The 55,956-nt window shown below is 71.5% G+C and carries 52 protein-coding genes and 1 pseudogene (2 of these 53 cut by a window edge); 24 read left to right on the top strand and 29 right to left on the bottom strand.

Annotated elements, in window-relative coordinates:
- Window positions 1-313: the 5' portion of a DEAD/DEAH box helicase gene (locus ACWEN6_RS26495; protein WP_452573748.1), read on the bottom strand. Its footprint begins 1,364 nt before the window's first position; 313 of the gene's 1,677 nt are visible here — the first part of the coding sequence; it begins with the start codon at window positions 311-313; its stop codon lies beyond the left edge, outside the window.
- Between the two features lie 393 nt (window positions 314-706).
- On the opposite strand from ACWEN6_RS26495, the gene ACWEN6_RS26490 reads away from it, so the two are divergent.
- The 6 genes from ACWEN6_RS26490 to ACWEN6_RS26465 all read left to right on the top strand — a co-directional run bounded on the left by ACWEN6_RS26490 (window position 707) and on the right by ACWEN6_RS26465 (window position 6,510).
- The gene (locus ACWEN6_RS26490; protein ID WP_452573746.1) at window positions 707-1,594 is read left to right on the top strand and encodes an alkaline phosphatase family protein; all 888 of its coding nucleotides are present in this window, start codon (window positions 707-709) and stop codon (window positions 1,592-1,594) included.
- A gap of 2 nt (window positions 1,595-1,596) precedes the next feature.
- Window positions 1,597-2,895: an MFS transporter gene (locus ACWEN6_RS26485; RefSeq protein ID WP_452573744.1), complete on the top strand. Its 1,299-nt coding sequence runs from the start codon at window positions 1,597-1,599 to the stop codon at window positions 2,893-2,895.
- The gene (locus ACWEN6_RS26480; protein ID WP_452573742.1) at window positions 2,892-3,908 is read left to right on the top strand and encodes a TolB family protein; all 1,017 of its coding nucleotides are present in this window, start codon (window positions 2,892-2,894) and stop codon (window positions 3,906-3,908) included. Before ACWEN6_RS26485 ends, ACWEN6_RS26480 begins: the two co-directional genes overlap by 4 nt.
- A gap of 152 nt (window positions 3,909-4,060) precedes the next feature.
- The gene (locus ACWEN6_RS26475; protein WP_452573740.1) at window positions 4,061-4,546 is read left to right on the top strand and encodes a TspO/MBR family protein; all 486 of its coding nucleotides are present in this window, start codon (window positions 4,061-4,063) and stop codon (window positions 4,544-4,546) included.
- Window positions 4,547-4,551: 5 nt separating this feature from the next.
- Window positions 4,552-5,118 carry a mismatch-specific DNA-glycosylase gene (locus ACWEN6_RS26470; RefSeq protein WP_452573738.1) on the top strand — a complete coding sequence of 189 codons (567 nt, stop codon included), beginning with the start codon at window positions 4,552-4,554 and terminating at the stop codon, window positions 5,116-5,118.
- A 138-nt stretch (window positions 5,119-5,256) separates the two neighbouring features.
- The gene (locus ACWEN6_RS26465; protein ID WP_452573736.1) at window positions 5,257-6,510 is read left to right on the top strand and encodes a cytochrome P450; all 1,254 of its coding nucleotides are present in this window, start codon (window positions 5,257-5,259) and stop codon (window positions 6,508-6,510) included.
- Window positions 6,511-6,649: 139 nt separating this feature from the next.
- Here ACWEN6_RS26465 and ACWEN6_RS26460 read toward each other — a convergent pair whose 3' ends face one another.
- Both ACWEN6_RS26460 and ACWEN6_RS26455 read right to left on the bottom strand, forming a co-directional pair.
- Window positions 6,650-7,639: an aldo/keto reductase gene (locus ACWEN6_RS26460; RefSeq protein ID WP_354845077.1), complete on the bottom strand. Its 990-nt coding sequence runs from the start codon at window positions 7,637-7,639 to the stop codon at window positions 6,650-6,652.
- Window positions 7,640-7,873: 234 nt separating this feature from the next.
- Window positions 7,874-9,148 carry a M14 family metallopeptidase gene (locus tag ACWEN6_RS26455; protein ID WP_354845074.1) on the bottom strand — a complete coding sequence of 425 codons (1,275 nt, stop codon included), beginning with the start codon at window positions 9,146-9,148 and terminating at the stop codon, window positions 7,874-7,876.
- Window positions 9,149-9,403: 255 nt separating this feature from the next.
- Here ACWEN6_RS26455 and mihF point away from each other — a divergent pair, with 255 nt between their 5' ends.
- Both mihF and ACWEN6_RS26445 read left to right on the top strand, forming a co-directional pair.
- Window positions 9,404-9,712, top strand: a complete 309-nt coding sequence (gene mihF, locus ACWEN6_RS26450) for an integration host factor, actinobacterial type (RefSeq protein ID WP_354845071.1) — start codon at window positions 9,404-9,406, stop codon at window positions 9,710-9,712.
- A 132-nt stretch (window positions 9,713-9,844) separates the two neighbouring features.
- On the top strand, window positions 9,845-10,141 hold the full coding sequence (locus tag ACWEN6_RS26445; RefSeq protein WP_452573734.1) for a hypothetical protein: 297 nt from the start codon (window positions 9,845-9,847) through the stop codon (window positions 10,139-10,141).
- 133 nt (window positions 10,142-10,274) lie between these two features.
- On the opposite strand, the gene ACWEN6_RS26440 is transcribed toward ACWEN6_RS26445, so the two are convergent.
- From ACWEN6_RS26440 to ACWEN6_RS26430, 3 genes are all read right to left on the bottom strand, one after another.
- Window positions 10,275-11,114, bottom strand: coding sequence for a hypothetical protein (locus tag ACWEN6_RS26440; protein WP_452573732.1), 840 nt, complete (start codon window positions 11,112-11,114; stop codon window positions 10,275-10,277).
- A gap of 167 nt (window positions 11,115-11,281) precedes the next feature.
- Window positions 11,282-12,106: a hypothetical protein gene (locus ACWEN6_RS26435; protein ID WP_452573730.1), complete on the bottom strand. Its 825-nt coding sequence runs from the start codon at window positions 12,104-12,106 to the stop codon at window positions 11,282-11,284.
- 72 nt (window positions 12,107-12,178) lie between these two features.
- Window positions 12,179-14,020 (bottom strand): AMP-dependent synthetase/ligase, encoded by a 1,842-nt coding sequence (locus tag ACWEN6_RS26430; RefSeq protein ID WP_452573728.1) that lies wholly within the window; start codon window positions 14,018-14,020, stop codon window positions 12,179-12,181.
- A gap of 332 nt (window positions 14,021-14,352) precedes the next feature.
- Between ACWEN6_RS26430 and ACWEN6_RS26425 the strand changes: the two genes are divergently transcribed.
- Window positions 14,353-15,831 (top strand): peptide MFS transporter, encoded by a 1,479-nt coding sequence (locus ACWEN6_RS26425; protein ID WP_452573726.1) that lies wholly within the window; start codon window positions 14,353-14,355, stop codon window positions 15,829-15,831.
- A gap of 75 nt (window positions 15,832-15,906) precedes the next feature.
- On the opposite strand, the gene yczR is transcribed toward ACWEN6_RS26425, so the two are convergent.
- Complete coding sequence (gene yczR / locus ACWEN6_RS26420) at window positions 15,907-17,358, bottom strand: MocR-like transcription factor YczR (protein ID WP_452573724.1); 1,452 nt, start codon at window positions 17,356-17,358, stop codon at window positions 15,907-15,909.
- Between the two features lie 63 nt (window positions 17,359-17,421).
- Here yczR and yczE point away from each other — a divergent pair, with 63 nt between their 5' ends.
- Together yczE and ACWEN6_RS26410 are read left to right on the top strand one after the other, a co-directional pair.
- The gene (gene yczE, locus ACWEN6_RS26415; RefSeq protein ID WP_452573722.1) at window positions 17,422-18,027 is read left to right on the top strand and encodes a membrane protein YczE; all 606 of its coding nucleotides are present in this window, start codon (window positions 17,422-17,424) and stop codon (window positions 18,025-18,027) included.
- 80 nt (window positions 18,028-18,107) lie between these two features.
- Complete coding sequence (locus tag ACWEN6_RS26410; protein WP_452573720.1) at window positions 18,108-19,910, top strand: glycoside hydrolase family 15 protein; 1,803 nt, start codon at window positions 18,108-18,110, stop codon at window positions 19,908-19,910.
- A 30-nt stretch (window positions 19,911-19,940) separates the two neighbouring features.
- On the opposite strand, the gene ACWEN6_RS26405 is transcribed toward ACWEN6_RS26410, so the two are convergent.
- A complete protein-coding gene (locus ACWEN6_RS26405) occupies window positions 19,941-20,846 on the bottom strand; it encodes a hypothetical protein (protein ID WP_452573718.1) in 906 nt (301 codons plus the stop codon).
- A gap of 51 nt (window positions 20,847-20,897) precedes the next feature.
- Window positions 20,898-21,824, bottom strand: a complete 927-nt coding sequence (locus ACWEN6_RS26400) for a S66 peptidase family protein (protein WP_354930341.1) — start codon at window positions 21,822-21,824, stop codon at window positions 20,898-20,900.
- Window positions 21,825-21,997: 173 nt separating this feature from the next.
- On the opposite strand from ACWEN6_RS26400, the gene ACWEN6_RS26395 reads away from it, so the two are divergent.
- A complete protein-coding gene (locus ACWEN6_RS26395) occupies window positions 21,998-22,882 on the top strand; it encodes a sulfotransferase family protein (RefSeq protein ID WP_452573716.1) in 885 nt (294 codons plus the stop codon).
- 79 nt (window positions 22,883-22,961) lie between these two features.
- Here ACWEN6_RS26395 and ACWEN6_RS26390 read toward each other — a convergent pair whose 3' ends face one another.
- The 4 genes from ACWEN6_RS26390 to ACWEN6_RS26375 all read right to left on the bottom strand — a co-directional run bounded on the left by ACWEN6_RS26390 (window position 22,962) and on the right by ACWEN6_RS26375 (window position 27,934).
- Window positions 22,962-24,836 carry an ABC transporter ATP-binding protein gene (locus ACWEN6_RS26390; protein ID WP_452573714.1) on the bottom strand — a complete coding sequence of 625 codons (1,875 nt, stop codon included), beginning with the start codon at window positions 24,834-24,836 and terminating at the stop codon, window positions 22,962-22,964.
- Between the two features lie 115 nt (window positions 24,837-24,951).
- The gene (locus tag ACWEN6_RS26385; RefSeq protein WP_452573712.1) at window positions 24,952-25,863 is read right to left on the bottom strand and encodes an enoyl-CoA hydratase/isomerase family protein; all 912 of its coding nucleotides are present in this window, start codon (window positions 25,861-25,863) and stop codon (window positions 24,952-24,954) included.
- A gap of 142 nt (window positions 25,864-26,005) precedes the next feature.
- Window positions 26,006-26,221 carry a helix-turn-helix domain-containing protein gene (locus tag ACWEN6_RS26380; RefSeq protein ID WP_093173121.1) on the bottom strand — a complete coding sequence of 72 codons (216 nt, stop codon included), beginning with the start codon at window positions 26,219-26,221 and terminating at the stop codon, window positions 26,006-26,008.
- 114 nt (window positions 26,222-26,335) lie between these two features.
- Window positions 26,336-27,934, bottom strand: a complete 1,599-nt coding sequence (locus ACWEN6_RS26375) for an ABC-F family ATP-binding cassette domain-containing protein (RefSeq protein ID WP_354845030.1) — start codon at window positions 27,932-27,934, stop codon at window positions 26,336-26,338.
- A gap of 297 nt (window positions 27,935-28,231) precedes the next feature.
- On the opposite strand from ACWEN6_RS26375, the gene ACWEN6_RS26370 reads away from it, so the two are divergent.
- From ACWEN6_RS26370 to ACWEN6_RS26360, 3 genes are all read left to right on the top strand, one after another.
- A complete protein-coding gene (locus ACWEN6_RS26370; protein WP_452573710.1) occupies window positions 28,232-28,954 on the top strand; it encodes an IclR family transcriptional regulator in 723 nt (240 codons plus the stop codon).
- 134 nt (window positions 28,955-29,088) lie between these two features.
- Window positions 29,089-30,036, top strand: coding sequence for a PaaX family transcriptional regulator (locus tag ACWEN6_RS26365; protein ID WP_452573708.1), 948 nt, complete (start codon window positions 29,089-29,091; stop codon window positions 30,034-30,036).
- A 341-nt stretch (window positions 30,037-30,377) separates the two neighbouring features.
- Complete coding sequence (locus ACWEN6_RS26360; RefSeq protein WP_452573706.1) at window positions 30,378-31,619, top strand: cellulose binding domain-containing protein; 1,242 nt, start codon at window positions 30,378-30,380, stop codon at window positions 31,617-31,619.
- 235 nt (window positions 31,620-31,854) lie between these two features.
- Here ACWEN6_RS26360 and ACWEN6_RS26355 read toward each other — a convergent pair whose 3' ends face one another.
- Window positions 31,855-32,658, bottom strand: a complete 804-nt coding sequence (locus ACWEN6_RS26355) for an acVLRF1 family peptidyl-tRNA hydrolase (protein WP_452573704.1) — start codon at window positions 32,656-32,658, stop codon at window positions 31,855-31,857.
- Window positions 32,659-33,437: 779 nt separating this feature from the next.
- Here ACWEN6_RS26355 and ACWEN6_RS26350 point away from each other — a divergent pair.
- Window positions 33,438-34,478, top strand: a complete 1,041-nt coding sequence (locus tag ACWEN6_RS26350; RefSeq protein WP_452573702.1) for an EAL domain-containing protein — start codon at window positions 33,438-33,440, stop codon at window positions 34,476-34,478.
- A gap of 706 nt (window positions 34,479-35,184) precedes the next feature.
- Here the strand turns inward: ACWEN6_RS26350 and ACWEN6_RS26345 are convergent.
- Together ACWEN6_RS26345 and ACWEN6_RS26340 are read right to left on the bottom strand one after the other, a co-directional pair.
- Window positions 35,185-35,718, bottom strand: a complete 534-nt coding sequence (locus ACWEN6_RS26345; RefSeq protein ID WP_452573701.1) for a pyridoxamine 5'-phosphate oxidase family protein — start codon at window positions 35,716-35,718, stop codon at window positions 35,185-35,187.
- A gap of 54 nt (window positions 35,719-35,772) precedes the next feature.
- The gene (locus ACWEN6_RS26340; RefSeq protein WP_452573699.1) at window positions 35,773-36,870 is read right to left on the bottom strand and encodes a serine hydrolase domain-containing protein; all 1,098 of its coding nucleotides are present in this window, start codon (window positions 36,868-36,870) and stop codon (window positions 35,773-35,775) included.
- 376 nt (window positions 36,871-37,246) lie between these two features.
- On the opposite strand from ACWEN6_RS26340, the gene ACWEN6_RS26335 reads away from it, so the two are divergent.
- Window positions 37,247-38,494 carry a carboxylate-amine ligase gene (locus ACWEN6_RS26335; protein WP_452573697.1) on the top strand — a complete coding sequence of 416 codons (1,248 nt, stop codon included), beginning with the start codon at window positions 37,247-37,249 and terminating at the stop codon, window positions 38,492-38,494.
- Window positions 38,495-38,576: 82 nt separating this feature from the next.
- Here the strand turns inward: ACWEN6_RS26335 and ACWEN6_RS26330 are convergent, their stop codons facing one another.
- From ACWEN6_RS26330 to ACWEN6_RS26320, 3 genes are all read right to left on the bottom strand, one after another.
- Window positions 38,577-39,323: an aspartate/glutamate racemase family protein gene (locus tag ACWEN6_RS26330; protein ID WP_452573695.1), complete on the bottom strand. Its 747-nt coding sequence runs from the start codon at window positions 39,321-39,323 to the stop codon at window positions 38,577-38,579.
- The gene (locus tag ACWEN6_RS26325; protein WP_452573693.1) at window positions 39,320-40,954 is read right to left on the bottom strand and encodes an NCS1 family nucleobase:cation symporter-1; all 1,635 of its coding nucleotides are present in this window, start codon (window positions 40,952-40,954) and stop codon (window positions 39,320-39,322) included. Before ACWEN6_RS26325 ends, ACWEN6_RS26330 begins: the two co-directional genes overlap by 4 nt.
- Window positions 40,955-41,239: 285 nt before the next feature.
- The gene (locus tag ACWEN6_RS26320) at window positions 41,240-42,157 is read right to left on the bottom strand and encodes an NADP-dependent oxidoreductase (protein ID WP_354930296.1); all 918 of its coding nucleotides are present in this window, start codon (window positions 42,155-42,157) and stop codon (window positions 41,240-41,242) included.
- 155 nt (window positions 42,158-42,312) lie between these two features.
- Between ACWEN6_RS26320 and ACWEN6_RS26315 the strand changes: the two genes are divergently transcribed.
- Together ACWEN6_RS26315 and ACWEN6_RS26310 are read left to right on the top strand one after the other, a co-directional pair.
- Window positions 42,313-43,215 carry a helix-turn-helix transcriptional regulator gene (locus ACWEN6_RS26315; protein ID WP_452573691.1) on the top strand — a complete coding sequence of 301 codons (903 nt, stop codon included), beginning with the start codon at window positions 42,313-42,315 and terminating at the stop codon, window positions 43,213-43,215.
- Between the two features lie 157 nt (window positions 43,216-43,372).
- The gene (locus ACWEN6_RS26310; RefSeq protein WP_452573689.1) at window positions 43,373-44,017 is read left to right on the top strand and encodes a LysE family translocator; all 645 of its coding nucleotides are present in this window, start codon (window positions 43,373-43,375) and stop codon (window positions 44,015-44,017) included.
- Window positions 44,018-44,066: 49 nt separating this feature from the next.
- On the opposite strand, the pseudogene ACWEN6_RS26305 reads toward ACWEN6_RS26310, so the two are convergent.
- Window positions 44,067-44,456 (bottom strand): annotated as a pseudogene (locus ACWEN6_RS26305) (ATP-binding protein); the annotation flags it as partial.
- A 312-nt stretch (window positions 44,457-44,768) separates the two neighbouring features.
- On the opposite strand from ACWEN6_RS26305, the gene ACWEN6_RS26300 reads away from it, so the two are divergent.
- A complete protein-coding gene (locus ACWEN6_RS26300) occupies window positions 44,769-45,587 on the top strand; it encodes a helix-turn-helix domain-containing protein (protein WP_452573687.1) in 819 nt (272 codons plus the stop codon).
- Entirely contained in the window at window positions 45,578-45,775 is a 198-nt protein-coding gene (locus ACWEN6_RS26295; RefSeq protein WP_452573685.1) for a DUF397 domain-containing protein, read from the top strand. The genes ACWEN6_RS26300 and ACWEN6_RS26295 overlap by 10 nt, the downstream gene beginning before the upstream one ends.
- Window positions 45,776-45,948: 173 nt before the next feature.
- Here ACWEN6_RS26295 and ACWEN6_RS26290 read toward each other — a convergent pair whose 3' ends face one another.
- Window positions 45,949-46,584 (bottom strand): cysteine hydrolase family protein, encoded by a 636-nt coding sequence (locus ACWEN6_RS26290; RefSeq protein ID WP_452573683.1) that lies wholly within the window; start codon window positions 46,582-46,584, stop codon window positions 45,949-45,951.
- A 379-nt stretch (window positions 46,585-46,963) separates the two neighbouring features.
- Between ACWEN6_RS26290 and ACWEN6_RS26285 the strand changes: the two genes are divergently transcribed.
- Entirely contained in the window at window positions 46,964-47,791 is an 828-nt protein-coding gene (locus tag ACWEN6_RS26285) for an LLM class F420-dependent oxidoreductase (protein WP_452573681.1), read from the top strand.
- Window positions 47,792-48,066: 275 nt separating this feature from the next.
- Here the strand turns inward: ACWEN6_RS26285 and ACWEN6_RS26280 are convergent, their stop codons facing one another.
- Entirely contained in the window at window positions 48,067-49,110 is a 1,044-nt protein-coding gene (locus ACWEN6_RS26280) for a trypsin-like serine peptidase (protein WP_452573679.1), read from the bottom strand.
- A 284-nt stretch (window positions 49,111-49,394) separates the two neighbouring features.
- Between ACWEN6_RS26280 and ACWEN6_RS26275 the strand changes: the two genes are divergently transcribed.
- Window positions 49,395-49,922, top strand: coding sequence for a GNAT family N-acetyltransferase (locus ACWEN6_RS26275; RefSeq protein WP_452573677.1), 528 nt, complete (start codon window positions 49,395-49,397; stop codon window positions 49,920-49,922).
- Between the two features lie 107 nt (window positions 49,923-50,029).
- Here ACWEN6_RS26275 and ACWEN6_RS26270 read toward each other — a convergent pair whose 3' ends face one another.
- Entirely contained in the window at window positions 50,030-50,830 is an 801-nt protein-coding gene (locus tag ACWEN6_RS26270; protein WP_452573675.1) for an SDR family NAD(P)-dependent oxidoreductase, read from the bottom strand.
- A 76-nt stretch (window positions 50,831-50,906) separates the two neighbouring features.
- On the opposite strand from ACWEN6_RS26270, the gene ACWEN6_RS26265 reads away from it, so the two are divergent.
- Window positions 50,907-51,500, top strand: a complete 594-nt coding sequence (locus tag ACWEN6_RS26265) for a TetR family transcriptional regulator (protein WP_452573673.1) — start codon at window positions 50,907-50,909, stop codon at window positions 51,498-51,500.
- Window positions 51,501-51,563: 63 nt separating this feature from the next.
- Here the strand turns inward: ACWEN6_RS26265 and ACWEN6_RS26260 are convergent, their stop codons facing one another.
- The 6 genes from ACWEN6_RS26260 to hisG form a co-directional block, all read right to left on the bottom strand.
- Complete coding sequence (locus tag ACWEN6_RS26260; protein ID WP_452573671.1) at window positions 51,564-52,139, bottom strand: dihydrofolate reductase family protein; 576 nt, start codon at window positions 52,137-52,139, stop codon at window positions 51,564-51,566.
- A gap of 185 nt (window positions 52,140-52,324) precedes the next feature.
- Window positions 52,325-52,930, bottom strand: a complete 606-nt coding sequence (locus ACWEN6_RS26255) for a response regulator (RefSeq protein WP_452573669.1) — start codon at window positions 52,928-52,930, stop codon at window positions 52,325-52,327.
- A gap of 94 nt (window positions 52,931-53,024) precedes the next feature.
- Window positions 53,025-54,170 carry a sensor histidine kinase gene (locus ACWEN6_RS26250; protein WP_452573667.1) on the bottom strand — a complete coding sequence of 382 codons (1,146 nt, stop codon included), beginning with the start codon at window positions 54,168-54,170 and terminating at the stop codon, window positions 53,025-53,027.
- Window positions 54,171-54,173: 3 nt separating this feature from the next.
- Window positions 54,174-54,911 carry an ABC transporter permease gene (locus tag ACWEN6_RS26245; protein WP_452573665.1) on the bottom strand — a complete coding sequence of 246 codons (738 nt, stop codon included), beginning with the start codon at window positions 54,909-54,911 and terminating at the stop codon, window positions 54,174-54,176.
- A gap of 3 nt (window positions 54,912-54,914) precedes the next feature.
- Entirely contained in the window at window positions 54,915-55,805 is an 891-nt protein-coding gene (locus ACWEN6_RS26240) for an ABC transporter ATP-binding protein (protein ID WP_354844955.1), read from the bottom strand.
- 105 nt (window positions 55,806-55,910) lie between these two features.
- Window positions 55,911-55,956: the 3' end of an ATP phosphoribosyltransferase gene (gene hisG / locus ACWEN6_RS26235; RefSeq protein WP_452573663.1), read on the bottom strand. The gene runs 800 nt beyond the window's last position; only the last 46 of its 846 coding nucleotides appear in the window; its start codon lies off the right edge, out of view; its stop codon occupies window positions 55,911-55,913.

Below are 55,956 nucleotides of genomic sequence, written 5' to 3'. Positions count from 1 at the left end.
CGCGGCCATAGCGGTGCACGGCCTCCGAGACCTGGACGGCCAGCTCGCGGGTGGGCACCAGGACCAGCGCCAGCGGGTTGCCGCCGCCGCCGCCGGCGGGCATGCGCTGCAGGATCGGCAGCGCGAAGGCCGCCGTCTTGCCGGTGCCGGTGGCGGCCTGGCCGAGCAGGTCGCGCCCTTCCACAAGTGGTCCGATCGCCTCGCGCTGGATCGGCGTGGGCTCCTCGTAGCCGAGGCCGGACAGCGCGCGCAGGAGTTCGGGGCGCAGTCCGAGGTCGGCGAAGCCTGGCGCTTCTTCGACGCTGGAGGTCATGATCGGGCTCCTCGTTCTGACGGGCGCACGTGGGACGCCGTCGACACCATGTTCCACTGTCGTGGCACGTTTCCCGCGGGCCGGGGTCCCACACCGGCGCGTCCATACACCCCTGCGTGCTGCCCTGCGGCGCAGCGGCGGCCCGTCCCCTGTTCGGACGGCCCACGCGCGCTCACGAGACAGGAAGTTTACTTCAGCCGCGGACCGCTCGAGGTTCCGCGCGGCCCGGACCGCGATCCGCGGCGCGAATCCGCGGCGCCCGGCCGGGCATTCCCCGGCCGCATCGGGAATGCAGCGCCCACTGTTCGGCCGCTGTTCACCTCCGCTCACCGAACGGGCAGTGATCCACATTTAGCCTGACATGGCCTCTTATCCCCCCAACCGAGGACAGTCATGGCCATTTCCCTCGCCAAGGCGAGCACCCCCCGAAAGCTCCTGTCCGCCGCCGCCGCGCTCGGCGCCGCCGCCACCCTCGCGCTGTGGGGCGGAGCAGGGACCGGCGCCGCGGCGGCCGTGCCCACCCCGAGCCACGTGGTCGTCGTGGTGCTGGAGAACCACGCCTACTCCCAGGTCATCGGCAGCTCCAGCGCCCCCTACATCAACTCGCTGGCCACCGGCGGCGCGAACCTCACCCAGTTCTACGCCGAGACCCACCCGAGCCAGCCGAACTACTACGCCATGTTCTCCGGCGGCACCCAGGGCATCACCGGCGACGCCTGCGTCACGATCGGCTTCAGCTCCGCCGCCAACCTCGGCTCGGAACTGATCGCGGCAGGCAAGACCTGGGCCAGCTACAACGAGGGGCTGCCCTCCCAGGGCTCCACCGCCTGCACCAGCAGCGGAGGCAAGTACGCCCAGAAGCACAACCCGTGGTTCGGCTTCAAAAACGTGCCGACCTCCACGGCCCGCACGATGGCCCAGTTCCCCACCGACTTCACCACGCTCCCGAAGATCTCCTTCGTGGTGCCGAACCTGTGCAACGACATGCACGACTGCTCGGTCTCGACCGGTGACGGCTGGCTGAAGAGCAAGCTCGGCGCCTACGCGACCTGGGCCAAGAGCAACAACAGCCTGCTCGTCGTGACCTTCGACGAGGACAACCGCCTGGCCGGCAACCGCGTCGCCACCGTCGTCTACGGCCAGCCGGTCATCCCCGGTAGCAAGCCCTCCACCACCTACAACCACTACAACCTGCTCAGGACCCTCGAGGACATGGCCGGGCTGACCACGCACGCGGGCAACGCGGCGTCGGCCTCCGCCATCACCGGAATCTGGAGCTGAGCTTGTACCTGGCCGAACGCGGCCCGGACCAGGCCGCCGAGTCAGAGGACTTCTCCCCGGGCTCGGCGGTCCGCCCGGGCCGGGCCGTCAGGGCCGTCCCCGCGACGGTCCTGGCGCTCGGGACCGTCAGCCTGATCACCGACGTCTCCTCCGAGATGGTCGCCGCCGTGCTCCCGCTGTACCTGGTGGCCGGGCTGGGCCTCAGCCCGCTCGGGTTCGGGCTGCTCGACGGCGTCTACAACGGGGTCAGCGGACTGGTGCGCCTGTTCGGCGGCCACCTGGCCGACCGGGGCGGGCGCCACAAGACCGTCGCCCTGGCCGGGTACGGCCTGTCGGCGCTGTGCAAGCCGCTGCTGCTGCTCGCGCACACGCTCCCGGCGATCGGCGCGGTGCTGGCGCTGGACCGGGCCGGCAAGGGGCTGCGCACCGCTCCGCGGGACGCGCTGATCTCGCTGTCCACGCCGCCGGAGATCCGGGGCCGCGCCTTCGGGGTGCACCGCGCGATGGACACCGGCGGGGCGCTGCTCGGCCCTCTGGCCGCGTTCCTGGTGCTGGGCGTGGCCGCCGAGGGGTACGACGCGGTCTTCACCGTCAGCTTCTGCGCCGCCGCGCTGGGCGTGCTGGTGCTCGTCCTGTTCGTCCCGCCCCGCCCCACGGGCCCGGACACCCGCCCGGCCGCCGCGCGAGACGGAGCGGCGGGCGGGGCGCCGCCGGTCACGCTGCGGTCGGCGGTGGCTCTGCTGGGCCGTCCGGAGGTCAGGCGGCTGGCCGTCTGCGCGGCGCTGCTCGGTCTCACCACCGTCAGCGACGCCTTCGTGTACCTGATGCTGCGCCACCGGCTCGGGATCGCCGAGCAGTGGTTCCCGCTGCTGCCGCTCGGCACGGCCGTGGTCTTCCTGCTGCTGGCCCTGCCGCTCGGCGTGCTGGCCGACCGCGTGGGCCGCCGCAGGGTGTTCCTCGCCGGCCACCTGGCCCTGCTGGCCGCCTACGGGCTCCTGCTCGCGGCGCCGGCCGGCCCGGTCGTGCCGTTCGCCGTGCCGGCCCTGCACGGCGCGTTCTACGCGGCGACCGACGGCGTGCTCGCCGCCGCCGCGGCCGGCGCCGTACCGGCCGAGCTGCGGGCGAGCGGGCTCGCGCTGATCGGCACCGGGCAGGCGCTGGCCCGCTTCTGCTGCTCGATCGCCGTCGGCGCGGCCTGGACCGCGCTCGGCGACCGGGCCGTGCTGCAGGCCGCGATGGCAGGGCTGGCGCTGTGCGCGGGCTGGGCGGCCTACGCCCTGCGCGGCCCGGAGACCCGGTGAGCCGCCGGGCCCGCGTGGTGGCGCTGCTGGCCGGGGTCGTCCTGCTCGGCTCGGTCGCCTTCGCCTCGGTGCTGCACGCCGCGGGCCGCGCGGGCGAGCGGGACCGGCCGCGGCCCGGCGGCCCGTCCGTCGCCGCGGGCGCCGTTCGTCTCGACGCGCGCGGGGCGATGGTCTTCCGCAACATGGAATGGGGGCCGCACCGCGACGAGCTGGTCTCGGTGCCGGCCGCCGACCCCGGCGCGGCGCGGACGGCCGCGCCGGTGCGCTGCCTGCGCTTCCACGCCGCGGCCGGGGTCGGCGTGTGCCTGCGCAAGGTGGACGGCGCGCTCGGCGAGAGCTACTTCGCCTCGATCGTCGACTCCGGCCTGCGGACGCTGCGCGACTACCCGCTCGCGGGCGTCCCGTCGCGGACGCGGGTCTCGCCGTCCGGGCACCTGGCCGCCTGGACGGTGTTCGCCGGCGGCGACTCCTACGCGGGCGGGGACTTCTCCACCCGCACCTCGATCGCCGATGTCAGGACCGGGGCGCTGACCGCGAGCCTGGAGAGCTACGCGATCGTCAAGGACGGCCGCCCCTACCACGCCGCCGACGTGAACCTCTGGGGCGTCACCTTCGCCGACGACGCCCGTTTCTACGCGACCTTGGCGACCAAGGGCCGGACCTACCTGGTGCGCGGGGACCTCGCCGCGCGCACGGTGACCACCGTGCGCGCCAACGTCGAGTGCCCCTCGCTGTCGCCCGACGGCACCCGCCTGGTGTTCAAGAAGCGGGTGGCCGGCCTGAGCCCGGACGAACCGTGGCGGCTGTACGCGCTGGACCTGGCGAGCATGCGGGAGACGCCGCTGGCCGAGGGGCGCAGCGTGGACGACCAGGTCGTCTGGGCGGACGCGCGCACGGTGGTGTACGGCCTGGCCGGCGACTTCGGCACCGACCTGTGGTCGGTCCCCGCGGACGGCTCCGGCGCGCCCAGGCGAGTGGCGGGCGCCGCCCTCAACCCCGCCTACGTCGGCTGAGCCCGACGCGGGCCGCTCCCCGCGAGCGGCCTCCCACGAGTGGCTCCCCTGGGCGGCTTCCCTCGGGCCGCTCCCCTCGGGCGGCTTCCGGAACCGGAGCGCGGCCCGCGTCCTGGCCGTGTAGGGCGCCGCCCGGCGGGCACAGGGGTCGCATGAAGCGGACTCTCGTGAAGACCTCGCTGGCGGTCGCGGTGGCCGCCGTGGCCGGAAGCGTGGCGACCGACCCGGACTCCTCCTGGTACCGGAGGCTGCGCAAGCCCGCCTGGCAGCCGCCTCCGCCCGTCTACGCCGCCGTGTGGACCCCGCTGTACGCGCTGATCGCCTACGCCTCGGCACGGGCGCTGGCCCGCGCCGGCGAGGCGGACCGGCGGGCGCTCGGCCGCGCCCTGGGCGTCAACCTGGCGCTGAACGCGGCCTGGACGCCGATCTTCTTCCGCATGCGCTCCCCCAGGGCGGCCCTGGCGGAGCTCGTGGCCCTGAACCTCTCCAACGCCGTCCTCGCCCGCCGCGTCCTGCGGGCCGACCGGCCGGCGGGGCTGCTGCTGCTTCCCTACGCCGGCTGGACGCTCTTCGCCACAGCGCTCAACGCGGCGATCGTGCGCCGCGACCCGGGGTCACGCGCCCAGAGCGCGGCATGACCGAGATGAGACCTGGCCTGAAGCCTGATCTGGAGGCGGCGCGCGAGCGCACGATCGACGACGTGGTGGGGCCTGGGACGGTCGTGCTGTTCTGCGGCATCAATCCCGGCCTGTACTCCGCGGCCACCGGGCACCACTTCGCCCGGCCCGGCAACCGGTTCTGGCCCGCGCTCCACCTGTCGGGGTTCACCCCCCGGCTCCTGCGCCCGAGCGAGCAGCACCTGCTGCCCTCCTACGGGCTGGGCATCACCAACCTGGCGCCGCGCGCGACGGCCAAGGCGGCGGAGCTGTCCCAGAAGGAGCTGCGCGAGGCCCCGGCCCGGCTCGCCCGCCTGGCGCGCGAGACGGCCGTCGAGGTCGTCGCCGTCGTCGGCGTCTCGGCCTACCGCGTCGCCTTCGACCGGCCGAAGGCGGCCGTCGGCCCGTGCGACGACGGCGACGACGCGGTCGGCCCCGCGCGCCTGTGGATCCTGCCCAACCCCAGCGGCCTCAACGCGCACTACACCCTGCCCGCCCTCGCCGCCGAGTTCCGCCGCCTCCGCCAGACCGTCACCCTGCCACGCGGATCGTGATCGCGTGACGGGGTTGTGATCGCGCGGCGCCCGGCCTACGTTGCGGATATCAACCGCATACCGTGATCACCGGCCACGCGAATTCCCATCCGGCCGGCACGGGCTCGCAGGGCCGCACCGGCCCGAGGGGGAGGCTCGATGACCGACCAGGCCGCGATCCCGCTGTACATGGCCCGCGAGGGGCTGGCGCCGTCCGCCGAGGCGTCCGCCCTGCGCGACAGCGGGCGGCTGCTGAAGGTCCCGGTGACTCTGGGCAGCGGCGAGGCGTGGCTGGTCACCCGGTACGCCGACGTCCGCGAGGTGTTGTCCGACCCCACCCGGTTCAGCAACGCGCTCAGCGCCGCCGCCGCCGCGCCGCTGTCCATCGGCCTGAGCGACGAGGAGCGCGCGCGCAGGCGCAAGGGGCAGTTACTGGCGTTCGACCCGCCCGAGCACACCCGCCTGCGGCGCATCCTGGCTCCCGAGTTCACCATGCGGCGCATGCGCGTCCTGGAGCCGCGCATCGCCGAGATCGTCGACGCTCAGCTCGACGAGCTGGAGCGGCTGGGCCCGGGCGCCGACTTCATGGCCGCTTTCGCGCTGCCCGTCCCCTCGCTGGTGATCTGCGAGCTGCTGGGCGTCCCGGCCGCCGACCGCGCCGAGTTCCAGGAGCGCACCTCCCGCCTCCTCGACATGTCCCGGCCCCGCGAGGAGCGCGCCCAGGTCGGCCGCGAGAGCGACACCTACATGCGGGGGCTGGTCGCCCGTGCGCTGGCCGACCCGGGCGAGGACATCCTGGGCATGCTGATCCGCGAGCACAGGGACGAGCTGGACGCCGACGCGCTGACCAACATCGCCGGCATGCTGCTGACCGCCGGGCACGAGACGACGGCGAACATGCTGGCCCTGGGGACGCTCGCGCTGCTGACCAGCCCCGGTGAGCTGGCCGCGCTGCGCGCGGGCCTGGACGACGCCGAGCAGGTGGAGGCGGCGGTGGAGGAGCTGCTGCGCTTCCTCAGCGTCGCCCACTCCGGCATCCCGCGCGCGGCGGTGCGCGACGTCGAGATCGCCGGGCAGCTCATCTCCGCCGGCGACCAGGTGCTGTTCGCCCTCGCCCCCGCCAACCGCGACCCCGACTTCGTCGAGGACGGCGACCGGCTCGACGTGTCGCGCAAGCCGACGCCGCACGTCGCCTTCGGCCACGGTCCGCACCACTGCCTGGGCGCGCCGCTGGCCCGCGCCGAGATGGCCCTGGCCTTCCCCGCGCTGCTGCGCCGGTTCCCCGACCTGGCGCTCGCCGTGCCGCCGGAGGAGATCCGGTTCCGCCCGTTCCACGTCGTCTACGGCGTCGAGACTCTCCCGCTCACCTGGACGCGGACCACAGGGGCGGACACCGACCACCAGCCCCGATAGCCGGATATGTCATGACACGCCCCTCGCCGGGGATCGCCCGCGCGAGGGGGCCCTCCCCGGCGCCGCCCACGGGAAGACCCGAAGCCGGTCAGAGGCCGGCTCAGCCCTCACCGGAAGGTGCTCACCCACGTCATCTCGGTCAACGGTGCACGGCGCGCATGCTGTCGGCCGGGTAGCGCTCGCCGGAGGCCACGCCGGGCGGGGCGACGGCGTCGACGGCGGCCAGGTCGTCGGGGGTGAGGGTGATCTCGACGGCCGCCGCGTTGGCCTCCAGGTACGCCCGGCGCTTGGTCCCGGGGATCGCCACGATGTCCGGCCCCTGGGCGAGCACCCAGGCCAGCGCGAGCTGGGAGGAGGTGACGCCCTTGGCGTCGGCCAGCACCCGGATGCGGTCGACCACCGCGAGGTTCCTGGCGAAGTTCTCCCGCTGGAAGCGCGGATGGGCGCTCCTGCGGTCGCCCTCGGCCAGGTCCTCCGCGCTGCGGATCGTGCCGGTGAGGAAGCCGCGGCCGAGCGGGCTGTAGGCGACGAAGCCGATGCCGAGCTCGCGGACGGCGGACAGCACGCCGTTGTGCTCGACGTCCCGGGTGAACAGGGAGTACTCGGTCTGCAGCGCGGTCAGCGGGTGGACGGCGTGCGCGCGGCGGATCGTCGCCGGAGCGGCCTCGGAGATGCCGAGATGGCCCACCTTGCCCTCGGCGACCAGCTCCGACAGCGCGCCGAAGGTCTCCTCCACGGGGACCTGCGGGTCGACGCGGTGCTGGTAGTACAGGTCGACGTGGTCGACGCCGAGGCGCTTGAGTGAGCCGTCCAGCGCCTGGCGCAGGTAGTCGGGGCGGCCGTTGACCCGGCCGGTCTGCCTGCCGTCCACGACCTCGTTGCCGAACTTGGTGGCCAGCACGACCTCCTCGCGGCGCCCGGCGATCGCGCGGCCGACGAGGCTCTCGTTGCGCCACGCGCCGTACATGTCGGCGGTGTCGAGGAAGGTGATGCCGAGGTCGAGCGCGCGGTGGATGGTGGCGATCGCCTCCTTCTCGTCCGCGGGACCGTAGATGGTGCTCATTCCCATGCAGCCGAGCCCCTCGGCGGAGACGCTGAGCCCTTGGCTGCCCAGCCGGCGCTGTCGCATTGCTGAACTCCCTATTTCGCTATATCCACGGTCCGTCCCTGTGCGGAGGGTGACGGCCGCTTGATCCCTCTCTGTAGGATCTTCGCGCCTCACCGCCCTCCACGCCATCACCCCTGCACCGGTCCACTCAAAGCCCCCTCAAAGCGCCATCAAAGCCTGGCTTGCCCGCCCCGCGGCCGCCGCCGGTGGGCGGCCGCGGGGCGGGCGGTCACGGCCGCCGGACGGGTCCGGGCCTCAGCAGTACTGCGACTGCTTGCCGATGATGCGGTAGACGCAGTCGGAGTACTCCAGCAGGCGCAGGACGGCCTCCTTGTTGCGGGTGGTCTGGGTCACGATCTGCTCGTCGGGCGGGTAGAACCCGGGCGAACTGCCCTTGGGGTACATCTCGAAGGTGTAGCTGAATATCTTGTAGTTGCCCCACAGCCAGTCGTTGATGGTGCCGTCGGTGATGTAGAGGTCGCTGGACTGCTCGGCGGTGTAGCCGTTGGTCGAGGCCATGTTGCGGCCGAGCGTCGCCAGGGCGTTCTGGTCGTCCACGGTCAGGCCGGCCGCGGTGTCGTTGTAGGTGTAGCCGTAGGGCCACAGGACGAGCTCGCTGTAGGTGTGGAAGTCGATGTTGCTCTTGATCTGCTGGGTGCCGCCGACGACCCGGGTCCGCACCCAGTTGGCCAGCGTGCGCACCTCGGGAGCCGACTCGGCCGAGGCGCCCCGGTAGGTCTCGCTGGAGGTGGAGCCGGAGGAGCCGCCGCAGCATCCCCACAGGTAGGCCCAGTTGCGGTTGAGGTCGGTGCCCACCGAGGAGGACCCGGAGTTGGGCTGCCGGTTCTTGCGCCACGAGCGGTAGGACCCCGTGGAGATGTCGTACTCGCCGCCGTCGGGGTTGAGGTCGGGCATGATCCAGATCTCGCGGGAGTTCACCAGGCCGGTGATCCGGCTGTCGGAGCCGTAGCCGGAGGTGAGCAGGTTGAGCAGGTAGAGGGCCATCTCGACGGTCAGGTGCTCGCGGGCGTGCTGGTGGGCGGTGAACAGCACCTCCGGCTCGCTCTCGTCGGTCGCGACGTTGTCGCTGATCTTGATGCCGACCAGGTCGCGGCCCCCGTAGGAGGTCCCGTAGCTGAACTTCCTGGCGATGGACGGGTAGCTCGCGACCACCTGGTTCACGGTGGCGGTCATCTCGGCGTAGTTGTGGTATCCCGAGTCGGCCGACGGGAAGTCCTGGGGCTTGGGCAGCACGGGCGACAGCGGGCGCGGGAGCCGGGTGACCGTGTAGCCGAGGCCCTTGATCTGGCCGACCTCGGCGTCGGAGGCCGTGACCACGACCGATGTGGCCGCCACCTCGTCGATCGCCGCGCCGGTGGCCGCGATCGCGGTCCGCTGCACGGCCGTGCTCGGCCCGTCGATCCGGTACTGGTAGTTGGGGGGTGGCTCCGCCGAGGCACCCGCCCCGGTGATCCCGCTAGTGCACAGCAGGGCCAGGATCGCCAACCCCGCGAGCAGACGACGTCTCACCTGAATCCTCCTCGAGGCGCGCGCTCTGGGGTTGTCACGCGCCTGCACCGAGAGTCAGGTCAACCGTCGAAAGTTTGAAGGCCCAATTTTTCGTGACTTGCTAGGACCCGGGGCATTGTTCCGATCAGTCGGAAAGGGCAGTGGAAGTGCGGAAGCGATGATTAGAGCGCGCCAGGGGGGTAGCACCCATGCCGACCGACACATCAGCGGCCGGACGGGCCGCCTAAAGCTATCCCCCAAGGAGAAAGAATCCTCATGGCCCTTCCCGTTCTCACCCCCGAGCAGCGCCAGGCCGCTCTCGTCAAGGCGACCGAGGCCCGGCAGGCGCGGGCCGCCCTGCTCGCGCAGCTCAAGAGCGGCGATCTGACCCTGGCCGAGTTGTTCAAGCGCGACGACGACACCGCGAAAAAGATCAAGGTGTCGCAGGCGCTGCGCGCTCTGTCCGGCATCGGCCCGACCAAGGCGGCCGCGCTCATGGAGCGGGCCGGCGTCGACGACAAGCGCCGCATCGGCGGCCTGGGCGTCCAGCAGCGCCGCAAGCTGGTGGAGGCGGTGTCCTCCTGATCATCGCGCCGGCGGTGGGGGCGTCGGGCACGCGCTCCCACGCCGGCCGATCTTTGGCCAACCCTGCCATTCTCCGCGAAGTCCTCAGCGCATAGTCTCCCAATGACGACATGGCTGCGGGGAGGCGACCCTTTGAGCAAACTCACGGAAGACGAGCGCAGGGATCTGCGGGACATCCTGTCGAGCCCGGAGCTCAACGATCCACGGGTGCACGCCGACCGGGAGGTCGGCCAGCAGCTCGCGGACTTCTTCCGCAAGGACATGCCGGACGTGGACGAGGTGGTCATCGGCCGCATCTTCCTGCGGACCGCGGTGACGATCACCCAGCTCGGCGACGCCGGGATGCCGCTGGAGCAGATCGCCAACATCCTCACGCTGAGCGCCCTGGACCTCACCGCCCTGGAGCTCGCGCGCGACCCCGGCCCCTGACCGGCGGGCGCGCGGCCCTCGCGGCCCGCCCGCACCCTCCGGAAACGGAGGCCCGCTCCCCGCGAACGGCGCGAGCGCCCGGCTCCCGGGTACTCCGGGGGACGGGCGCTCGGTTGTCGGCCGGGGCCGAGGGTCAGCGGACGACCTTCACATAGTCGGTCGCCGACGAGCCGTACAGCCCGCGGGAGCCCTCGAACACGACCTTCCACGTGCCGGACCAGTAGGCCGGGATCTCCGTGTAGAAGGACCCGTCCGGGTTGGTCTCGATCGTGTCGACGTACTCCCACTTGCCGCCGTGGGCGCGGTGGAAGTACACCTCGATCTTCTTCCAGCCGAGCTGACGCCAGTTGTGCCAGCGGTTGTCGGCGTCGCAACGGTTGTCGCCCACGACGTAGGCGTCACCGTTCCACCACCAGTCGCCGTAGCACCGGGCGGTCTGCAGCTTGCCCGACAAGGAGAGCTTGCGGCCCTTCTTGACGGGCTCGGGGCTCGCATCGAACCCGGCGATGCGCGTCGCGCGCGGCCCCTGGTGCGGGCGGGCCTGCACGACCTTGACGAAGAAGGAGTCATGCGCCTCGGCGACCTTGCCGTTGTCGCCGGTCGCCGTGACGTGGACGAGCCACTTCCCGGCCGGATCGTGCCGGTCGAGGACGATGGTCTTGTCCCACCTCTTCCAGTCCGAGCCGCTCTTGGACGCCTTCGCGGCCCCGGGGCAGGGGTTGCAGTCAGGCTGCGCACCCTCTCCCGTGGGATCGAAGTCGATCTTCACGTCCTCGGCGCCCACGGTCGTGACCGTGACGGTGACCGCGACGTGATCGCCTCCGCGAATGACCACCGGATCGGGGGTCACTCGGACGGATTCGATGCTGACCGTGGTGTCCGGCGTCTCGTCCGCCATCGCCGGCGCGGCCACCGAGAGCGCCGAGGCGCCCATGGCGGCCGCTACCAGAGCGGTAGCGATGCGTTTCATCATGCGGAACTTCCTCTCCCCGTAGAGAAAGGCATCCCAGGGGGGGTGTGCCTACGTCATAGACGCCGAAAGAGGGGGAAAAGTTGCGCCGCACTCACAAGAAGATCTACACATATCGGACACGCAATGAGATTGTTATATGGGGAACGGCGGCATATGTCCTAGTTACGTCATGTGTGTCGGATAACCCGGATGACGCCGGCGTACCTCCGCGTCCCCGGATACACGACGCGCCACACCCCGTGCCTGCGTGGCACCCGCCGGTGGAACACCCCTTCACGGTCGGTCCGCGCCCGCGCCTGGATCTTCCAGCGACGCCCGCCGTGCTTCCTGAACTGGATGCTCACCCGCTGACGGGGGAAGGACCAGTAGTCGAACCTGCCGGTCGGGTCCACGCGCATCAGCGTCCCGCTCACCCGCAGCGCCCTTGGCCGCTTGCGCGCCCGCACGGCCTGGACGCCGGTGAGCGTGCTGGCCTTCCTGAACAGGAACGAAGTGGCGGCCGTCGTCCGCCGCCCGCGGGCGTCCCTGACCGTGGCGACCGCCCTCCACCGGCCCGCCGGATACCACCGCGACAGGCGCACCGGCGGGGTGAACCGCCAGACCTCCCAGCCGCCGCCGCGCGCGTGGCGGAGCGGCGGCGGGGCGGCCCGTCCACGGCCCCGCCGGCCGGGCTCGACCCGCAGGGTCACGCCGCGGGGACCGGCGGCGCCCCGGGCCACCACCTCGACCACCAGCCGCACCCCGTGCCTCGGCCGCGCGACCGGCTCCCGGGGAAGGACGCGCACCGACCTGATGGCCGGCCGGTCCGGCGCGGACCGGGCGGCGGGTGGGGCCGTGGGTTCCGGCCCCGCCTCGGCGGGCGGGCGCCCGCCGAGCGCGCGCGCCTCCACCGCCCCGGCCGCGGCGGCGGAAGGCGCCGAGAGCGCCTCCGCCAGGACCGTGAGCGCGGCCAGCCCCGCGGCCGACGACGTGAGCAGACGTCTCAAGGTCATGGCCTGGAGGGTAGGCGGCCGCGGGTAAGGGCACGGGGCCCGACACGCCCCGCGCCCGGCAAAACGCCCGCGTCAGGCCCGGTACATCTCCTCGATGATGGCGGCGTACTTCGCGTGCACGACGCGGCGCTTGAGCTTGAGGCTCGGGGTGAGCTCCTCGGTCTCGGCGGTCCACTCGACGGGCAGCAGGTGCCACCGCTTCACCTGCTGGACGCGGGCGAGCTTGGCGTTGGCGGCGGCGACGGCCGCGTCCACCTCCTTGAGCACGTCGGGGTGCTCGGCCAGCTCGGAGAGCGAGGCGAACTCGATGCCCCGCCCCTTGGCCCAGACTGGCGCGACCTCGCCGTCGAGGGTGAGGATCGCCACGACGAAGGGCCTGCGGTCGCCGTAGGCGAGCGCCTGGCCGATGAGCTGGTGCTCCTTGAGGAGGTTCTCGGTGTTGGCCGGCGAGATGTTCTCCCCGCCCGCGGTGATGATGAGCTCCTTCTTGCGGTCGACGATGCGCACGAAGCCGTCCTCGTCGATGGACCCGACGTCGCCGGTGTGCAGCCAGCCCTCCTCGTCGATCAGCTCGGCGGTGGCCTCGGGGCGGTCGAGGTAGCCGGCGGTGTTGGCCAGGCTGCGCGTGAGGATCTCGCCGTCCTGCGCGACGCGCACCTCCACGGCGGGGAAGGCCCGGCCGACGGTGCCGAGCTTGAACATCTCGGTGCTGTTGCCGGTGAAGGCGCCGCTGGTCTCGGTCATCCCGTAGACGTCGACCACCCGCATGCCGAACCCGGCGAAGAACCGCTGCACCTCCAGCGGCATCGGGGCGGCGGCGGTGGCCAGCCACCGCGCGTTCTCGAACCCGATCATCGAGCGGACGACGGACAGCAGCGCGGCGTCGGCCTGCTCGTAGGCGGCGGTGACCTCGGCGCTCGGCGTCCGGCCGTACTGGCAGGCCTCGACGTAGGCGAGCCCGGCGGCCATGGCCGCGCGGACCCTCTGCTGCTCCTGCTCGGGCTGGGTGGCCAGCAGCGCCTGCAGGCGGGCCATCATCTTTTCCCACACCCGTGGCACGCCGAAGAAGAAAAGCGGCTTGACCTGGGCCAGCACGGTGCCGAGTTCGGCGAGGTCGGGGCAGAAGTGGACGTGGTAGACCTTGAACAGCGGGATGTAGAGGCTGAGCACCCGCTCGGCGACGTGGGCGTAGGTGAGGTAGGAGATCTGGGACCCGTGGTCGGGCAGGCCGGTCAGGCGGACGCTGACGGCGACCTCGAAGCAGATGTTGGCGTGGGTCAGCGGCACGCCCTTGGGGTTGCCGGTCGTGCCGGAGGTGTAGAGCACGGTCAGCACGTCGTCCGCGGACACCTCGGCGGCCCGCGCCTCGGCGGCGGCGGGGTCGGCCGCGAGGGCGCGTTCGCCGAGCGCGAGGAAGTCGTCCCAGCTGATGAACAGCTCGCCTTCGGGGCAGTCGGACAGGACGATGACCTTGCGCAGGCCGGGCAGCTCGTCGAGGATCGGCGTCCAGCGCGCGAGGTCGGCGGCGCCCCCCAGCACCGCGATCTTGGCGTTGACGTCCCTGGCGACGAAGGCGACCTGGTCGGGGGCGAAGGTCGCGTAGATGGAGCACGCCACCCCGCCGGCGTGGACGGCCCCGAGGTCCGCGAGCACGTGCTCGGTGCGGTTGACCATCATCAGCACGACGGCCTCGCCGCGCCCGAGGCCGAGTTCGGCGAGGCCGGCGGCGATCGCGAGCACCCGCCGCCGGGCCTGTGAATAGGTCAGGGTCGTCCAGCCGTCGCCCGACCGGTCGGAGTAGGCGGGCGCGTCCGGAAAGCGTTCCGCCGTAACTTTGAGCTGTTCGCAGATGGTGTGGCCGGCGATCTCTTGCTCGATTTCCCTACGTTCGGCAAGGACCCGGGGGTCGGCCATTTCGCCTCCAGAAGTGCCCACTTACATGAATGGCATGAATCGCACCACAGCTCGTTCACATCGAACAAGCCCCTGGAAGTGAGAACACGCGTGACCCCGGCCGTTCCCGGGCTCCTCGACGCCCGTTTCCCTTACCCTCGGTGATCGGCTCCTATGGAAATCCGGAAAATGAATTCCGGCACTAAGCAATAAAACGGACGAACGTCACGTTAAGTCCAGAAAGCACGCCCACGGTGCCGCTCAAGGCGCGACGGCGAGGACCCCCGCCTCGGCGACGCCCTCGGCCCGCCGGGCGCCGGCCAGGCAGTGAACGCGCACGGGGGGCGTACCGCATGTCGCAGGAACTCAGCACGCAGGTGGAGGAGCGCAGGGTCTTCGGGCATCCGCGCGGCATCGTCACCCTGTTCCTCACCGAGATGTGGGAGCGCTTCAGCTTCTACGGGCTGCGCGCCATCCTGTTCTTCTTCCTCACCGCGACCGTCGTCCAGGGCGGCCTCGGGCTGCCCAAGCCCACCGCCACCGCGGTCGTCGGCGTGTACGGGGCGCTGGTCTACCTGCTGGCGCTGCCCGGCGGCTGGATCGCCGACCGCGTGCTCGGCGCCCGCCGCGCCGTGCTCATCGGCGGGTGCGTCATCATGCTCGGCCACATCAGCATGGCGATCCCGCTGCGCGGCCCGGCGCTCATCTGGCTCGGCCTGGCGCTGATCGTCGCCGGCACCGGCCTGCTCAAGCCGAACATCTCCACGATGGTCGGCGCCCTGTACCCCGAAGGGGACAACGCCCGGCGGGACGCCGGCTTCTCGATCTTCTACCTGGGCATCAACGTGGGCGCGTTCGCCGCGCCGTACGTGGTGAGCAACCTGGCCAAGGACGACCGCTGGCACGTGGGCTTCGGCGCCGCCGCGGTCGGCATGGCCATCGGCCTGACGCAGTACGTCGCCGGCGGCCGCCATCTGCGGGGCGCCGGCGAGACGCCCGGACACCGCCTCACCCCTCAGGAGCGGCGCCACTTCGCACTGGTCGCGGCGGCCGGCCTGGGCGCCGCGGCGGTGGCGCTCGCCCTGTGGGCGGCGAGCGGGACGCTGACCGTCGACCGCTTCACGGTGGCGCTCACCATCTTGACGATCATGGTCCCGGTCGGGTACTTCGCCTACATCCTGCTCGGCAGCCACAACCTGACCCCCGTCGAGCGCACCAGGATGAAGGCCTACATCTGGCTGTTCGCCGCCGCCGCGATCTTCTGGATGATCTACGACCTCGCGCCGACCGTCCTCAACGACTTCGCGGCCGTGCACACCGACCTGCGGATGTTCGGGCACTCCATCACGGCCGCCACCACGCAGTCGTTCAACCCGCTGATGATCATGGTGTTCGTGCCGGTCTTCGCGGCGTTGTGGGTGAAGCTCGGCGACCGGGTGGGGGCGGCGCAGAAGTTCGCGTTCGGCCTGTTCATGATCGGCGTCAGCTTCGTGGTGATGGCGCTCGCCGCCCGGCTCGCCGAGACCGGGCGCATCTCGGTCTGGTGGCTGTTCCTGGTCTATCTCGTCCAGGTCTTCGGCGAGCTGTCGCTGAGCCCGGTCGGGCTGTCGGTGACCGTCGAGCTGGCCCCGCACGCCTTCCGCAGCCAGATGCTCGGCGTGTGGTACCTGTCCTTCGCCGTCGGCGACGCCATCGGGGGCCAGACCGCGCGCCTGCTGCGGGTGATGTCCGAGCCGGCGTACTTCACCACGCTCGCGGCCATCGCGGTCCTGGCCTCGGGCGTCCTGCTGGCCTTCGCTCACCGGCTGCGCGTGCTGATGGGCGAGGTGTGACGGCGGCCTCCGGCCGCTCGCCGGAGCGTTCCGCCGCCCCGGCGAAGGTGTGAGGCGCGCTCGCGCCGCGGCCCGTCAGAGGGAGGGGGTCAGCGCGGCGTCCCGCGGTCCGGGCGCGGGAAGGGAGCCCGGCGAGGCGGCCGCGGCGCGCGCGGCGGCCAGGCGCGGCACGGCGTCGGCGAGCGCCCGCGGCGGCATGGTGAACGGCAGGCGCAGGTAGCGCTCCAGCGTGCCGTCCACGCCGAACCACGGACCGGGCGCCAGGCGCACTCCCCGGGCCGCCGCCGCGTCGGCGAGCGGCGTCGCGTTCGGGGCGTCCAGCCGCACCCACAGCGACCCGCCCCCGCGCGGCTCGGTGAAGCGCCACTCGGGCAGCAGCGCGCGCAGCGCCCCGGCGAGGGCCGCGCGGGAGGCGCCGAGCGCGCGGGCCCGTTCTGCCTTGGCCAGCTCTATGCGCTCGAACAGGTGGGCCACCACGAGCTGCTCGATCAGCGGCGCGGCGATGTCCACCCCGACACGCAGCACGGCAAGGCGCCGGACCATGGCGCTGGTGGCGCGGATCCAGCCGATGCGCAGGCCGCCCCACCACAGCTTGGAGGCCGACCCGATGCTGATCACCCGGCCGTCGGTGTCGAACGCGGCCAGCGGCCGGGCCGCGGGCACCTCGTCGACGGCCAGCTCGGCCCAGCTCTCGTCCACCACGAGGGTGGTGTCGTACCTGCGGGCGGCGCGCACCAGCTCGGCCCGGCCGGCGTCGTCCATGAACAGGCCCATGGGGTTGTGGAAGTCGGGGATGACGTAGCCGAGCCGGGTGGCCGACTGCCGCATGGCGCAGGCCATCAGGTCCAGGTCCCAGCGGTCCTCGGGGAACCCGACCGGCACCAGCCGGGCGCCGCGCAGGCGGGCGGCGTCCAGGGCGTGGGGGTAGGTCGGCGACTCCACCAGCATCGGGTCGCCAGGGCCGGTCAGCAGGGTCATGACCAGGTGGATGGCGTGCTGGGCGCCGCCGGTGACCAGAATCTGGTCGGGCCGGGTGGCAAGCCCCCGGGCGCCGTACCGGGCGGCGATCGCCTCGCGCAGCGGCGCCACGCCGACCGCGTCGTAGCCGGTGCCCAGGCCGTAGCGAGGGTATGCCTCGGTGGCGGCGGCCAGCGCCTCGGGGAGCAGGGACGTCGCGGGCGGGGCGGCGGCGTGCAGGGGGATCAGGCCGTCGTCGCCGGCGGCGAGCCACGGGTTGTCGGTGCCGAGCGCGCCCGGGTCGGGCAGGCTCGTCCAGCTTCCCGCGCCCTGGCGGCTGTCGAGGTAGCCCTGCTCGCGCAGCCGGTCGTAGGCGGCGGTCACGGTGGTGCGGCTGACGCCGAGGGCCTGCGCCAGGTGGCGTTCTGCGGGCACGCGCACGCGCGTCGCCAGGCGGCCGTCCAGGATGAGCCCGCGCACGCGGTCGGCGAGCGCGCGGTAGTACGGGCGGGTGTCCGGCGGCAGGTCGACCAGCCGGGCCAGCCATGGCCCACTGACATAGCGCTCCATAAGGCCACTTTCTCTGATTGGCCCTTTAGTGGCAAGCCAATGGCGTCCGACCATGGCCGCACCATGACTGAGATCTCCCTGCCCCACGTCGGCTCGCTCCCCGCCCGCCTGCTGCGCCTGTACGCCGGGCTGTTCCTCTACGGCGCCGGCATCGCCCTGCAGGTCGAGTCCGGTCTCGGCAACGACCCGTGGGACGTCTTCCACCAGGGCCTGGCCGTGCGCACGGGATGGTCGATCGGCACGTGGATCATCGTGGTGGGCGCCGCCGTCATGGTCTTCTGGATCCCGCTCAGGCAGCGCCCCGGCCTCGGCACGGTGAGCAACATCGTCTTCCTCGGGCTGTTCGCCGACCTGGTGATCTGGGTGCTGCCCACCCCCGGGCACCTGGTGGTGCGCTGGGCCTACCTGCTGGCCGCGATCGTGGTGATCGCCGCCGCCACCGGCCTGTACATCGGCGCCGGGCTCGGCCCCGGGCCCCGCGACGGGCTGATGACCGGGCTGCACCGGCTCGGCCTGTCCATCAGGACGGCGCGCACGCTGGTCGAGCTGAGCGTCCTGGCCGTCGGCTGGCTGCTCGGCGGCACCGCCGGCGTGGGCACCATCGCCTTCGCGGTGCTGATCGGCCCGCTCACCCAGTTCTTCATGCCGCTGATGCGTCCACGCGGCTGACGCCCGCGCCGCCGCCCGCGAGGCCGGGCCCGTCGCCCGAGGCGTGCGCCGCGAGCCCTCGGGCGTACTAGCGTGACGGCATGCGGATCGAGGACTACGCACTCATCGGCGACATGCAGTCGGCCGCCCTCGTCGGCCGGGACGGGTCGATCGACTGGCTGTGCCTGCCCCGTTTCGACTCCCCCGCCTGTTTCGCGGCACTGCTGGGCGAGGAGCGCAACGGCCACTGGTGGATCGGCCCGGCCGGGCCCGGACGGCGGCTGAGCACCCGGCGCCGCTACCGCGAGAACACCCTCATTCTGGAGACCGAGTGGGACACCGAGGGCGGCACGGTGCGGGTCACCGACTTCATGCCGCCCCGGCATGCCAACCCCGACCTGGTGCGGGTCGTCGAGTGCCTGTCCGGCAGCGTCGAGATGGGCACGCTCATCCGCATCCGCTTCGACTACGGCCGCATCGTGCCCTGGGTGCGGCGCGACAACGGGCTGCTGCAGGCCATCGGCGGGCCCGACTCGGTGTGGCTGCACTCCCCCGTGCCGCTGCAGGGCGGCGACTACGCCCACAAGGGGAACTTCCGCGTGTCGGCCGGCGACCGGCTGGCGTTCGTGTTCACCTGGCACCCCTCCCACTCGCCGAAGCCGCCGAGCATCGACCCGCTGGAAGAGCTGGACGAGACCGAGGCGATCTGGCGCGAGTGGATCTCCCAGTGCACCCCGCGCACCGAGGAGCGCTGGCGCGAGGCCGTCGACCGCTCGCTGATCACGCTCAAGGCCCTCACCTACTCCCCCACCGGCGGCATCGTGGCCGCGCCCACCACCTCCCTGCCTGAGGACATCGGCGGCGTCCGCAACTGGGACTACCGCTACTGCTGGCTGCGGGACGCCACGATGACCCTCGACGCCCTGCTCGGCGCCGGCTACGTCGAGGAGGCCCGCGACTGGCGCGAGTGGCTGCTGCGCGCCATCGCCGGCCGCCCGCAGGACCTGCAGATCATGTACGGCGTGGCCGGGGAGCGCCGTCTGCCCGAGATGGAGCTGCCCTGGCTGGAGGGCTACGAGGACTCCCGGCCGGTGCGTCTCGGCAACGCCGCGGTCGACCAGCTCCAGCTCGACGTGTACGGCGAGGTGATGAACTGCCTCTACCTGGCGCGAGCCTCCGGGCTGACCTCCATCTCGCGCACCTGGGCGATCCAGCGGTCGCTGATGGAGTTCCTGGAGTCCCACTGGGACGAGCCGGACGAGGGCCTGTGGGAGGTCCGCGGGCCCCGCCGGCACTTCGTCCACTCCAAGGTGATGGCGTGGGTGGCCGCCGACCGGGTGATCCGGCAGGTCGAGCGGTTCGGCCACAGCGGCCCGGTCGAGCGCTGGAGCGACCTGCGCGGGCGCATCCACGCCGAGATCATGGAGAAGGGCTACGACGCCGAGCGCAACACCTTCACCCAGTCCTACGGGTCGCAGGAGCTGGACGCCTCGCTGCTGCTCATCCCGCAGACCGGCTTCCTGCCGCCCGACGACCCCCGCGTCACCGGGACCATCGACGCGATCGAGCGCGAGCTGATGGCCGACGGCTTCGTGCTGCGCTACCCGATCGCCCACCAGAACACCGTGGACGGCCTGACCGGCGGCGAGGGGGCGTTCCTGGCGTGCAGTTTCTGGCTGGCCGAGGCGCGGGCGATGGCCGGCCGGCGCAAGGAGGCCGTCGAGATGTTCGAGAAGCTGCTGTCCCTGCGCAACGACGTCGGGCTGCTGGCCGAAGAGTACGACCCCCGCTACGGGCGCCTGGTCGGCAACTTCCCCCAGGCCTTCAGCCACGTCCCGCTGATCCACACCGCGCACACCCTGTCGCGCCCCAGCTCCGCCCCGCGCCACACCGCCCTTCTCTAGGCCGCCCCCGCCTCCCCCCGGCGGGCCGGTCTAGCGGTCCTTGGCCATGGCGGCCAGGAGGCGGGCGAAGTCGGGGGGCGGGGCGACGACCAGGCGGCGCTGGCCGTTCTGGACGACCAGGTCGGCCTGGATGCGGGTCAGCCTGCCGTGGTTCCACCAGTACACGTGCGGGCTGAGCCCGTCGTCGTGCGCCCGGTACTCGCGGTGGGCCAGCAGCCACAGCCGCTCGATGGCGCGCATCACCGACAGGCCGTCGATGGGATGGACGATCATCTCGCCGGGGCGGGGAAGCGCCACGATGAGCCCGTCGGAGGAGACCACCAGGTAGTCCTGGATCTTGCGCAGGTGCACGGCGGAGCTGGCAGGCGAGCCGGACATGACGTAGGCCGCGATGCCGTCGAGGTCGACGCGCTCGGCCGTCAGCCGCTCGTCGGCGAGCACGTTGCGCCCGGCGGCCTCCAGCGCCTCGGCCGGCGGGACCGGCCAGCAGAACGCCTCCTCGGGGCGCACTGGGCGCCCGGAGACGGTGAGGATCTCGATCAGGTCCGAGCCGAGGTGGCGGCCGATCAGCCGGGAGGGGTCGTCATCCAGCCCGTCGGCGAGCACCACCCGGGTACGCAGCAGCGGACGGACCTGGGCGTAATCGCACACGTCCGGCAGGTCCTCGGGCCGGGCCACCGCCCGTGCCAGGTGCTCGGAGACCAGCACCGGCCAGTCCTCCCGCGACCGCCGCGCCGCCTCGCGGCGCAGCCCGTCCAGCCGCACCGTCACCGTGCGGGGCCCGGTGAGCACCATCGAGGAGGCCCCGGGCCGCAACGCGTGGTCGTAGCCGAGGCTCTCGGCCACCAGCGTCAGCAGGGAGTCCAGGTCGGCGTCCTCGATCGAGCGCCGCGACGCGCCGGCCCGCCGGTCCCGGTATCGCCTGAGCAAGCCCACGCAAGGCTCCCAACTGCCACTGTCTTCCCCCGGTGTTCCCCTGAACTGCGCCTACAGTGCCGCAGCGGGGTCGCGGAACAGGCAAGTCAAAGAGCACGATTCGGTATCAATGACCGCGTCCGCTCCCATCCAGGCGGTGAACTGTGGTGTCCCGTGGCCGATCGGCACTCCGGCGATCATCGGCACGCCGAGGGGGGCCAGCCGGTCGACCAGCGCGGGCATCGGGTCGCCGCAGCCGACCCACGAGCCGAGCACGATGCCGAGGGCGCCGGTCAGGCACCCTGCCGAGATCAGCTGGGTCAGCATGCGGTCGACGCGGTAGGGGTCCTCGCCGATGTCCTCCAGCAGCACGATGTGCCCCTGCCCGCGCATGGCGTACGGGGTGCCGCACAGCGCCGCGAGCAACGACAGGTTGCCGCCGGTGAGCGGGCCCTCGGCGTGGCCGGGCACGATCACCTGGTCGCCGGCCACCGGGTCCGGCATGTCGCCCTCGAACAGCGAGGCGCGCAGGTGGGCCAGCGACGACGGCTCGGGGCCCTCGGGGTCGCTCAGCGTGGCGCAGGCCGGCATCGGGCCGAAGCAGCCCGCGACGCCGAGCCGCACGGCGAACGCCTGGTGCAGCGCGGTGATGTCGCTGGATCCGAGCAGGATCTTGGGCCGGGCCGTGCCCATGACCGCCCAGTCGAGCAGGTCGAGCAGGCGGGTGGCGCCGTAGCCGCCCCGGGCGCAGATGACGGCCCGCACGCTGGGGTCGCACCACGCCTCCTGCAGGTCGGCCGCCCGGCCGGCGTCCGACCCGGCGAGGTAGCCGCGCCGGTTGAGGACTCTGGGCATGACCACCACGTCCAGGCCGATCTCGGTGAGGACCTGGCGGCCGCGCGCCAGGCGCACCGGGTCGACCGGGCCGGAGGGCGCGACGACGGCCACCCGGTCGCCGGGGTGGAGCCGGCCGGGGACCCACAGCCGTCTGTCCCTCATCGCCCGCCTCCCATACCCCGAATCCGTCCTGATTTAGGGGCGTCGAAAACCCGTGAATGGGCGGAAACCGCCACAGTTGTGAGTACGCTTACCCAGGTGACGCCATGTACCACCGACGGGCGGGGCGTGGCCGGTTCGTTCACCTCGCAAAGGGTGTCAGACTGTCCTCACTTATGCGACCCCCGACCCACATTCTGGTGGTCAACGGCATCAAGGTCCGCAGGCCGGTGTTCGTGCTCGGCGCGCCGCACTCCGGCGTGGACCTCCTCGCGCGTGCGCTGAAACGCTCGCCCGGCTTCCACCTCACGATGGGCCGGGCGGCGGTCGCCCACGTGGTCTACGCCTTCGCCCGCCGTCCCTCCATCATGCGCAGGAAGGGCGGCGGCGCCGTCCGGGTGCTGCGCGACGCCCTGGCCGAGGCCTGGCAGATCGTCCCCGGGGCGTGCGCCGAGTGCCCGGCGTCCTGCCGGGAGGCCGGGGCCGTCACCGGCGGCGGCCCGTGCGCCTCGCCCGGCGCCGTCGTCCGGTTCGGCGACGCCAACCCCGACCTGCTCTACAGCGCGCCGGTGCTGCTCCAGGCCTTCCCCGACGCCCGTTTCATCCAGCTCATCCGGGACGGCAGGGACGTCACCGCGGACATGCTCGCCGACCGGGCCTCGATGAGCCTGTTCCGCACCAGCATGCTCAGCGACGAGACCGAGTTCCCCAACCCCTTCCTCGGGGTCAACGCCAGCGAGCACCGCGAGAAGTGGACCGCGATGGACTCGGCGGGCAAGTGCGCCCTGCGCTGGCGCAGCGCCGTGCGCCTGAGCGCCGCGCTGCGCCAGGAGATGCCGCCCGACCAGCTCCTCACGGTGCGCTACGAGGAGATGGCCCAGTCCCCGGGCGCCACGGTGGCGGCGGTGTCGGAGTTCGTCGAGAGCCGGGTCTCCAAGGTCGCGCTGTACGGCGCGGGCGCGCCCAAGGTCGGCGCGTGGCGCTCCCGGCTACGGCCCGACGACCTCGCGCTGGTAGAGAAGGTCGCCAAGGAGGAGCTCACCCGCCTCGGCTACCTGTGACCCGGCCGCCCGCGGGCGCCGGCCACCGGGGCGAGCGCTCCAGGACCTCCTCGGACCGCCCCGCCCGCGGCCGGCGGCGCTAGCGCTGGTGCTCGAACTGGGTGCTGTACAGCTCGGCGTAGGCGCCGTTCGCCGCGAGCAGGTCGTCGTGGCGGCCGCGCTCGACGACGTGGCCGTCCTCCACGACGAGGATCTCGTCGGCCTCGCGGATCGTGGACAGGCGGTGGGCGATCACCAGTGAGGTGCGGCCGGCCAGCGCCGTCTTCAGCGCCCGCTGCACCGCGGCCTCGGACTCGGAGTCCAGGTGGGCGGTGGCCTCGTCGAGCACGACGACCCGCGGGGCCTTCAGCAGCAGCCGCGCCAGCGCGATGCGCTGCTTCTCCCCGCCCGACAGCCGGTAGCCCCGGTCGCCGACGACGGTGTCCAGCCCGTCGGGCAGCCCTTCGACCAGCTCGGAGATCTGCGCCGCGCGCAGCGCCTCCCAGATCTCCTCCTCGGAGGCGCCCGGGCGGGCGTAGCGGAGGTTGGCGCCGATGGTGTCGTGGAACAGGTGGGCGTCCTGCATCACGACGCCCACCGTCTCGCGCAGCGAGGCCAGCGTGACCTCGCGCACGTCGGCGCCGTTGATGCGCACCGCGCCGCCGGTCACGTCGTACAGCCGCGACACCAGCGAGGTGATCGTGGTCTTGCCCGCGCCGGACGGCCCGACCAGCGCGATGAGCTGACCCGGCGCGGCGGTGAAGGTGACGCCCTTCAGCACCTCCTGGCTCGGGCCGGTGTCGGGCCTGGCCACCGACTCCAGGGAGGCCAGCGAGACCTCCTCGGCGGCCGGGTAACGGAACTGGACGTCGTCGAACTCGATGGTGACCGGCCCGCCGGGCAGCGGCCGGGCGTGCGGGCTCTCGGCGACCATCGGCTTCAGGTCGAGCACCTCGAACACCCGGTCGAAGCTGACCAGCGCGGTCATCACGTCGACGTGGACGTTGGACAGGCTGGTCAGCGGGCCGTAGAGGCGCATGAGCATCGCGGCGAGCGCCACCAGCGTCCCGAGCGGGAAGGCGCCGTCGACCACGAGCACGCCGCCCGCCCCGTACACCAGCGCGGTGGCGAGCGCGGCGACCAGGCCGAGGGCGACGCGGAACACCGTGCCGTACATGCCGACGGTGATGCCGACGTCGCGCACCCGGCCGGCCCGATCGCTGAAGTGCGAGGCCTCGTCGTCCGGCCGGCCGTACAGCTTGGCGACCATGGCGCCGGCGACGTTGAAGCGCTCTGTCATGACCGAGCTCATCTCGGCGTCGAGCTGCATCTGCTCGCGGGTCAGCCCGGACATGCGGCGCCCGACGTACCGGGCGGGGAAGATGAAGATCGGCAGCAGGATCAGGGCGACCAGCGTGACCTGCCACGACAGGATCAGCATCGCGCCGAGCACCATGATCAGGCTGACCACGTTGGACACCACGGCCGACAGCGTGCTGGTGATGGCGCGCTGGGCGCCGATGACGTCGCTGTTGAGCCGCGAGACCAGCGCGCCGGTCTGGGCGCGCATGAAGAAGGCCACCGGCATGCGCTGGACGTGGTCGAACACCTCGGTGCGCAGGTCGTAGATCAGGCCCTCGCCGATGCGCGAGGAGAACCAGCGCTGGGCCAGCCCGAGCCCGGCGTCCACCAGGGCGAGGCCGGCGATGATCAACGACAGCATGACCACGACGTCGGCCCGCCGCGGGATGATGCCGCCGTCGATGATCGACTTCAGCAGCAGCGGGTTGGCGATGACGATCACCGCGTCCAGCACGACCAGCGCGAGGAACGCGGCGATCTGCCCGCGGTAGGGCCGCGCGTACCGGGAGATGCGCGGCACCGTCCCCGGCGTGAGCCGTTCTTTGGTCACCGAGCTGTCCCGCCGCAGGGACCGCATCACCTGGGGACCGTATCCCCCGCCCATCATCGCCATCAGCCGTCCGCCGATCCTCTCACCGCGCGCCCCGGGACCGGGCCTCGCCCGATCCCTCCTCCCGCCAAGCAGGAGAACCGGCCCCCCGATTCCCCGGTCAGCTCAAGGCGAACGATCACGCCTGACGGACGCCCCCGAACAGCGCTTTGATGCGTGCCCGCTGCTCGGCGCGCTCGGCCGCCGCCTGCTCCTCCAACGTGCGGCCGGACGCCCCCTGCAGCAGCCGCTTGGTCGCCGCCGCCGCGTCACGGTCGGTCGCCAGCAGGGACGTGGCCAGCTCCTTCGTCGCCGCCTGAAGCTCGTCCCCGGGGACGACGCGCTCGGCCAGGCCGAGCCGCAGCGCCTCGCCGGCCTCGACGACGCGCGCGGTCAGGCAGATCTCCACGGCGCGGGACAGGCCGACGAGATCGACCAGTGGCTTGGTGCCGGTGAGGTCGGGGACGAGCCCGAGCGCGGGCTCTTTCATGCAGAATTTGGTGTCATCGGCGATGACGCGCAGGTCACAGGCCAGGGCAAGCTGGAATCCGGCCCCGATCGCGTGCCCGTGCACGGCCGCGATGGACACGATGTCGGGGCGGCGCAGCCACAGGAAGCCGTCCTGGAACTCCCTGATGCGCTGGTCGATCGTCCCGCCGTCGAGCGCGGCCGCGGACGCGAACGACCCCTGCCCCGAGACACCCTCGGGCGTGAACAGCCGCACGTCTATGCCGGCTGAGAAGGACGGCCCCTCGCCTCGGACCACGACGACGCGCACCTGCTCAGGCAACGTTCTGCCGATCTGAGCCAGAGCGGACCAGGTGGCGAACGTCTGGGCGTTCCGCCGCTCGGGCCGGTCAAGTGTTATCGTCGCGATCTCGCCGTCCACCTCGAAGCGCAGACCGATCTCCGCGAGCTGTTCGCTGTCAGGGGCTCCCTCAGCCTCGCCACGCACCCCTCCGGCGCGCGTCAGCGCTCCATGCGTGCCCGGCTCGGCATCCTCGCTCGCCGAGGTGTCCGCCGCACTCCCCCCTGTCGCCGCTTCCGCCATCGCCCGCTCCGTCCCCATGCCTCACTGTCCCGTCACGCCCGAACCCACTGCAGGTTCCAGAATGAGATTCTACCGGCGCGGGCGGGACGGGCTTCGGCTGAACGGCACGAGCGGCTGCGGTCGCGCGTAACCGAGGCGTCCGCTAGCGCTTGGACTTGCCCCGGGTGGCGCCCCCGCGCCCCCGCAGAGTCACGCCGGACTCGCTGAGGATGCGGTGGATGAACCCGTATGACCTGCCGGTCGACGCGGCGAGCGCGCGGATGCTCTCACCCGCGGCATACCGCTTCTTGAGATCGGCGGCCAGTTTTTCACGGTCGGCCCCGGTCACCCGGGTGCCCTTCTTGAGAGTCTCGGCCACGAGTACCTCCTGTAGTGCCAGACTTCCGCAGCGTTACTCACGCCATGATCAGTCATTTCAGCCGGATCGGCTACCTACTCCATGGGAAAAGATCCGTACCCGCTCAAATTAAGATCAGGCAAGTGCCACAAGATCGGAAAATTCATCGCTCCAAGCGTCTTCGACTCCGTCTGGTAGCAAGATCACCCTATCTGGTTGTAGGGCCTCAACGGCACCCTCATCATGCGTAACCAGGACAATTGCCCCAGAATAGGATCTTAGCGCTGAAAGTACTTGATCGCGGCTGACGGGATCGAGGTTGTTCGTGGGTTCGTCCAGCAACAGGACGTTGGCGCTCGACAGCACCAGTGTGGCCAGGGCCAGGCGCGTCTTCTCGCCTCCCGACAGCACGCCGGCCGGCTTGTCGGCGTCGTCCCCGGAGAACAGGAACGAGCCGAGTACCTTGCGCAGCGTCACGTCGGGCACGTCGGAGCCCGCCGAGCGCATGTTCTCCAGCACCGTGCGGCCGGCGTCCAGCGTCTCGTGCTCCTGGGCGTAGTACCCGAGCTTGAGGCCGTGGCCGGGGTGGATCTGGCCGGAGTCGGGCTTCTCCAGGCCGCCGAGCATGCGCAGCAGCGTGGTCTTGCCGGCGCCGTTCAGGCCGAGCACGACCACGCGGCTGCCCCGGTCGACGGCCGCGTCCACGTCCGTGAAGACCTCCAGCGAGCCATAGGACTTCGACAGGCCGGTGGCCGTCAGGGGCGTGCGCCCGCACGGCGCCGGGTCCGGGAAGCGCAGCTTGGCGACCTTGTCGGAGCGCCGCTCCTCCTCCACGCCCGCGAGCAGGCGCTTGGCGCGGCGCTCCATGTCCTGGGCGGCCTTGGCCTTTGTGGCCTTGGCGCGCATGCGGTCGGCCTGCGAGAGCAGCTGGGAGGCCTGGCGCTCGGCGTTGGCGCGCTCGCGCTTCCTGCGCCGCTCGTCGCTCTCGCGCTGGGCCAGATAGGTGGTCCAGCCGACGTTGTAGGTGTCGATGACGCCGCGGTTGGCGTCGAGGTGCAGGACCCGGTTGACCGTCGCTTCAAGAAGCCCGACATCGTGGCTAATAATGATCAAACCGCCCTGGTGTGATCGTAAAAAATCACGAAGCCACCCGATTGAGTCCGCATCGAGGTGGTTTGTCGGCTCGTCAAGCAGGAGAGTCTCCGCTCCGCTGAACAGGATGCGGGCCAGTTCCACCCGCCGCCGCTGGCCGCCGGACAGCGTCTGGAGCGGCTGCTTGAGCACGCGGTCGGGCAGGCCCAGGCTGGAGGCGATCGAGGCCGCCTCGGCCTCCGCGGAGTACCCGCCGAGGACGTGCAGCCGATCCTCCAGGCGGCCGTACGCGCGCACGGCGCGATCGCGCACGCGGGAGTCGTCGGAGGCCATGCCGATCTCGGCCTGGCGCAGCTCGCGCAGCACCTCGTCCAGGCCGCGGGCCGACAGGATGCGGTCTGCGGCCAGCACCGACAGGTCTCCGGTGCGCGGGTCCTGGGGGAGGTAGCCGACGCTGCCGGTGGTGGTCACCGTGCCGGCGGCGGGCAGCCCCTCGCCGGCCAGCACCTTGGTGAGCGTGGTCTTCCCCGCGCCGTTGCGGCCCACCAGGCCGATGCGGTCGCCGGGGTTGACGCGGAAGGAGGCCCCCTCGATGAGCAGGCGGGAACCGGCGCGCAGTTCGATGTCGGACGCGATGATCATGATGAGGGAACACTCCCAGAGCGGGGAACAAGGTCGAAGGACGTGCTGACGGTGGATACCGGGAACGCGGCGGGGCCGCCACGCGGCTCGGCCCGCTTCGTGAGTGCGCCGATCAATCGGGAGTGCGCATAGGCCTAGTGTACGGGCTGCCTGCGGCGGGGTTGATGGGCCGCGCGCCCGCCGATTCCCCGGTCCGCCCCGCGGTCCGCCTACCGGGTCGCCGGCCCGCCGCGTCCTTCTGAGACGGTTTCGGTGACAAGACTGGTACATGGCGGTCACGCGCCGTACTGTTCGCCCATGACGGGTTCAGTCGGCGCGGACTCCGCGAAGGGGCCGGTGACGGCCGGGCGTGGCGTTCTGGAAGGCGCCTTCACCCTCCTGGACGTCCTCGAACGCACCGGCGAGGCCGGTCTGACGCGGATCGCCGCCGAGAGCGGCCTGCCCAAGGCGACGGCGTACCGCCTGCTGGAACAGCTGACCGATCTGGGCGCGGTGGAGAAGTCCGGCGGCAGGTACCGCGTCGGCGAGCGCATGCACCGGCTGGCCGGGGCCTGGCGCGCGAGTCCGGCGCTGCGCCAGGCCGTGCAGCGCCCCCTACGGCGGTTCGCCCGGATGACCGGAGCGACGGTGGGGGTCTGCGTCCTGTCGCACGGGCACACCATGGTGATCGACGCGGTGGCCGGCGAGATGCGGCATCTCGCGCCGATCGTGCCCGGCACCTCGTCCCCGTGCTGGACGACCGCGGCCGGCAGGGTCCTGCTGGCCTGCACTCCGGCAGGCCGATCGCTGGCCCTGCCGCCGGGGAGCGGGCGCCGGGAGCTCGCCGACATCCGCGAGACGGGCGTCGCCTACGACCGCGGGGAGCTCATGCCGCTCGTGCGCTGCGTGGCGGCCCCCCTCCACGACGCGGCGGGCGAGACGGTGGCCGCCCTATACGCGCTGGTCGGAGCGTCGCATCCGCTGCCGCGGCTCGCCGACACCACCGCCCGCGTCGCCGGCGCGATCAGCACAAGCCTGTGACGGTTCCGGACGGGCGGACGCCGTGGGAAACCCGTATATGGAAGGGGCCCTGAGCTCGCCGGGACGAACACGAGGCGGACGGCGCGAGGGCAGAGTCGTTCGGCGGGGACGTCGCCGTGCGGCAAGCTGATGACGTGAGCGCCCACGTGCCTTCGGAGGATGTCGGAGCCCCGCGGGCGCAGGCCGGCCCCAACCCGCAGCACCTTCTGGCGACCCTGCTCGGCGAGTACCTCGACTCCTCGGAGGCGAACCTGCCGTCGGCGGCGGTGGTCGCGATGCTCGGGGAGTTCGGCATCAGCGAGTCCAGCGCGCGGGCCGCGTTGTCCCGGCTGACCAGGCGTGGCCTGATCGCCGTGCGGGGATCCGGACGGCCGCCCGTGTACCACCTCACCTCTCAGGCGATCGCCAGGCATCGCGCCCGGATGGATCATTTCCTCGGCTTCGGCGCACGCCCGCCGCGGTGGACCGGCGACTGGGTGACCGTCTCCTTCTCGATCCCCCAGTCCGGCCAGGCCCCGCGGCACGCGGTCCGCAGGGCTCTGGGGGCGCTGGGTTTCGCCCGGCTGTACGACAGTGTGTGGATCCGGCCCGGATCCGACGCGGGTCCGGCGACCAAGGCGCTGCACGAGATCATGGACGAGGTCGACGGTGGCCGCTGGTCGGTGATGCACACCCGCTTCGACGCGGAGGCCGGCCCGCACGGCCCTGCCGCCGCCTACGATCTGGCCGGCCTCGCCTCGGCCTACGACGGTTTCATCGCGCGGTACTCGGATCTGCGGGCGGCCGTGCGCGACGGGCAGGTCGACGCGACCCGGGCGCTGGTGGCCCGGACCTCCGTCATGGATTCCTGGCGGAGGTTCCCCGACATCGACCCGGACCTCCCCGAGCACCTCCTGCCGGCACCGTGGCCCCGCCAGGCCGCCAGGGAGCTCATGCTGGAGATCCACTCCGCTCTCGGCACGCTCGCCGAGGCGCGGCTGGTCCAGGTCACGACGCCGTACTGGCCGGACGCCGCATCGTGGATCACCCACTTCCGGGCGTCGGAGAACTCCGTTTCCACCCCGGTCCGCAGGGACGGTTAAAGGAAACTTTCACTCACTCGGACGACCGGCGCCCGCCCGGATGCCGATCGCGCCTGGGGCGTTTCCGGCCCGCGCGCACACCGCTCGACCGGCTGAATGCGGTCGCTTGACACTTTTATTCGCCGCAGTGATAGTAACTGCGCATTGCCCATCGGCTCATCGCGCCTGACACGAGCGCGACCGGCAGCCGATGGTTCGCCGTATCGATCCGCGGATTCGGTCCGGCGCCGGCCGGCCCGGCGCGGTGGGAGTCGGCCATGCCGCTGCCGGGCTCCCGCCGGCGTCCGCCGCGTATGCCACATCCGACACAGAGCGCCGTTGTCATGCCTTCGGAGGGCGAAATGAGAAAACGCTCGATCATCAGCGCGGTACTGGCGGCCGCGGTCGCCCCGATATGCGCCGGAATGGTGGCGCTCACCATGACGCCGAGCGCCGTAGCGGCGGTCGGCGGTTCAGGCCCCTATCCGGCTGATTACGAGACCTCCACCGGCCTGGCCAATCACACCATTTACCGGCCCGGAACCCTCCCGTCCGAGAAACTCCCCATTTTCGTCTGGGGCAACGGAGGCTGCTCCGCCAACGGGCTCTCGCAGCAGAACTTCCTCCGTGAGATCGCCTCGTACGGGTTCCTGGCCATCGCCAGCGGCGGCCCGAACGCCTCGGGCTCGACGACGTCTCAGATGCTCACCCAGTCCATCGACTGGGCGGTCGCGGAGAACGGCCGCCAGGGCAGTAAGTACTACGGCAGACTCGACACCACCAAGATCGCCGTAGGCGGCTACTCCTGCGGGGGCCTGGAGGCCTACGCCGTCTCCAACGACTCGCGTGTCACCACGACCACCATCTTCAGCAGCGGGTTGCTGAACGACTCCGACGACTACCAGCTCCGCCGGCTGACCAAGCCGATCGCCTACTTCATCGGCGGGACCAGTGACATCGCCTACCCCAACGCCATCGACGACTGGGGCAAGCTGCCGTCAGGGCTGCCCGCCTTCATGGGCAATCTGAACGTCGGGCACGGCGGCACCTACGGCCAGACCAACGGCGGCGAATTCGGCCGCGTGGCGGTGCTGTACCTCAAGTGGCGGCTGAAGGGCGACACGACGGCCGGGACCAACTTCGTCGGCCCCAACTGCGGCCTGTGCAACACCCAGTGGCAGGTCCAGCAGAAGAACCTCACGCTCGACGGCGGCACCCCCTCTCCTTCCCCGTCGCCTTCCCCCTCGCCGTCCCCGTCCCCGTCACCTTCGCCCTCCCCGTCGCCCTCTCCGTCGCCCAGCGGCGGGACCGGGGGCTGCTCGGCGGCCTACTCGGTGTCGAACCAGTGGGCCGGCGGGTTCGTCGCCTCCGTCAACGTCACCGCGGGCGGCGCCGCGATCAACGGCTGGAGGGTCGCCCTCACCCTGCCCTCCGGAGCCACGATCACGTCCATCTGGAGCGGCGTCAACTCCGGCACCAGCGGCACCGTGACCGTCACCAACGCGAGCTACAACGGGCGGCTGTCGGCCGGGCAGAGCACCAACTTCGGGTTCCAGGGCACGGGAACCGGCGCCGGAGCCACCGTCACCTGCGCCGCCACCTGATCCGGGCCCGCCCTGGGCAGGGCGCGTCGTAGCGGCGGGCCGGGACGGAGGTCCCGGCCCGCCGTTCTGCCGGTAAGCGCTGGTCAGGGCCCTGCGCCCACCGTCGCGGACGGCGGTGACCGCGTCGCGCCCGCGAGGTCGAGCAGCGGAACCGGACGGCGCGCCCCCTCCTACCGACGCGGACGGCGGAGGCCGCGGGATCGAGCAGCCGGACACGGCAGGCGGAGGCCGGGGCTCAGCCCGCGGGGTCCAGCAGGCGGACGCGGACGGCGCGGAAGTTCTTGGGGGTGTCCTGGAGCACGGCGAGCCGCGGGTCGGGCACGTCCAGGAAGGGCCCGGCCTCCAGGGCGAAGAGCGGCGCGAGCCGCCGGTCCGCGCGCAGGGCGTCCACGGCGCGCCGATCTCCCCCGAGGACGACCGCGTCCAGCGCCGCCACCCGCGGCACCAGCACCCGCGCGGCCACGTCGGCCGCCGCCTGCGACGCCTCGCCGGCCTGCTTCTCCCTGCGGCGGGCGAAGCGCTGCTGCGACCAGCCTCCGGCCGCACTGCGCCCGTGCACCAGGCGCGAGCCCACTTTCGAGGCCACCAACCGCCGTCCCTCGAACACGCCCGCCGCGTGCCCGCCGAGCCGCACGAGCAGGACACCGATCACCCGCTCGGCCGTCGCGTGCGCGACCAGGGCCGCGAGGAGGCCCTCACCGCGAACGTCCTCCGCCTCGGCGGTGGCCGTCTCGGGCGGCACATCTGCGGAGGGTGGCGCGGTGGACGTCTCGGGCGGCACATCCGCGGTGGACGTCTTGGGTGGCACATCCGCGGAGGGTGGCGCGGTGAACGGGGGAAAGGGGACGTGGAGTTCGGCGACGGCGCCGTCAGAGGCGCGCAGGCACACCACCTCGCCGCGCGGGACCGCTGTGGCCTCGTCCCGCAAGGCCGCTTCGCTCGCGCCGTGCCGCTCGGCGAACCCGCGCAGCCATCCCTCCAGGCGCTCGGGCGCGACCGACACCCATCGCCCCCCGCCCGCCGCCGGTCGTCCCGCCATGACCAGCGACAGTACAGGACGAAGGCCCACGCACGCGGACGGCGGACAGGCCGCCCGTGCCCGTCCCATGAGGCGAGACCCGCCCGTGGCCGGCCGGGTCGCCTCGCCGCCCACCTGGCGCCGAGTCGCACCGGCCCGCGCCACCCTGCGGAGCCACACCTCGGCCTCACTCCGCAGGACCGCCTGCCGCGGGCCCGCCGTGGGGCTCGGAGGAACCGGCGAAGATGGAGGCACCCGGAACGGGATCTTGACTACGGGGTGTGACAGCGCTTCCGACTGTCGGTAAAGAAATCCTTCCCTCCAACAGTGGGGGAAATATCCGTGAATTCCGCCTTCCAGCGTGCCTTGAAGTGATGAAACCGCAGCACAATCCATGGGTGACGGTCCTCAGAACCTCTTCCCCGGCCGCCTCGATCCTGGCGACCGCCACCCATACCGACGCATCCCCGGGAGCCTCGATGGCCCCTCCGGCTTCACCGGGATCTCCCGGCGCCCCCTCCCCCGGCCGCCACGGAGCCGCCCCCGGCGGCCCGGAGGCGGTCCTCCCGGGACACCCCGCGCCCCCACATCCCGGCGCGACGCCGACGGCGACGTACCCGGGCTTCCCGACCTCCGGCCCCACGGGCTCCGGGGGCCACCCGGGCTTCTCCTCTGGACCATCTGGACCGTCTGGACCTTCCGAGTCGTTCGCGTCGTTCGGGGCGTTCCCGTCGGGGACGCCGGGAGCCCCGCGGGCCACTGCGGCCTTCCTCCCGATCGTCGATCTGGACACCGGAGGGGTGATCGCCGTCGAGGCGGCCTCCATCGGGATCACAGGAGACGTCTCGGGGACGGTCGCCGCCGCCTACGCCGCCGCCCACGAGGAGGCGCTGCTGCCGCTGCTGCTCACCGTGCCCTCGGACGCGGTGGTCCAGGGCTCCGGAGCCCTCGCCCCCTTGCACGAGGCCATGCGCGCCACCAGCCGCCGCCCCCGCGAGGTGATCCTGGTGATCACCGGCGACGTCGCGGCGCGCGACCGCCGGGCCCTGCTGACCGGCATCGACGGCCTGCGGACCATCGGCTACCTGGTCGCCGTCGGCGGCCTCGGCACCTCGTACGTCCCGCTCGACCTGATCGCCGACGCCGCGCCGTACGCGCTGGTGCTCTCGCCCGAACTGATGGAACGGGTGCCCCGCGACGCGCGGCGCAACGCCGTCGGCGAGGCGGTGGCGCACATGGCCAAGAGCCTGGGCGTCCACGTCCTGGCTCCCCAAGTGCGCGACGAGGCGCAGCTCACGACGCTGCGCGGCTGGGGGGTGCGTCTCGCTCAGGGGCCGCTGCTGGCCCCGCTCGACTGGCGGCCCTCGCACGGCAGGGTGCACGTGCCGCTGCCGGTGCCGGCCGAGCCGCAGCCGTCGATGATCGACCTCGGGCCCCGGGTCCAGGAGTTCCTGATGCCCGCGGTGACGCTGGGCATGCACGCCACGGCGGAGGAGGTGGTGGAGGCCCTCGGCACCGAACCGTCGATCACCAGCGTCATCCTGGTCGACGAGTATCAGCGTCCACGGGGAAGCGTGGAGCGCAGCCGCTTCCTGCTGTCGATCGCCGGCCCCTACGGGCACGCGCTGCACGCCAAGAAGCCGGCGCACCGCCTGGCCGACCCGCCCCGCGTCGTGCCCAAGACCACCCCGGTCATCGCCGCCATGCAGGTGGCGGGCAAGGACTCCGCGCGGGTGTACGACGACCTGGTGGTGGTGGACGAGGTGGGCCGCTGCATGGGCGTCGTCCACGTCGGCGACCTGATCCGCCACGTCGCCGACCTCCAGCCCGCCCAGCGCTGACCCGGGCCGCCGCCTTTACGTTGTAGATTTCCGCGCCTGCGAGGGCGTCCCAGGACACGTCCTCAGGGCCGGAGGCAGGCGTGCCCCAGATGTGAACGGCTACCCGCCCTCTGGTGACCTTGGTCGGACCCGTCTCAGGGCCGCCTTGAGCAGAGCCGGGGCCGGCCGCCGGCGGTTGTCCGCGAGGTGGGTCATGCTGATTTCGGGGAGCGGGGCGCGGTAAACCGGCCGCGACGCCTGCACGTCCCACAAAGATCACTACCACTATCCAGTTATGGAGAGCGACCGCGTGGGCCAGCCCCCCTATCCTCCGAACCAGCCGCCCTACGGCCACCCGCAGCAGCCGTACCACGATCAGCAGTACCCACCGCCGCCACCCGGGCCGCGCAAGATCGTGACCAAACAGCGTGGTCTGTCCGCCGGGTCACACACGCTGCACCTGGTGCTGACCATCCTCACCTGTGGCTTATGGGCCTGTTCGTGTGGCTCCCACTGTGGATCTTCCGAATGATCGTCCGCCGCAAGCAGGTGACGAAGTACCACTACTGATCCGCTCGAACGCCTCCCCGCGCCGGCATGCGCAGGAGAAGGGCCTCGCACGGCTGAAGCCGTCACCCGCGATCGCCATCCGGTGGCCTGGCCCGTCCGAGCGCTCTGCGGCGGGGAGGTCACGGCACGACTGCGTGGGCGGCGCGGCGTTGCGCCTTCAGCTCCACCGGTAGCGGGTCTCGGATGACTCGCTACCGGTGGCGAAGGCGAAGCCCTTGTCCGGCTGGAGCCGGTAGAGCCGGACATCGCCGGTCCGGACGGCGTCGCCCAGGTGGTACCAGGTTCCGTCCTCGCGGGTGAGCTGCCAGCCGTAGGCCTGTTCGAAGGCGGTCGCCACGGCGTCCCTGGTGGCCTGGTCGGTGACCAGGCTCGCGGTGCCTTCGATGACGTAGTCCACGCCGGTCAGGGTGCCGGTTCCGGCGGTCAGCGCGCAGTGCCGGTTGGCGCTGAGATTCTTGGCCTTCTGCTCGTTCTCGCCGGTGGTGAACCACATCGCGCCCAGCGTCCACATCGCCAGCAACGGTGTCACGTGCGGGCGGCCATCCCGGCGCACGGTGCACAGCTGGAACTTCTGGATCCGGCGCAGTGCCCACTCCGTCTCCTCCCAGGGCGTCGGGCAGGCGCCGGGCGAGGAGAACGGACCGAGGCCGGTCTGCGGCGCGGTCGAGTCGCCGGCCGTGTGAGCGGACATGATCTCTCCTTCTGATCGTCGCGAATCCCATCCCGGCACAGCCGCAGGAAATGCTCAGCGGGTCCCGGCGAGGTGGTCGGCCAGAATGGCGGTGACCGACAGGGCGGTGTCGAAGTTCGGGACGAGCCGGGTTTTCGTCAGCGCGAAGGCGACGCCCCGCACGGGGTCCGCGTAGGCGTAGCTTCCGCCTCCGCCCGGCCATCCGAATGCCACGGAGTTCTCCTCGGCAGGTGCGCCGATCCTGCCTATCGGGAAGCCCAGCGCCATCCGCGACGGATTGCCGAAAACCTGATCCACACCCTCGAACGCGAGCGCGGACGGTTCCGCCGACCGCGCGGAGTCCAGGAGTTCGCCCTGCAGCACGGCGTTGAACATCGCGGCGAGGCCGTGAGCGGTGGCGCTGGCCACTGATGGAATGTCGGCGCGCAGGATCTCCTCGTCGTTGCCGAAGTCGGCACTGGGCCGGCTTTCCCAGGGTGCGAGGATCGCAGGACCGTCGTCCGGGCCGGCAGGCCATCGCCGCGCCTGCTGCTCCAGGCGTGCCAGCCCCGCGAGCGACTCCTTGGGAGCGGCGAAGTAGAGCCGCCCCTCGATTCCGAGCGGCGCGGTGATCCACTCACGGAGCAGCTCGCGCATGGGCCGCCCGGTCGCGCGGCGGGCCAGTTCGCCGACGAGATGGCCGAAGGTGTACGAGTGGTAGCCGACGGCGGTGCCCGGCGGCCAGCGCGGCTCGGCGGCGGCCAGCGCCTCACACACCCTTACCCAGTCGGGAAGCTCGCGCGGGGTGATCTCTCGCGGCATGGCCGGAAGGCCGACGGTGTGGGTCAGCACGTGCCGCAGTGTCGCCGTGGCCTTGCCGTGCACGCCGAACTCGGGCCACAGGTCCGTGACCGGGGTGTCGTAACCGATGAGACCACCCTCTACGAGCAGATGCGCCAGCACGGCCGCCACGTTCTTGCCGGTGGAGAAACTGAAGATCGGCGTTCCGGAGGTGAGCGGCCTCCCGGTGGCCGGGTCGGCCGTACCGGCCACCGCGTCGACGATCAGCGCGCCATGGTGATGGACGGCGACCTGCACACCGGTCTCCGCGCCGGTCTCGATCAGCGTGTCGATATGACGCTGGATCCGGTCCTGTATCCCACTCGTCGCCATCGCCGTCACCTCCCCCGCAGCGCGGAGGAATCACCTCTCCGGTCCGGCGGAATGTGAGGTGCCGCCCGTCCGTGCCCTCCGCCGGGCATGCCGACTCGGCCGCCGCGGTTCCCGTCCAGACGCGTGGCGCGCGTTCGCCATGCGGCACCCGAACGTCGATCACTCCTGAAGCGGTGCGGGGCGAGCATGTTCCCCCTCGCCCGGGGAATGTCGGGGCGCATCGATCATCGCCCTTCGGGGCTCGTGGGTGAGGGGTGGCGGTTTTAGAATGGCGTCGATGAACGAGCCGAAGCGCCGCAAGCCGCCCGTGTCGCGCAGGTGCCCGGGCCGTCGTGAGCCGTTCGTGGTGTCCCCGTCATGGCCCGGGGCGGTGTAGGTGAGCTTCGCGCGGTCCTATCGGCCGGCCGAGGGCGACGCGGTCACCCTCGGCGTCGAGGAGGAGTTCCTGGTCGTCGACGCCCTGGACGGCCGCCCCGTCCCCGGCAACGCACGACTGCTGGACGTACTCGACAGACCGTGGGCCGGCGAGCCTGCGAACGTGGCCGACCGGCACGCCGAGCAGGCCGCGGCGACCGGCTCAAGCGCCCCCGCGACGGCGGGTACGGGTGCCGGGCCGGCGGGGTCGGCGACCGGGTTCGAGGCCGAGTTGCTGGCGTCCATGATCGAGACGGTGTCGCCTGTGCGGACGGACCTGGGCGGGCTTCGCGAGGTGCTGGCCGCGGGCCGGGCCCGGCTGGGACGCGCCGCGGCCGAGTCGGGCCTGCGCGTCCTGGCCATCGGTTCTCCGGTCACCCCTCCGGCCGTCCCCCGCACCGTGTCGGCCAAGGCGCGGTACGGCGAGCTGCGCGACCTGTACGGGCTGCTCGTCACCCAGCAGGAGACGTGCGGGTTGCACGTCCATGTGGGCGTGGCCGACCGTGAGATGGCGGTGGCGGTGGTCAACCGGCTCAGGCCCTGGCTGCCGACCCTGCTCGCGATCTCCGTGAACTCCCCGTTCTGCGACGGCGCCGACACCGGCTACGCGAGTTGGCGCACCGTCGCGCTGTCCCGCTGGCCCGCCACCGACATCCCCCCGCACTTCTCCAGTGCCGCGCACTACGACCAGGTGACGGCCATGCTGCACCGCAGCGGCGCGCTGGTCCCCTCAGCGCACCCGTACTGGCTGGCCAGGCCGTCGGCGCGGTTCCCGACCGTCGAGCTGAGGGCCGCGGACGTCGCCGCCACCGTGGACGAGGCGGTGCTGCAGGCCGCCCTGTCCCGCGCGCTGGTGCGCACCGCCTGCGCCGAACTGGCGGCGGGTGAGGACACCGCCGACCTCGGCGACACCGAGATCCTGCGGGCCGCCCTGTGGGCCGCCGCCCGCTTCGGGCTGAACGGCGACGGCGTTCATCCGAGGACGGGCGGCGGGGTGCCCGCCACCGCGCTCGTGGACGAGATGCTCGACCGCATCCGTCCCGCGCTGCGGGAGACCGGCGACGAGGAGGAGGTCGACCGGCTTCTGACCGCGCTGGCCCGCACGGGCACCGGCGCCGAACGCCAGCGCGCGCTGCTCGCCCCGGACACCGGCCGGGCCGGCGCGGCACGCCTGATCGAGGCGTTCGACATCGGCACCGCGAGCCCCTGATCCGGCCGGCACGACCACCGCGTGCCGGCGTGGCCGACGGACCACATGCCGCGATGGGGCGTTTCCGGCGGCGCGGCGGAAGTCATCCCCGGGCCGGGATGGTGAAGCCGCCGAGAGGTCCCGAATAGCGCTTGGGCGGGGGCGGCGCGTACTCGCCGCGGGCGCTCGTGCGCAGCCCGAGGCGCACCAGAGACTCGACGAGGGTGGTGGCGGCGGTCACGCCGTCGATGACCGGGACGCCGAGGCGACCGGAGATCTCGGCGCAGAACGCCGCCATCCCGGCGCAGCCGAGCACCACCGCGTCACTGCCGTCCGCTTCGAGGGCGGCGGCGCACAGCCTGGTCACCACCTCGCGGGCGTCACCGTCAGGGCGATCCAGATCGAGCACGGAGATGTCGCAAGCGTGCACGCCCCGGCAGGCGGCGGCGAAGCCATACCTGTGGGCGAGGTCCCAGGCGCGGCCCACCGTCCTGGACAGGGTGGTCACCACGCTGAAGCCACGTCCGACGAGGGTCGCGACGTGCATGGCGGCCTCGGCGATCCCCACGACGGGGCCGGCCGCCAGCTCGCGCGCCGCGTCCAGGCCGGGGTCGCCGAAGCAGGCGATGACGTACCCGTCGGTCCCCTCCCGCTCACCGGCCGCGACCTCGGTGAGCAGCCCGGGAACGGCGAGCGCCTCGTCGTAGTGGCTCTCGATCGACTCGGGGCCCATGGCCGGGCTCACGGCCACGATCGTCGTGCCCGGCCCCGCCACCGCCCGGGCGCAACGGCCGATCGACTCGGTCATGGCCTGGGCGGTGTTGGGGTTGATCACACGGATGCGGGTCACGGGCCGGCCGGAGTCGCGCCCTCCGGGACGGCCGCTCGCGCGGCGGCCCCGTCGTCGGAGGCGGCGGCCCCGTCGGAGGCGGCGGCCAGGTCGCGGTCCAGGCCGGTGATGCGGGGCGAGACCCGCTCGAACGCGACCAGCGCCACGAAGCCCAGCCCGCACCCGATGAACCAGCTGTAGTCGGCGATCCAGGTCAGGTCGATCGTGGTCAGACCGAGGTCGAGCAGCAGCTTGGGTGCCAGCACCGAGGCGATGGCCGGCACGCCCGCGGCCACGGTCGCCCACACCGCGTTCGGGTTGTACCCCCCGCGGAACCAGTAGCGGCCCGCCCGGTCGAGCGTGAACAGCTCGTCCACCCACACCCGCTGCCGCGAGCACACGTAGTAGCCGGCGATCAGGATGCCGAACAGCGGCCCGATGAGGGCTCCGAGCAGGCCGAGCGTGTAGTGGATGGCGTCGGGGTTGCCGTACCAGTTCCAGGGCGTGAGCAGCACCGACCCGACCGCCGCGATCATGCCGCCGGTACGCCAGCTGATCCGCCTGGGGTTGACGTTGGAGAAGTCGAACGCCGGGGAGATGAAGTTGGCGACGATGTTGATGCCGACCGTCGCGATGACGAAGGTCAGCCCGCCGAGCAGGATGGCGAACGGCGTGTCGATGCGCTGGACGGTGTGGATGGGGTCGGTGATCAACTCGCCGAACACCGGCACCGTGGCCGAGGCGGTGATCACCGTCAGGATGGAGAAGAAGAGGAAGTTGACCGGGAGCCCCAGCAGGTTCCCCCTCTTCACGGCGGCGAACGAGCGCCCGTACCGGGAGAAGTCCCCGAAGTTGAGCATCGGGCCGGAGAAGTAGGAGACGACCAGGGCGATGGCGCCCAGCATGACCGGGATGGACTCACCGAAGCCGAGCACCTCACCCTGGGAGAGGTCGAGGCTGATGTTCCGCCATCCCGCCCGGCTCACCAGGTAGACGGCCAGGACCAGCATGACCACGTACACGGCGGGCCCGGCCCAGTCGATGAACCGGCGGATGGCCTCCATGCCCTTCCAGAAGACCGCCGCCTGCGCCACCCAGAGGATGGCGTAGCAGATGTACCCGAGGGCGGGCAGCCCCAGGAGCCCGTACTCGCGCACGTCGTTCAGGGCCGCCGTGGCGGGCCAGAACTTCAGGAAGATGATGATGAGCGCCTGTGAGGCCAGGTAGGTCTGCACGCCGTACCAGGCGATGGCGATGAGTCCCCGGACGACGGCCGGGATGTTCGCTCCCAGCACGCCGAAGATCGCCCGGTTGATGACCGGGTACGGCACACCGGTCATCTGGCTGGGCTTGGCCACCAGGTTGCAGAAGACGTTGACGATGACGATGCCCGCCACGAGCGCGAACAGCACCTGCCAGCTCGCCAGGCCCAGGGCGAACAGGCTGCCCGCGGTGACGTAGCCGCCCACGCTGTGCACGTCCGACATCCAGAAGGCGAAGATGTTGTAGGAGGACCAGTTCTGGTGGCGCAGTGGAGCCAGGTCCTCGTTGGCCAGCCGGGGATCGTAACCGGGCTTGACCAGGCCGCCGGCCGGGGCGTCCTCGCCGGAGGGCGCCGGGACGGTCGTCGTGGTGGCGGTAGTGGTGACCATGTCGGGTGCGTGGCTGGGTGGAGGTGACACACTGGATTCGGTCATTTCGCATCCCTGGGCGAAAGGTGCGGACGGACATGTCCTGATCAGGGACCGGCAGTGCAGTGCGCGCACGCGTACGGTCGAGAGAAACCCTCGGCCGACACCGTCAACCTATTACTTGACACCCGGCAGCGAATTTCGCCGGTGTTAATCCCTTATGACAGGGGCGAAATGGCGCCCATACCGCTCGGCGGACGAGTCGCCTTCCGGCGAATCCCTCTGATCTCCAGTGCCGTACAGGCTCTAGGGCCGGAGCACGATCTTGCCGTGGGTGTGCCCCCGCTCCAGCTCGCGGAAGGCGTCACGCACTCCCTCCAGCGGGTAGGCGCGGGCGATCGGCACCTCAAGCTCCCCGCGCGCGGCGAGCCGGGCCAGTTCGCCGAGCACGACCGCGCACGCCGCCGCGCCTTCTCCGTAGGTCCGCGCACCGACCTTGGCCGCGGCCCGCCAGTCGCGGATCGTGTCGATCCGCTCGGGCCGCACGCCCAGTTCCACCGCCAGCGCCACGTAGCCGTCGCCGAAGGTGTCGATGAACGCGTCGACGTTCCCGCCGCAGGCCTGCCGGATCCGTTCGGCCACACCCTCCCCGTACCTGACCGGGACGACACCGCGGTCCTTCAACCAGGCGTGGTTCGGCTCGCTCGCCAGCCCGATCACCGTGGCGCCGCGCCGCCGGGCGAGTTGCACGGCGAGCGAGCCGACGCCGCCCGCCGCACCGGAGACGACGACCGTGTCCGCCGGTCCGGGGTCGACCGCGAACACGGTCGCGTACGCGGTCGTGCCGGCCACGTACAACGACCCGGCCACCTCCCAGGGCAGCCCCTCCGGGCGCGAGACCAGATTCACGTCGTCGACCACGACGAACTCCGCGTGGCTCGCCCTGTTGTGGGTGAAGCCGAGGACCTCGTCTCCCACCGAGAAGCCCCGCACCTGCGGACCGGCCTCCACCACGACGCCGGCCAGATCGCTGCCCTGCCCGGAGGGGAACCTCGCCGGCCAGCGGTCGTGCCGCGCGCCCTCCCGGATCATCACCTCGCCGGGCTGGATCCCGGCCGCGCGGACCTCGACCAGCACCTGCCCGGGGCCCGGCGCAGGACGTTCCACCTCCTCCACCCGCAGGACATCGATCCCGCCGTACTCGTGGAACCGCACTGCCTTCATGACGTGATCACCGCTCCGCCTCGTCCGGTCGGGCCTTGGACGGCCACACCAGAACTATGCCTTCGCCTTCGACGGCTGAGAACCGGAGCGGTCCGCCTAGGATCGGCGGTCCGAGGATGCGTTCCACGAGTGGTGATATCACTACCGATATGGTGATGAACCGTGACGACCTTGCCGATTTCCTGCGCCGGTCCCGGGAACGGCTGACTCCACGGGACGTCGGGCTGGTCGAGGGCCCGAGGCGGCGTACGCCAGGACTGCGCCGCGAGGAGGTCGCGGTGCTCGCCGGGATGTCGTCCGACTATTACATGCGGCTCGAGCAGGCCAGAAGCCCGCAGCCCTCGGTTCAGATGCTGGCCGCGCTGACGCGCGCGCTGCGGCTCACCACCGACGAGCGGGACCACCTGTACCTGCTCGCCGGACACCGCCCGCCGGAGGGGGCGCGGGCCGGGGAGTACCTGCGGCCGAGCATGCTGTACCTGCTCGACCAGCTGGACAGCGTTCCGGTCCAGGTCCTGAGCGATCTGGGCGACCTGCTGGCGCAGAACGACATGGCGGCGGCGTTGTTCGGGTGCGTGTGCACCGTGGCCCAGGAGGACCGCAACATCGTGCTGCGCTGGTTCACCGAACCGGACGTGCGAAGCCACTTCGCAGCCGAAGAGCACGAGGAGCACGCCCGGCAGCTGGTCGCCGACCTGCGCGCCGAGGCGGCCCGCCGGGGCAACGACGCGGCATCCCGCACACTCGTCACGCGGCTCCGCGCGGCCAGCGCCGAGTTCGCGGCGCTGTGGGACCGGCACGAGGTCGCGGTGCGCGTGTCACACCCGTACCGGCTCAGGCATCCCGAGCTCGGCAGGATCGACCTCGACTGCGAAGTGCTGGCGACGCCCGCGACCGACCAGCGGCTGCGGGTCTTCACTCCGCCGCCCGGCGGCACCGAGGCGCTGGACATGCTTCGCGTGCTCGGCCCGCAGCACCGGCACGACACCGCCGCGACGCGTGCCACGACCAGGACGAGCGCACCGACGAGGGTGATCGGCGACTCACGTACGCCCTGAGCACGTCAGCTCCGTGATCGCACCCGTGGTCGATCGAGCGATCACCCACAGCCGACGATCATCGAAGTGGACCCTCCTACGCGGAGCGATCGGGTGGGTCCGGAGCCTTCGACTCATCTCAAGATCCGAAGCCCGCACAGGCCCATAGGGTCGGGATATGACACATGAGGCGCTTGTGGCTTATCTCGGCATCGTCACGCTGATCACCATAACGCCCGGCCCCGACACGGCCATGGTCGTGCGCAACGCGATGCGCCACGGCTGGGCCGCCGGCGTGCGCACCGGCCTCGGCAGCGCGACGGGCCTGCTGCTGTGGGGACTGGCCGCGTGCGCGGGCATCGCCGCGGTGCTGGCGGCGTCCGCGCTCGCCTTCACCGTGCTCAAGCTCGCCGGCGGCGTCTACCTCGGCTACCTCGGAGCTCGCATGCTCTGGCAGGCATGGCGGCGGGCGGCGCGTCCCGCGGCGACCGTTCCCGTGCCCGTCCAGGCTCCGGTGACCTCCGGGGCGCTCTTCAAGCAGGGGCTGACCACCAACCTGCTCAATCCCAAGGCCGCCGCCTTCTTCACGGCGCTGCTCCCCCAGTTCGTCACGACCGGCGGCACGGCGGCCACCCCGCTCATCATCGGCCTGACGCTCATCGCGGCCATGGGCAACCTGACCGGGACCTTCGTGTTCGCCTTCACCGCGCACCGGGCGGCCCGGCTGTTCGGGCGCCGTCTCTTCGAGCCGGTGCTGGACGGCATCGTCGGCGCCGTCCTGCTCGTCCTCGGCGGCAGGCTCGCGTTCAGCGGACGTCCCTGACCGGTGACCCCGCGGCGCGCTGCACTTCGTGGTCACGACGACCTCGCACCTAGCCGCCTCGACGCGGAAGTGACACCCCCCCTGAGGCTTCGGGTACCGAGCCGAAGGCGCACCAGACGATCTTGCCGCCGGTGACCGGGTAGCGGCATCCCCAGCGGTCCGCCAGGGCGTTCACCAGCCACAGGCCGCGCCCGCCCTCGTCGTCCGGCCCCGCGGCCTTGAGCCGGGGAGGGGTCCGTCCGGCGTCCCACACTTCGAGCACGACCAGGACGCCCGTCTGGTGCAGGTCGATCCAGATGTGACCGGGACCGGCACACCCTTCCAGAGCCCCGATCTTCCATGTCGCCTTGACGGCGTTGGTCGCGAGCTCCGAGGCGACGAGTTCGGCGGTTTCGAGGATGTCCCTCTCTGCCCCACTTCGACAGCACGCGCCTGACGTGTTCGCGCGCGTAGCCCGCGGCCTCCGGTTCGGCCCTCATCTCCAGGTACTGCTCCCGCGTTCTGCCGCCGCCCATCGGCCGCCTCCACGATACGAGTCGGGGTGTCGGGTGCCCGGCGGCGAGGCGCGTCCAATTACGGTCGTGGACCGAAAACCGTCTGCCACTGGGCACGAATTCGCCTTACCATCCTGTAGTCGATCGGATACTTTGCGTAGCCGATCGAACTCACCGAAAGGCACTCCCCCGGTCATGGCGTGGTGAGCTCGTGGGATGTGCCGTGGCGCGGCGAAGGCGAGGGATAGATGGGCAGAATGGTCGATATCGACCCCCAATCATCGGGTGCGGCGCGGTTCTCGTACGAGCTACGGCGGCACCGCCTCAGGGCGGGGATGACCCAGGAGCAGTTCGGCCGCAGGGTCGGCTACTCCGAGAGCCTGATCGGCATGGTCGAGACCTGCAGACGCATCCCCACAGAAGGCCTCGCCCAGTTGTGCGACCAGGTCTTCCGCCTCGACGGCGTCATGCACGGCCTCTACCTGGACGCCTGGCCGCCCCTCCCCCCGGTCCCCGAGCATTTCCGCGACTGGGCCGCCGAGGAACTACGCGCGACCGATCTCCGTCTATGGGACCCCCTCCTCGTCCCCGGCCTTTTCCAGACACAGGCATATGCACGGACGCTCTTCGAGGACGACCCAGGCATCACGGCGGAAATGATCGAGACACGCCTCGCCGGCCGCATGCAGCGCAAGAACGCCCTCTCACGCGACGACCCGCCCATGGTCTGGGCCCTCGTCGATGAGGGCGTTCTCCATCGGCCGATCGGAAGCCCCGCCGTCATGCGTGAGCAGATGGAAAGCCTGGCGGGAATGTCCCGCCTGCCGAGGATCACCATTCAGATAGTCCCCTACGGTTCCAGGGCCGCCGCAGGGTTTCTCGGGGCGTTCGGCATAGCGGAAATGCGCGGTTCCGCTTATACCGGATATGTGGAGACACAGCCGCAGGGACGTACCGTTGACGATCGCGCGACGATCACACGGCTTCGCACCTTGCACGACACTCTCCGCGGCGAAGCTCACGCACAGACCCTGTCCCTCAAGATGATCGAGGAAGCGGTGCGGAGATGGATCTGACCAAGGCGCGATGGCGCAAATCGAGCCGGTCCGGAAGTGACGGCGGTATGTGCGTCGAGGTGGCGGCCAACCTGCCCGGAGTCGTCGCCGTCCGCGACTCCACCAATCCCGGCGGCCCCGTCCTGACCTTCCCCCCGGAGGCCTGGACGAGGTTCCTCCGGGCCATGAAGTCCGACCAGACCACCTGAGCGCCTGAGCCAAGAAGCCCGCCGCCGGCACTGCGCGACCGGCACATGAGCCGGCGGCGGCCCTGGGCGTCGATACCGGGGATGTCCACGTCCGAGGTCTCGCGGATCCATGCCGGCCTGGATGAGGAGTCACCGTCGCGCCCCGGCGGAGAGAACGACCTCGCGGCCTGCCTTCAGCCCGACCGAACGCTCCTGCCGCTCGCCACGAGGAAGCCTCCGACGTCGACGGTGGCATGGGAGATCAGCCGGTAGCGCCGCACCATTTCCTCGTAGGCCTCCTCGCCACCGATGGCGGCGGTGGCGTCCGTGAACGTCGTCACGTGGTAGCCGCGTTCCATCGCACTGCGCGCGGTCGACTCCACGCAGAGGGTGCCGATCATCCCGGCGACCGCGACGTACTCGACGCCGTGCTGACGCAGTTGGACGTCGAGGTCGGTGTTGGCGATCACGTCGATGTTCTTGTGCGGGATGATCGTGATCTCGCCGGGACGCGGCCCCAGCCGAGGGTGAAAGTCAGCGCCCCAACTGCCGGCCTCGAACATCCGCTTCTCGTACATCTCCTGGTGGATGCCGGACAGGTGCTTCCACGTCGTGTAGTCCTCTTCGGTGTAGGACATCGGACAGAAAAAGATCGGTATCTGTCGCTCGCGTGCCCCCGCGAGCAGGCGTACGAGATTATCCAGAACACCGATCCGCGCGAACTCGTCCTTGAAGAGAGGGTAGCCTTTTCCATTTTCGGAGAAGATGTCGTTCACGGTGTCGATCAGGACCAGGCCCGTGACCTTCGGTTCATATGTGACCCTCGACATGATGTGTCCTCATGTTTTCGATCTCACAGATCCCAGTGATGCCGTTCAGGGGACGATGCCTGCGAGCTCTGAGGACGCGCCGATCGCCGTCGATGCGCGGTGGTGGATACCGAACCAGATGGCGCGCCCAGCAGCGCGACTCCCACGTACTCACACTACCTGCAGCGCTGCCTCATCCCAGGAGCGGCCTGAGAACGCGTGCACGGCGGAACCCGCCGGCGGGTGGCCCGCGGCCTGACGGTGGTGAAGATCGGTGACCGGCTCGAACGTCGCCGCATCGTGGTGCCGTACCGGACGCCGCACGGTTCCGCGTCGGGCGGTGCGACTCCGGCCCACCCCTGGCAGGCGACAGGCGCAGGGAGAGTGCTTGACTTGAGACATGAGGGTTGGTGTCACGACGTTCATCACGGACGAGGGCATCCGGTCTGCCGTGCTGGCCAAGGCGTTGGAGGAGCGCGGTTTCGATTCCCTTTTCCTGCATGAGCACAGCCATGTCCCAGTGAAGCGAGAGACGCCGTTCATCATGGGCGGCGAGCTGCCCAGGGTGTATTACCGCACGCTCGACCCGTTCGTCGCGTTGTCCGCAGCGGCGACGGTGACCGACGACCTGCTGCTCGGAACCGGCGTGGCCCTGCTGGCCCAGCGCGATGTCATTCATACCGCCAAGGAGGTCGCCAGCCTGGACCTGCTGTCCCGCGGCCGGGTGATCTTCGGTGTGGGCACGGGCTGGAACCGGGAGGAGATGCGCGATCACGGCACGGATCCACGCACCCGGGGGGCCCTGCTGAACGAAAGGCTCACCGCGATCAAGGAGATCTGGACCAGGGACGAGGCCGAGTTCCACGGCCGGTACGTTGACTTCGACCCGATGTTCTGCTGGCCCAAGCCGGTACAAGACCCGCATCCGCCCATTTACATCGGTGGAGATGGCCAGGCGGCGTTGGCCAGGGTGGCGGAGCACGGCGATGGTTGGATGCCGCACTCGGCGGACGACCCGGCCCGGGTCCGGCCCCAGTTGGACCAGTTGGCCGAGGTCGCCGGGGACGTGCCGGTGATCGTGGCGTCGGTGTCACCCGATGCCGAACTCATCGCCGCCTACGCGGAAGCGGGGGCCGACCGCCTGGCGCTTTCGCTGCCGACCCTGCCCGAGGACGAGACCTTGCACGTGCTGGACGAGTTCGCCACGCTCGTCAGCGACCATCTGTAACCACGCCGGCGCCAGGTCAGCCGCTGCCGGCGGGCCTTACGGCCCTCGATGGGTGGATGACTGTGGGCGTCTTCAAAAGGCGCCGCGGACCGTGCCGTCGTCGACGCGGACGGTCGCGCCGCTGATGTACCAACCCCGGCGGCCCCGTCCTGACCTTCCCCCGGAGGCCTGGACGAGCTTCCTGCGCGCCACGAAGGCCGGCGAGGTGGCCTGAAGCAATCAACAGCGGCACCGCGCCCACCCGTACGGGCGGGCGCGGCGGGGACGGAGGGCGCTCAGATGATGGAACCCGTCCAGTAGGCGGTGGCCTTGAGGTAGACCCCGTACAACTCGCCGTCGAAGTACGGCGATATGCCGGTGTCGTACCGGCCGTCGCCGTCGGTGTCGGAAACGCTGACCGTGATGCCGTTGAGATAGCCTTTACGGCTGTCGTCGCTGTACTGGGTCAGCCACGAGGACCCGAGGGACCCCTCACCGGTGAACGGTGAATCCACGCCGACAGGCCGGTCCATCCTGAACATCGTGACCTTCGCCGCGAAGGCCGCTCCGGTCGAGCGTTCGAGGGTCCCGCCGGTGTAGGGCAGGCTGCCGTCGGGGTGAGGGCCGGCGGGATAGCCGAGCACGTCCACCGTCGACGGGAGCGGCTGGTTGGCCTCGATCCCCTGCCCGCCGACGTTATCGCCCAGCCTCCCGACGTCGCTCAGCGCGTCCGGCGACGCGGAGACGACCCCGTCGTACACGTTCACGAAGGCGTAGTCCCGGTCGTAGTCGCGAAGGTCGTCCAGGTCGTAGTGGGTGTAGGCACGCTTGCCGACATAGAGGCCGAACGGGGTCGTTCCGTCGGAGTGGCCGCCGGGGACGAAGACCCACTTCCAGAGCGCGCCCATCGGAGCCTCAACATCCAGCACGCAGTGCCCCGCCGTCGCGACGACGTTCCTGAACTTCGCGTGCACGACCGTACCCGTGCACCAGTGCGGCAGCAGATCGCTGCCGATGAAGAACACCTTGCCCGAGGTCGGGGGCGTCTCGCCCTCAGGCGAGGCAGGCCCCTCCAGCGGCGGGATGGACGCCGGAGGACCGTCCGGGACGATGTCGGCGGAAAGCCGTTCGCCGCCGGTCTCGGTCTCCACGGTGTACGGCGTGGCGTTCCTCAGATTGGCGGCCCCGTCGGCCAGCCAGAAGCTCGCGACCTGCTGAGCCGCCGTCACAGTGGAAGCCAACGGCACGGCCAGCGGACTCGCGGCCCGGGCCGGACCTGCGACGACGGTGGACCCCAGCAAGCTCAACCCCATGCCCATCGCGATCAGCGCACGCCTCAAGCTCGATCTCCCGTCCGGTCAGCGAGGCGCCTTTCCGCCCCGTCAGCGTGGAGAGCCGGCCGATCGACCCGGCCGACCACCACCAAGATCGTAACCTCGGCCCAAGCCCCGCTCCTAGAAGTTTTAGATCACATGTTCGATACGGAGAGCGCCGCCGCTCAGAAGCGCACGGCGCCAGAGCCGCCCTGAGCTAGCCGCCTCGGTCGAGATGAGGCCGGGAAAGGCGCGGGCACCCTCGCTTAGGCTGGCTGTCTCATCCGACGCGCCGCGACGAGGATCGGCCCATGCGCAGCAGCACCAGGATCCGTCTGATCGAGCCCGCCGACGCCGCCCCGATAGCCGCGCATCGGGCGCGGGACTTCGAGGCTTTCCGGCCGTGGGAACCCGCCCAGCCAGCCGACTTCTTCACCCCAGAGGGCCAGGCGGAGCGGATCGACGGCTTGCTGGCCCGATACCGGGCCGGCTCGGTCTGGCCGGGTGTGGTGCTCGCCGACGACCAGGTGATCGGACAGGTCACCGTCGGGAACATTCTGCCGCAGCCGCATCTGCTCCGCGGCTCCGTCGGATACTGGATCGCCGGCGTCGCCCAGAATCAGGGGCACGCCGGACGCGCCGTCGGGCTCGTGCTCCAGGTGATGACGGACGAACTCGGGTTGCACCGCGCCGAGGCGTCCACCAACCTGGAGAACCTGCCGTCACAGCGGGTGCTGCGCCGCAATGGGTTCAGCCCGTACGGCGTCGCGCACTCCTCGATCTTCCTCGACGGGAGCTGGCGGGACGGACTGCTGTGGGAGCGCCTCCTCAGCGACTGATCAGGTGTTCCCTGATCTCGGCTGCACCTGGCCGCTGGACTCTTCGTCCGAGCCGGCCTTGGGATTGGCTCGACACGCGATGACCTGGCTGGTCGCGGTGGGTGCGTTCAGAAGGCGCCGCGGACCGTGCCGCCGTCGACGCGGATGGTCGCGCCGCTGATGTACTCGGCGTAGGGGCCGCACAGGTAGGCGACGGCGCCCGCGATCTCCTCTGGCCTGCCGTAGCGCACCCGGTCGTTGGGCACGATCTCGCGGACCGAGTTGTACTCGATCTCCTCCCAGGTCTCGCCCCAGCCGCGCCCGGGCGACAGCTTGACCAGGAAGTCACGCACGGCCGGGACGAGGATCGCGCCGGGTGCCACGACGTTGGAGGTGACGCGGGTGCCGGCCAGGTCGCGGGCGAGTGAGACGGCCAGGTTGTGCCGGGCAGCGAGGGAGGCGTTGTAGTGCGGGTGGCTGTTGAACGGTTGCGTACTCAGGCCGCCTCCGATGGTGACGACCCGCCCGTAGTCGCGTTCACGCATGGCCGGAACCAGGCGCTGGATCATCCGCACCCCGGACACGACATTGATGTCGTAGGTGTCCTTCCATATGTCCGCGGTGGCGTCGGCCCAGTTCAGGTGCTCGTACGCGCCGGCGTTGTTGACCAGGATGTCGACGTCACCGCCGGCCAGAGCGTCCTCGGCCGTCGCGTCCGCGCCGGCATCGGTGGCCAGGTCGCCCACCGCGATCGACGCCTTTCCGCCGTCGGCGGCGATCGAGTCGGCGACCGCCTGTGCCCGTTCGGCGCTGCGGCCATGGATCACGACCGCGGCGCCTTCCCGGGCGAGCAGCCGGGCGGTGGCCTCACCGAGTCCGGACGTCGACCCGGTGATCAGGGCGCGACGTCCGGTGAGTTGCAGATCCACCAGAACTCCTTGGGTCGAGACTTTGTCTACAGTCGTAGACTACCACGACAAGTTGTCAGTCGTAGACTTGCTCGCCATGACGCACCCCACCGCCCGGCCCCGCAATGCCGCGGCCACCCGGCAGGCCATCCTGACCTCGGCGATCACGGCCTTCACCCGGCACGGCTACGACGGGGTGGGCGTCCGCGACATAGCCGCGGACGCCGGAGTGACGGCCATGCTCGTCAACCGCTATTTCGGCTCCAAGGAAGGGCTGTTCACCGAGGTGGTGGACGTCTCGTTCGCCGAGCCCACGATGGTCCCGGCCGATCCGGCCGATCCGGCCGATCCGGCCGACCTGACGGCCGAGACCGCCCGCGCGCTGGTGGACCGCACCACCCCGGAGACGGACCACCTCGGACCGTTCGAGCTGACGCTCAAGTCGGCGGCCAACCCAAGAGCGGCGGAGATCATCCGAGCCGGCATCGAGAAGCACGTGGGCGCCCGTTTCACCGCCGCCCTGCACGGCCCCCACGCGCGGGAACGCGCCGAACTGGGGCTCGCCCTGCTGGCCGGCACCTGGCTGCTGCGCCGCCTCATCGGTACCTCGGCGCTGCGCGACGCCGATCCGGATCTGCTGACGGCTCAGGTCACCCGCATGCTGGCGGTGGTCGTCGAACCACCGGCCTAGCCACGGCAGCGGTTTCGGGGCCGGGCCGACCGCCACGCGAACCGGCGGCGGCCCCGTCGCCGATCAGCCGTGTCGGGTCGGCCGGTAGGTCAGCACCTGTGTGTGGCCGTCGAAGGTCCGGGCCTCGAGCAGCTCGAGGTCGAAGTCGTCCGCGCCGTCGAAGATCCGGTCCACGCCGGTCGCCCCGGAGATCACCGGGAAGACCGTCACCTCGATGGTGTCGACCAGGCCGGCGTTCAGCAGCGCCCGGTTGAGCGTCAGGCTGCCGTGGGAGCGCAGCGGCACATCGGATTCGGCCTTGAGCCGCGTGACCACCTCGACGGGATCGCCGGACTCGATGGTCGTGTCCGGCCAGTCGAGCGGCTCGGTCAGCCGGCTGGACAGCACCGTGACCGGAGAGGCGAACATGCGCGTGATCCATCCGTCGAACAGGCTGCGGTCGAAGCCCGCGTCAAGGAACGGCGCGTTCGACGCGTAGGTCGTGGCCCCGAGCACCATGCGCAGCGGGTCGCGGTAGGCGGCGGCGCGATGCGCGAGGAACTCGGGGCCCTGCTTGCCCCAGTAGCCGCCCCAGTCACCGTCGTGGTTGGCGAAGCCGTCAAGGGTGGAGAAGATGTCGAAGGTGTAGGTGGCGGTCACGGTGTCTCCTCGCGGGAAGTCGGTCGCGCGCCTTGCGGCGGCCTCACCCCTGCTACGAACACCACCGCCCCGATCCGACACGCTTCCCCGGATCTCTTTCAGAACCTTCCGGGCTCATCCGAACGGCCCGAGCGTCGCTCGCGCGAAGCGCGCCGGATGCTCCGGCCACGCCCTCACGCGCGTCGTCAGAGCCAGCCTTGGGATTGGGCTCGCTGGACGGCTTCTATGCGGTTGCGAGTGTGGGTCTTCTGGATGGCCGTGGACAGGTAGTTGCGGACGGTGCCCTCGGACAGGTGCAGGCGCAGGGCGATGTCGCCGATGGTCGAGCCGTCGGCGGCGGCGGACAGCACGTCGCGTTCGCGCGGGGACAGCGGGTTCGGGCCGGCGCTGAGGGCGGCGGCGGCCAGGGCCGAGTCGATCACCCGCTCCCCGGCCAGCACCCGCCTGATGGCGGCGGCCAGCTCGCGGGCCGGGCTGTCCTTGACCATGAACGCCACCGCGCCGGCCTCCATCGCCCGGCGCAGGTAGCCGGGCCGGCCGAACGTCGTGAGGATCATGACGCGGCAGCCGGGCGCCACGCGGACGATCTCGGCGGCGGCCGTGATGCCGTCCATCACCGGCATCTCGATGTCGAGCAGAGCGATGTCGGGTCTGGTCTCACGGACGACGGCGACGGCCTCCTCTCCGGTGGAGGCCTCACCGACGACCTCGATGTCGGCCTCCAGGCCGAGCAGGGTGGACAGGGCGCCCCTGACCATCGCCTGGTCCTCGGCCAGCACCACTCTGATCACGTGCCGCTCCCGGGGGTGCGAAGGCCGGGCGGCGGCGTGACGCGGCCCGGGCGGGGTGTGCGCCAAGCCATGCGCGGATGGTTCGTGAGCCGGGTCACGCGCGGGTTCCCACCGGGGCCGGGACGGTGACGCGCAGGTGGAAGCCGCCCCCGGCGGAGGGGCCGGCGTCCAGGGTGCCGCCGGCGGCCTGGACGCGCTCGGCGAGCCCGGTCAGGCCGCTGCCCGGCCCGTAGGTGCCGTCCCCGTGGCCGTCGTCGGTGACCTCGAGACCGGCCCTGCCCTCGTGATAGGTCACGGTGATCTCGCACCTGCGGGCACGGGCGTGGCGGACGACGTTGGTGATCCCTTCGCGCACCGCCCAGCCGAACAGGCCGTCCAGGGTGTCGGGCAGCGGAGTGCCGGTGGTGCGCACCACGACGTTCACCCCGGCCGCGTCCAGCGCGGCGCGGGCGCTGTCGAGCTCCTCCGACAGGCCGCGCTGGCGGTAGCCGGTGACCGCCTCGCGGACCTCCTGCAGGGCCATGCGGGCGACCGACTCGATGTCGCGGATCTCGCCGGTGGCCCTGGGCGAGCCGCTCTCGGCCAGCCGTCCGGCCAGCTCGCTCTTGAGGACGATGAGCGACAGGCTGTGGCCGAGCAGGTCGTGCAGGTCGCGGGCGATGCGCAGCCGTTCCTCGCTGGCCGCCAGGCGGGCCACCTCGCTCTGCGCCCTGTGCAGCCGGTTGAGCAGCACGCGGGTGTTGCGGACGCTCATGAACAGCACGCCGAGCGTGACGACCTGCATCACCAGCAGCGCGATGGCCCCGCCGTCGGCCCCGGCGATGCGGCCGTCCACCACCACGACGCCGGCCATTCCCGCGATGCCCGCCAGGGCCACCCGGCTGGGCAGGCCCATGCTGATCACGACGGTGACGTAGACGGGCAGCGCCACCCAGCCGCCCCCGAAGATGATCGGGAGCACGATGGCCATCAGCACGAGCACCGACAGCAGCGGAGCGGTCCAGCGTCCCGGCTCGCCGTAGTCCTTCGGGCTGAGCACCGTGGCGATGTAGCAGGTGACGAAGGCGACCAGCGAGGCGACCGCCCAGTACGCCTTGGTTCCGGTGATCGCGCCCGAGGTGACGTCCGAGACCGGGTAGAACAGGTAGACCAGGCCGAAGGACGTGCCGAGCAGGCGCCTCCAGCGGGACGGCTTGTCGCCCGCCCCGCCGAAGGTGAACACGCTGCTGAGACCGCTCATGACTCAGGCCCGCACCGTCGCCCTGCGGTAGGCGAACACCGCGATGGCGCCGAGCGCGACCGCCCAGCCGAGGATGCCGGCCACCGACGCCCCCGAGGGGGTGTGACCCGCGACGATGTCCCAGCCGATGGAGGCGTAGTCGTAGGACGGCAGGGCGTGCGCGACGGTGCGCAGGGCACTGGGGAGCATGTCGACGGGGAACCACAGGCCGCCGAGCAGCGCGAGGCCGAACATGCTGATGATGGCGATCGGCTGGGCGGTGTCCGGGCGCACCAGCGAGCCGATGATGAGGCCGAGCGCCGCGAACGGGATCGTGCCCGCCCACATGACCGGGATCAGCGCGGCCCACTCCCCCGCGCTCAGCGACACGTGCTGGGTGAGCACCGCGGCCAGCACGACGAACAGCAGCGCGGGCAGCACCAGCAGCAGGGACGCGATGAGCTTGGTCAGGATGATCGACCAGCCGGGCAGCGGGGTGATCTGGAGCTGGCGCAGCCAGCCGCTCTGCCGTTCCTGCGCCCACGGGACGGCGGTGGACATGATCGAGGCGGCCAGGGCCCCGTAGGCGCCCATGGACACCATCAGGATGACGGCGGCCCGCGTGCCGGTCGAGGGGTCGGCCTGGTCGCCGTACAGGTTGGAGTACAGCAGGTAGAAGGCGACGGGGAAGGCCACGACGAAGATGATATAGCGCTTGTTGCGCAGCATCCGAAGCAGTTCGATCTTGATGTAGTGCGGCATGGTTCACGCCTCCGAGGACTGGGTGAGAGCGAGGAAGGCGTCCTCCAGATCGGCCCCGTTGATCTGCAGGTCGCTGATCTCCAGCGTGGTGCGGCGGTACAGCGCGGCCACGGTCGCGTCGGTGTCGGCGGTGCGCAGCGTCACCCTGCCGTCGAGGATGGTGACGCCGGTGACCCCCGGCAGGGCGTCCAGGCGGGCCGCCGACTGGACGCCGAGCGAGAACTCCACCGAGCTGCCGCCGGCGCCCGCCTTGATCTCGGCGGCCGTGCCGTCGGCCACCACCTTGCCGCGGGCGACGACGATCACCCGGTCGGAGTTCTCGTCGGCCTCCTGCAGGTAATGGGTCGCGAACAGCACCGTGCGTCCCTGGGCGGCGTAGGCGCGCATGCCCTCCCAGAAGGCGCGCCGCGACTCGACGTCCATGGCGGCGGTGGGCTCGTCCAGCACCAGCAGCCGGGGCGACCCGGCGACGGCGAGGGCGAACCGCACCCGCTGGGACTGACCGCCGGACAGCCGGTCGGCGCGGCGCGAGGCCAGGTCGGTCAGGTCGGCCATCCGCAGCAGCTCGTCCAGCGGCAGGGGGCGAGGGTAGAGGCGGCGGACGAAGTCGACCAGCTCGCGGACGGTCAGCTCGGGGATGAGCGTCCCCTCCTGGAGCATCGCGCCGATGTCGCCGGCGGCGACCGCCTGGTCGGGGGTGCGGCCGAAGACGCGGATGTCCCCGGCGGTGGGGCGGGTCAGGCCCAGCAGCATGTTGATCGTCGTGGACTTGCCGGCCCCGTTCGGGCCGAGGAGCGCGACCGTGCGCCCGGCCTCCATGGTGAGGTCCAGGCCGTCCACGGCGCGGACCTCACCGAAGCTCTTTCGCACGCCGGCGAGGGATATGGCGTTCATGTGCTCAACGCTAAAAGGGAACGCCGGAGATCCTCAGTGCCGACCATCCGGGCCTGGCGATGACATTTGTCAGAGCGGGATCATCGGAGCGGGATCAGCGTGGAATCAAAGGCGGCAGGCGAAGATGGCGGTGACCAGGACGGCCTTGGCG

Source organism: Sphaerisporangium sp. NPDC004334 (assembly GCF_053602655.1).
Note: the sequence above shows the minus strand (reverse complement) of the source record. Positions and strands in the feature narration are given on the sequence as shown.

Coding starts and splice junctions, on each gene's coding strand:
- ACWEN6_RS26345 (WP_452573701.1), bottom strand. CDS start 35,718: ATGTCCGCTCACACGGCCGGCGACTCGACCGCGCCGCAGACCGGCCTC.
- ACWEN6_RS26360 (WP_452573706.1), top strand. CDS start 30,378: ATGAGAAAACGCTCGATCATCAGCGCGGTACTGGCGGCCGCGGTCGCC.
- ACWEN6_RS26240 (WP_354844955.1), bottom strand. CDS start 55,805: ATGAACGCCATATCCCTCGCCGGCGTGCGAAAGAGCTTCGGTGAGGTC.
- ACWEN6_RS26295 (WP_452573685.1), top strand. CDS start 45,578: ATGGATCTGACCAAGGCGCGATGGCGCAAATCGAGCCGGTCCGGAAGT.
- ACWEN6_RS26325 (WP_452573693.1), bottom strand. CDS start 40,954: ATGGTCACCACTACCGCCACCACGACGACCGTCCCGGCGCCCTCCGGC.
- ACWEN6_RS26390 (WP_452573714.1), bottom strand. CDS start 24,836: ATGGCGATGATGGGCGGGGGATACGGTCCCCAGGTGATGCGGTCCCTG.
- mihF (WP_354845071.1), top strand. CDS start 9,404: ATGGCCCTTCCCGTTCTCACCCCCGAGCAGCGCCAGGCCGCTCTCGTC.
- ACWEN6_RS26425 (WP_452573726.1), top strand. CDS start 14,353: ATGTCGCAGGAACTCAGCACGCAGGTGGAGGAGCGCAGGGTCTTCGGG.
- ACWEN6_RS26340 (WP_452573699.1), bottom strand. CDS start 36,870: ATGGCGACGAGTGGGATACAGGACCGGATCCAGCGTCATATCGACACG.
- ACWEN6_RS26245 (WP_452573665.1), bottom strand. CDS start 54,911: ATGCCGCACTACATCAAGATCGAACTGCTTCGGATGCTGCGCAACAAG.
- ACWEN6_RS26475 (WP_452573740.1), top strand. CDS start 4,061: ATGAAGCGGACTCTCGTGAAGACCTCGCTGGCGGTCGCGGTGGCCGCC.
- ACWEN6_RS26370 (WP_452573710.1), top strand. CDS start 28,232: ATGACGGGTTCAGTCGGCGCGGACTCCGCGAAGGGGCCGGTGACGGCC.
- ACWEN6_RS26470 (WP_452573738.1), top strand. CDS start 4,552: ATGAGACCTGGCCTGAAGCCTGATCTGGAGGCGGCGCGCGAGCGCACG.
- ACWEN6_RS26265 (WP_452573673.1), top strand. CDS start 50,907: ATGACGCACCCCACCGCCCGGCCCCGCAATGCCGCGGCCACCCGGCAG.
- ACWEN6_RS26375 (WP_354845030.1), bottom strand. CDS start 27,934: ATGATCATCGCGTCCGACATCGAACTGCGCGCCGGTTCCCGCCTGCTC.
- ACWEN6_RS26250 (WP_452573667.1), bottom strand. CDS start 54,170: ATGAGCGGTCTCAGCAGCGTGTTCACCTTCGGCGGGGCGGGCGACAAG.
- ACWEN6_RS26465 (WP_452573736.1), top strand. CDS start 5,257: ATGACCGACCAGGCCGCGATCCCGCTGTACATGGCCCGCGAGGGGCTG.
- ACWEN6_RS26400 (WP_354930341.1), bottom strand. CDS start 21,824: ATGAGGGACAGACGGCTGTGGGTCCCCGGCCGGCTCCACCCCGGCGAC.
- yczR (WP_452573724.1), bottom strand. CDS start 17,358: ATGGAGCGCTATGTCAGTGGGCCATGGCTGGCCCGGCTGGTCGACCTG.
- ACWEN6_RS26460 (WP_354845077.1), bottom strand. CDS start 7,639: ATGCGACAGCGCCGGCTGGGCAGCCAAGGGCTCAGCGTCTCCGCCGAG.
- ACWEN6_RS26385 (WP_452573712.1), bottom strand. CDS start 25,863: ATGGCGGAAGCGGCGACAGGGGGGAGTGCGGCGGACACCTCGGCGAGC.
- ACWEN6_RS26440 (WP_452573732.1), bottom strand. CDS start 11,114: ATGATGAAACGCATCGCTACCGCTCTGGTAGCGGCCGCCATGGGCGCC.
- yczE (WP_452573722.1), top strand. CDS start 17,422: ATGACTGAGATCTCCCTGCCCCACGTCGGCTCGCTCCCCGCCCGCCTG.
- ACWEN6_RS26430 (WP_452573728.1), bottom strand. CDS start 14,020: ATGGCCGACCCCCGGGTCCTTGCCGAACGTAGGGAAATCGAGCAAGAG.
- ACWEN6_RS26315 (WP_452573691.1), top strand. CDS start 42,313: ATGAACCGTGACGACCTTGCCGATTTCCTGCGCCGGTCCCGGGAACGG.
- ACWEN6_RS26320 (WP_354930296.1), bottom strand. CDS start 42,157: ATGAAGGCAGTGCGGTTCCACGAGTACGGCGGGATCGATGTCCTGCGG.
- ACWEN6_RS26355 (WP_452573704.1), bottom strand. CDS start 32,658: ATGGCGGGACGACCGGCGGCGGGCGGGGGGCGATGGGTGTCGGTCGCG.
- ACWEN6_RS26285 (WP_452573681.1), top strand. CDS start 46,964: ATGAGGGTTGGTGTCACGACGTTCATCACGGACGAGGGCATCCGGTCT.
- ACWEN6_RS26395 (WP_452573716.1), top strand. CDS start 21,998: ATGCGACCCCCGACCCACATTCTGGTGGTCAACGGCATCAAGGTCCGC.
- ACWEN6_RS26435 (WP_452573730.1), bottom strand. CDS start 12,106: ATGACCTTGAGACGTCTGCTCACGTCGTCGGCCGCGGGGCTGGCCGCG.
- ACWEN6_RS26310 (WP_452573689.1), top strand. CDS start 43,373: ATGACACATGAGGCGCTTGTGGCTTATCTCGGCATCGTCACGCTGATC.
- ACWEN6_RS26490 (WP_452573746.1), top strand. CDS start 707: ATGGCCATTTCCCTCGCCAAGGCGAGCACCCCCCGAAAGCTCCTGTCC.
- ACWEN6_RS26410 (WP_452573720.1), top strand. CDS start 18,108: ATGCGGATCGAGGACTACGCACTCATCGGCGACATGCAGTCGGCCGCC.
- ACWEN6_RS26290 (WP_452573683.1), bottom strand. CDS start 46,584: ATGTCGAGGGTCACATATGAACCGAAGGTCACGGGCCTGGTCCTGATC.
- ACWEN6_RS26300 (WP_452573687.1), top strand. CDS start 44,769: ATGGTCGATATCGACCCCCAATCATCGGGTGCGGCGCGGTTCTCGTAC.
- ACWEN6_RS26275 (WP_452573677.1), top strand. CDS start 49,395: ATGCGCAGCAGCACCAGGATCCGTCTGATCGAGCCCGCCGACGCCGCC.